This window comes from Vibrio sp. Hep-1b-8, from assembly GCF_006124995.1.
Lineage (GTDB): Bacteria > Pseudomonadota > Gammaproteobacteria > Enterobacterales > Vibrionaceae > Vibrio.
The window spans coordinates 1-40741 of record NZ_QEWN01000016.1; the positions used below are offsets into that span (position 1 = coordinate 1).

34 protein-coding genes and 2 pseudogenes are annotated in these 40741 nt (G+C 45.2%); 20 read left to right on the plus strand and 16 right to left on the minus strand.

The window, feature by feature from the left end:
* Positions 1-710, plus strand: a 710-nt coding sequence (locus DA100_RS04930; RefSeq protein WP_138971164.1) for a GyrI-like domain-containing protein, incomplete at its 5' end; no start/stop codon positions are given.
* Positions 711-1148: 438 nt separating this feature from the next.
* Here the strand turns inward: DA100_RS04930 and DA100_RS04935 are convergent.
* From DA100_RS04935 to trxB, 4 genes are all read right to left on the minus strand, one after another.
* Positions 1149-2183, minus strand: coding sequence for an SUMF1/EgtB/PvdO family nonheme iron enzyme (locus DA100_RS04935; protein WP_138971165.1), 1035 nt, complete (start codon positions 2181-2183; stop codon positions 1149-1151).
* 243 nt (positions 2184-2426) lie between these two features.
* A complete protein-coding gene (cydC, locus tag DA100_RS04940) occupies positions 2427-4148 on the minus strand; it encodes a cysteine/glutathione ABC transporter ATP-binding protein/permease CydC (RefSeq protein WP_138971166.1) in 1722 nt (573 codons plus the stop codon).
* Entirely contained in the window at positions 4141-5928 is a 1788-nt protein-coding gene (gene cydD / locus DA100_RS04945) for a cysteine/glutathione ABC transporter permease/ATP-binding protein CydD (protein WP_138971167.1), read from the minus strand. Before cydD ends, cydC begins: the two co-directional genes overlap by 8 nt.
* Before the next feature lie 112 nt (positions 5929-6040).
* Positions 6041-7003, minus strand: coding sequence for a thioredoxin-disulfide reductase (gene trxB, locus DA100_RS04950; protein ID WP_138971168.1), 963 nt, complete (start codon positions 7001-7003; stop codon positions 6041-6043).
* A 399-nt stretch (positions 7004-7402) separates the two neighbouring features.
* Between trxB and DA100_RS04955 the strand changes: the two genes are divergently transcribed.
* A complete protein-coding gene (locus tag DA100_RS04955; RefSeq protein ID WP_171052145.1) occupies positions 7403-8062 on the plus strand; it encodes a 2OG-Fe dioxygenase family protein in 660 nt (219 codons plus the stop codon).
* Complete coding sequence (locus DA100_RS04960; protein WP_138971169.1) at positions 8046-9281, plus strand: cysteine desulfurase-like protein; 1236 nt, start codon at positions 8046-8048, stop codon at positions 9279-9281. Before DA100_RS04955 ends, DA100_RS04960 begins: the two co-directional genes overlap by 17 nt.
* Before the next feature lie 43 nt (positions 9282-9324).
* Here DA100_RS04960 and DA100_RS04965 read toward each other — a convergent pair whose 3' ends face one another.
* Positions 9325-10149, minus strand: a complete 825-nt coding sequence (locus DA100_RS04965) for a DUF2797 domain-containing protein (protein WP_138971170.1) — start codon at positions 10147-10149, stop codon at positions 9325-9327.
* A 262-nt stretch (positions 10150-10411) separates the two neighbouring features.
* Between DA100_RS04965 and DA100_RS04970 the strand changes: the two genes are divergently transcribed.
* Positions 10412-11713 (plus strand): GGDEF domain-containing protein, encoded by a 1302-nt coding sequence (locus tag DA100_RS04970; protein ID WP_171052141.1) that lies wholly within the window; start codon positions 10412-10414, stop codon positions 11711-11713.
* Here the strand turns inward: DA100_RS04970 and DA100_RS04975 are convergent.
* The 3 genes from DA100_RS04975 to DA100_RS04985 form a co-directional block, all read right to left on the minus strand.
* Positions 11703-12458: an ElyC/SanA/YdcF family protein gene (locus tag DA100_RS04975; RefSeq protein WP_138971171.1), complete on the minus strand. Its 756-nt coding sequence runs from the start codon at positions 12456-12458 to the stop codon at positions 11703-11705. The genes DA100_RS04970 and DA100_RS04975 overlap by 11 nt on opposite strands.
* The gene (locus DA100_RS04980) at positions 12458-12778 is read right to left on the minus strand and encodes a DUF3392 domain-containing protein (RefSeq protein ID WP_138971172.1); all 321 of its coding nucleotides are present in this window, start codon (positions 12776-12778) and stop codon (positions 12458-12460) included. Before DA100_RS04980 ends, DA100_RS04975 begins: the two co-directional genes overlap by 1 nt.
* A 135-nt stretch (positions 12779-12913) precedes the next feature.
* The gene (locus DA100_RS04985; protein ID WP_138971173.1) at positions 12914-14602 is read right to left on the minus strand and encodes an NAD-dependent malic enzyme; all 1689 of its coding nucleotides are present in this window, start codon (positions 14600-14602) and stop codon (positions 12914-12916) included.
* 158 nt (positions 14603-14760) lie between these two features.
* Here DA100_RS04985 and DA100_RS04990 point away from each other — a divergent pair, with 158 nt between their 5' ends.
* The 3 genes from DA100_RS04990 (at position 14761) to DA100_RS05000 (ending at position 18606) form a co-directional block, all read left to right on the plus strand.
* Positions 14761-17106, plus strand: coding sequence for a helicase-related protein (locus DA100_RS04990; RefSeq protein WP_138971195.1), 2346 nt, complete (start codon positions 14761-14763; stop codon positions 17104-17106).
* Between the two features lie 215 nt (positions 17107-17321).
* Positions 17322-17699 carry a transporter gene (locus DA100_RS04995; protein WP_138971174.1) on the plus strand — a complete coding sequence of 126 codons (378 nt, stop codon included), beginning with the start codon at positions 17322-17324 and terminating at the stop codon, positions 17697-17699.
* Between the two features lie 253 nt (positions 17700-17952).
* Positions 17953-18606 (plus strand): outer membrane beta-barrel protein, encoded by a 654-nt coding sequence (locus DA100_RS05000; RefSeq protein WP_138971175.1) that lies wholly within the window; start codon positions 17953-17955, stop codon positions 18604-18606.
* Positions 18607-18667: 61 nt separating this feature from the next.
* Here the strand turns inward: DA100_RS05000 and DA100_RS05005 are convergent, their stop codons facing one another.
* The 4 genes and pseudogenes from DA100_RS05005 to DA100_RS05020 form a co-directional block, all read right to left on the minus strand.
* The gene (locus DA100_RS05005; RefSeq protein ID WP_138971176.1) at positions 18668-19858 is read right to left on the minus strand and encodes an amino acid aminotransferase; all 1191 of its coding nucleotides are present in this window, start codon (positions 19856-19858) and stop codon (positions 18668-18670) included.
* Between the two features lie 217 nt (positions 19859-20075).
* Positions 20076-20570: pseudogene (locus DA100_RS05010) on the minus strand (HD domain-containing phosphohydrolase); the annotation flags it as partial.
* Between the two features lie 126 nt (positions 20571-20696).
* Positions 20697-22097: an asparagine--tRNA ligase gene (gene asnS / locus DA100_RS05015; protein ID WP_138971177.1), complete on the minus strand. Its 1401-nt coding sequence runs from the start codon at positions 22095-22097 to the stop codon at positions 20697-20699.
* A gap of 180 nt (positions 22098-22277) precedes the next feature.
* Positions 22278-23891 (minus strand): methyl-accepting chemotaxis protein, encoded by a 1614-nt coding sequence (locus DA100_RS05020; protein WP_138971178.1) that lies wholly within the window; start codon positions 23889-23891, stop codon positions 22278-22280.
* Between the two features lie 289 nt (positions 23892-24180).
* Here DA100_RS05020 and queD point away from each other — a divergent pair, with 289 nt between their 5' ends.
* Positions 24181-24543, plus strand: coding sequence for a 6-carboxytetrahydropterin synthase QueD (gene queD / locus DA100_RS05025; protein ID WP_171052143.1), 363 nt, complete (start codon positions 24181-24183; stop codon positions 24541-24543).
* 62 nt (positions 24544-24605) lie between these two features.
* Here the strand turns inward: queD and DA100_RS05030 are convergent, their stop codons facing one another.
* The 3 genes from DA100_RS05030 to DA100_RS05040 form a co-directional block, all read right to left on the minus strand.
* A complete protein-coding gene (locus DA100_RS05030) occupies positions 24606-25967 on the minus strand; it encodes an L-serine ammonia-lyase (RefSeq protein ID WP_138971179.1) in 1362 nt (453 codons plus the stop codon).
* A 95-nt stretch (positions 25968-26062) separates the two neighbouring features.
* Positions 26063-27316, minus strand: coding sequence for an aromatic amino acid transport family protein (locus tag DA100_RS05035; protein WP_138971180.1), 1254 nt, complete (start codon positions 27314-27316; stop codon positions 26063-26065).
* A 289-nt stretch (positions 27317-27605) separates the two neighbouring features.
* Complete coding sequence (locus DA100_RS05040) at positions 27606-28214, minus strand: CoA pyrophosphatase (protein WP_138971181.1); 609 nt, start codon at positions 28212-28214, stop codon at positions 27606-27608.
* Positions 28215-28298: 84 nt separating this feature from the next.
* Between DA100_RS05040 and DA100_RS05045 the strand changes: the two genes are divergently transcribed.
* Together DA100_RS05045 and DA100_RS05050 are read left to right on the plus strand one after the other, a co-directional pair.
* The gene (locus DA100_RS05045) at positions 28299-28847 is read left to right on the plus strand and encodes a heme NO-binding domain-containing protein (RefSeq protein WP_138971182.1); all 549 of its coding nucleotides are present in this window, start codon (positions 28299-28301) and stop codon (positions 28845-28847) included.
* Positions 28834-30543 carry an ATP-binding protein gene (locus DA100_RS05050; protein WP_138971183.1) on the plus strand — a complete coding sequence of 570 codons (1710 nt, stop codon included), beginning with the start codon at positions 28834-28836 and terminating at the stop codon, positions 30541-30543. Before DA100_RS05045 ends, DA100_RS05050 begins: the two co-directional genes overlap by 14 nt.
* 12 nt (positions 30544-30555) lie before the next feature.
* On the opposite strand, the gene pabB is transcribed toward DA100_RS05050, so the two are convergent.
* Positions 30556-31923, minus strand: a complete 1368-nt coding sequence (gene pabB / locus DA100_RS05055) for an aminodeoxychorismate synthase component I (RefSeq protein WP_138971184.1) — start codon at positions 31921-31923, stop codon at positions 30556-30558.
* A 168-nt stretch (positions 31924-32091) separates the two neighbouring features.
* Here pabB and DA100_RS05060 point away from each other — a divergent pair, with 168 nt between their 5' ends.
* From DA100_RS05060 to DA100_RS05100, 10 genes and pseudogenes are all read left to right on the plus strand, one after another.
* The gene (locus DA100_RS05060) at positions 32092-33615 is read left to right on the plus strand and encodes a fumarate hydratase (protein ID WP_138971185.1); all 1524 of its coding nucleotides are present in this window, start codon (positions 32092-32094) and stop codon (positions 33613-33615) included.
* 126 nt (positions 33616-33741) lie between these two features.
* A complete protein-coding gene (locus tag DA100_RS05065) occupies positions 33742-33927 on the plus strand; it encodes a hypothetical protein (protein ID WP_138971186.1) in 186 nt (61 codons plus the stop codon).
* A gap of 119 nt (positions 33928-34046) precedes the next feature.
* The gene (locus tag DA100_RS05070; RefSeq protein WP_138971187.1) at positions 34047-35423 is read left to right on the plus strand and encodes a YcjX family protein; all 1377 of its coding nucleotides are present in this window, start codon (positions 34047-34049) and stop codon (positions 35421-35423) included.
* Positions 35420-36469 (plus strand): TIGR01620 family protein, encoded by a 1050-nt coding sequence (locus tag DA100_RS05075; RefSeq protein WP_138971188.1) that lies wholly within the window; start codon positions 35420-35422, stop codon positions 36467-36469. The genes DA100_RS05070 and DA100_RS05075 overlap by 4 nt, the downstream gene beginning before the upstream one ends.
* Positions 36470-36569: 100 nt before the next feature.
* On the plus strand, positions 36570-38114 hold the full coding sequence (gene tyrR / locus DA100_RS05080) for a transcriptional regulator TyrR (protein WP_138971189.1): 1545 nt from the start codon (positions 36570-36572) through the stop codon (positions 38112-38114).
* Positions 38115-38693, plus strand: coding sequence for a ribosomal protein S5-alanine N-acetyltransferase (gene rimJ, locus DA100_RS05085; protein ID WP_138971190.1), 579 nt, complete (start codon positions 38115-38117; stop codon positions 38691-38693). It abuts the gene before it with no gap.
* Positions 38690-39283 (plus strand): HD domain-containing protein, encoded by a 594-nt coding sequence (locus DA100_RS05090; protein WP_138971191.1) that lies wholly within the window; start codon positions 38690-38692, stop codon positions 39281-39283. The genes rimJ and DA100_RS05090 overlap by 4 nt, the downstream gene beginning before the upstream one ends.
* Positions 39284-39302: 19 nt before the next feature.
* Positions 39303-39776: a DUF2947 domain-containing protein gene (locus DA100_RS05095; protein ID WP_138971192.1), complete on the plus strand. Its 474-nt coding sequence runs from the start codon at positions 39303-39305 to the stop codon at positions 39774-39776.
* Between the two features lie 279 nt (positions 39777-40055).
* Positions 40056-40223: a hypothetical protein gene (locus tag DA100_RS20855; protein WP_171052144.1), complete on the plus strand. Its 168-nt coding sequence runs from the start codon at positions 40056-40058 to the stop codon at positions 40221-40223.
* A 170-nt stretch (positions 40224-40393) separates the two neighbouring features.
* Positions 40394-40741: pseudogene (locus tag DA100_RS05100) on the plus strand (GTP cyclohydrolase); the annotation flags it as partial.

Genomic DNA, 40741 nt, shown 5'->3' on the forward strand with positions numbered 1-40741 from the left:
TCAGTGCTATGCAGTATGTGTTACTTGCACGAATGAAACGAGCTTCCTTTAGGTTAGCATTTGAGTCAGAGTTCAGTGTTACTGATATTGCTTTTGAAGCTCAATTCGAAAGCCTAGAAGCTTTTACCCGTGCTTTTTCAAGGATATTTGGGCAAACACCTTCCCAATTTAGAAATCAGCCTGAGTGGCGTTCTTGGCACTCAAAGTATGAATATCATCCACCAATAACAGGAGAAAGTGTAATGGATGTTCAAATCGTAGATTTCGAAAAAAGAGAAGTTGCATTAATTGAACATAAAGGTAGCCCACGACTAGTATACGAGACAGCAGCTAAGTTTATAAATTGGCGAAAATTAACAGGTTTATCTCCAATAAAAACCAGCGAAACATTTGGTATTCCTCATTCAGACCCAAGCGATACGCCAGATGATCAGTTTCAGTTTGATATCTGTGGCTCGCACGAAGGAGAGGTTCCAAGTAATGCCTATGGAATTAAATCTGGAACAATACCAAGTGGGAGGTGCGCCATGGCAGTCCATAAAGGAAGCCATGACAGCATTGGCGATACCGTTTATCACTTATATCAAAAATGGCTGCCAAATAGTGAAGAAGAATTAAGAGACTACCCTTGTTACTTCCGTTACTTAAATTTTGTTCATGAAGTAAATGAATGTGAGTTGTTAACGGAGATCTACCTACCAATTAAATAGTATGTGGCTATTAGCGGTGGTCAGCGTATCAAACCACCGCCGATTTGTTACATGTTGCTTGGTATAGGTGCTTTTTATTGCGGTTTCTCTGTTGCTAACCATGAGGAAAAATAAGGCGACTTCAGTGACATGGTTCTCTTCTGAGTAATTACGTTAACGCGTTTCGGGGCAAAGGTGTGTTTGCCGTGATTGGCGCGGGCTGATTTTATTACATTAGAACATATCGAATTATCATAGTTAAAACGTGTGTCCCGTTAAGAATCGAGTGAATGAAATCAACGAGAGCAACTTTGCTCAAATGCGCCCGTTTACGCCGCGATCTGGCTGGAGTTGGAGGCAGAAGAGGGAGGCAGTTGAACGGCAAATCGCGCGCTTAAATAAAAACAACGGGTACTATATTTAACCACAGCGACCGCCATAAGGCGGTCGTTTTCGAGGCTAATAAGTTTGTTCCGTGCTTTGGACGGAGCAGCGAAACCCTGAACGGTATGACAGATTATCACTTACTATCGGGTCAAATGCGCGAGCGACCGTGACCATACCAACCCCACCTCGAACAACTTTATACTCACCTGATGCGGGGCCTTGTGGATCACGTTCCGGTGACACCTTATAGTAATCTTTGTTATACCAATCATTGACCCACTCCTCGGCATTTTCAGTCATATCGTAAATACCGAGGGGATTGGGCGCAAACATACCAACAGAGTTTAGGCCTGTGGCGATATTAGCGGTTTTATCGGTAAACTCTTCATAGCCACCTAATTCTGGATTATGGAAACCCCGTCCCCTAAACTGAATAAAGCCATTGTTGGTTGCGTAGTAAAGTTTTTGACCACGGCTGCGTGCAGCGTATTCCCATTGGGCTTCGGTAGGCAGATCGACAGGCAGAGCCGTTAACTGCCCCAGCCACTGACAATAGTTTTTTGCATCTTGCCAATTTACATTTCTAGCAGATTGTTTGAGAAAGTTAGGTAAGACGGATTTATAAATCTTAGAGCCGCGTTCTAGGTACTGCCCTTCATAAACACTCTGTTCAAATGGTCGACCTAATGTTTGTAGGTAGACATCATAATCCAGCAACTCCGCTTCATACTTTGACAACGAATAACTGCTTAACGTGACTTCATGTTGAATATCTGCACCACTGCTGACCATTTCTACCGCACTGTAACAGCTTGCTTCCGGCGTCCAGACCGGACGATTAAGATCGTCGTTCATGCAGGGCATACGAAAGTCGCCCATAATAAAACGGCCACCTTCGACAAACACCATATTTTCAATCGACTTTACCGCGACCTCAGCAATATTTTGTTTTAGTTCGCTGTCTGCATCTGGATAGTGTTTGTTGACATTACTAATAATGGTGTTGAGCTGCTGTTGAGAAAGCACGTTGCTGGAAATGTCGATATCGCTATTGCATGCCGCCAATAAAGGAATCGCCCCGAGAAGACCTAGCCATTTATAATTCATTATCAATCCTCATTATTTAGCCGTTTATTTTAAGCGGCTAAGCAGGTGACATGAAGTTATTGACCGGAAAATAATGTGATTTTCCTTCCTTCTCTGTGACCCTTGGGCTACTTTCCGGCTATGAGTATTATGTCAATAATCCATGAACTTATCTCGGCTGGCCTTGCGATGAAAAGTGGCGCCAATTGGCGGTTGATGGAAAATACCGTCAAGCATTGATGTTTGACGGTATAGGGTATGTGACTACAGAGTTTGACTGAGTTGATAATAGCGACCTTGTTGTGCGAGGAGTTCCCTGTGGCTACCATGTTCAACAATTTCACCTTGTTCAATTAGACAAATACTGTCCATCTTGTCTAAATCAACTAAGCGGTGAGTAATAAAGACAACGGTTTTATCAACGAAGTGTTGCTCAAAGAGCTGCATGATCTGCTGTTCGGTTTGCTTATCCAACCCTTCAGTTGGTTCGTCAAGCAGTAAAATGGGGGCGTTATGAAGTAATGCACGAGCAATACCCACTCGACGTTTTTCTCCACCCGATAACTGACGACCGCCATCGCCAAGCCAAGTATCTAACCCGGCATCATTGAGCAGCTTGGCTAATCCGACCTGAGTTAATACCTGTGCCAGTTCATCGTCATTTGCTTGTGGTTTAGCCATGATCAGGTTGTCTCGCAAAGAGCCGTTTAGGATATCGACCCGCTGGCTGACCACACTGATTGCCTTGCGAAGGTCGCTTTCGCTCCACTTTTGAATTGGCATTCCAGCGATTTTAATCTCACCCTGCTTTACATCCCAATAACGGTTTAGTAATTGGAGCAGAGTAGACTTGCCCGATCCCGTCTGACCAACGACAGCAATACGGTGTTTGGCCGGTATGTTAAGGCTAATCTTTTTAAGCACTTCGCTTTCTGTATCTGGGTAGCTGAAAGAGACACTCTGATACTCAATCGAAAATGCTTGATTATGACTATCGCTATGCTCCGGGAATTGGACATCTGGTTCAGAGAGAATAATGTCGTTCAATCTGCGAGCAGAGGTAAGAGTCTGACCTAAATGCTGGAATGCGCCTGCGATAGGCATGAGTAGCTCGACACTCGCCATCGTTGCGAAGGCAACTAAGGCGATCATTGGATCTGGCGTATTTCCGCCGATGCCATCAGCAGCGAGCCAAAGCATCAATATAATTGTCCAGCCATTAGCAAGTAGCAGTAGAGTTTGTGCAAGGCCAGAGAAATGGGCGTTAAAGAACTGGTTCTTTAGCAGCTTTTCTTGAGTGCTCAAGATCGCCTCACGGTAACGTTGCTCTGCACCGAATAGGGTTAGCTCACTGTAACCTTGAAGCCAGTCTAAGGTCGAAATACGAAGCTCAGCTTTATTTTGTGTTAGCTCGCTACCATTTCGTTTGCCTAACTTATAAAAAAGTATCGGCCAAGTAACTAGCAGGGCAAAAAGAATCGCCCCTAATGTCATACCAAGTTCGGCGTCAAACCAACTTACTAGCGCTGTAAGGCCAAATATACCTAGCGTACCGACGATCATTGGACTAACAAGTCTTAGGTAGACATGATCCATGGCGTCGATGTCGGCAACCAAACGGTTAAGTAAGTCAGCGTCACGTAGGTTTGATACGCGGCCCGGAATGAGTGGAGCAAGCTTGGAAAAGAAGAAAATACGTAAGTCGGTTAGGAGCTTAAAGGTCGCGTTGTGACTCACTACGCGTTCCCCCCAGCGTCCTGCGGTTCTGCCCATAGCAAAACCACGAACAAAGGCGCCCGGCAACATGTAGTTGAAGGTCTCGCGTGCAATCGTCAATCCCGCGATTGCGGCGGCGGATAAAAACCAACCAGACAGGGTCAATAAGCCGATAGAAGCAGCAAGAGTCAGGAACGCAAGCAACATCCCGAGCGATAGGCCGAACCAATGCTTCTTATACAGTTTGAGGTAGGGAAGGAGTTCACGCATCAAGATTCCCCTTATTCGCTTGGTTAAGTGCCTGATTGGCACTGAGCATTTCTTGGAAAAGCCCTTGTTGTTGAGCCAACTGAGCAAAGCTACCGCTTTGAACAATTAAACCATCACGCATCACAAGGATTTGTTCTACATTCTGAAGTGGCGTCAGTTGATGTGTCACCATTAGCGCTGTTTTGTTTTCTATTTGGTTTTGTAAACCTTGCATGACTAAGCGTTCACTTCTTGCATCTAAGCTCGCTGTAGGCTCATCGAGTAACCAAAACTGACCGTTTTGAATCATGGCACGTGCAAGCGCTAGGCGCTGAGCCTGACCGACGGACAAACCACCCGAACGATCGGAAACCGCATAATCTAAACCGTGTTGGTTAACAAATTCAGCCGAGAAGGACTCTTCCAGTGCACGCTGAACGCTTTCTTCACTGACGTTGGATTTGCCCAGCGTGATGTTGTCACGAATGGTGCCGTGCAATAAAAGTGGGTTTTGTCCGACCCAACTGATGTTTTGACGCCAGTTAGCGAGATCAATCTCGGTACGTTCAATATTATTGATGGTCAACGAACCGCTGTAAGGCAAGAAGCCTAAGATAGCGTTGATTAGCGACGTTTTACCTGCACCGCTAGGCCCGACTAACGCCGTAGTTTGACACGCCGTGAGTTCAAAGCTGACAGGGCCTAATAGTTTCGTCCCTTCAGGAGAGAAGACTTCAAGATCCGTTGCGCGAATAGTGATAGCGTCATTATCAGCGAGCGTCTGACTACCAGAACGGACAGTCTCTACGTCAATTTCAATAAATTCAACAATGCTCTCTGCAGCGCCCACTGCTTGCTGTTTAGCGTGGTAGAAAGTGCCTAGATCACGAAGAGGCTGATAAAACTCAGGGGCGAGGATCAGAATAAACAGCCCAGCAAACAGAGTGACCCCCGTGCCGTAATCGCCAAAGTTCAACTCACCGATAAAGGCGAAGCCAAAGTAAACGGCTGTCAGTGCGATTGAGATTGAGGTGAAAAACTCAAGCACAGCAGATGACAGGAAGGCAATTCTAAGTACGTCCATGGTTCGGGTACGAAACACTTCTGACGCACCGCGCATCACTTCTGTTTCTGCCTTAGTTCTATCAAACAAACGGATGGTCGTCATTGATTGAAGACGGTCGTAAAAGTGCCCGGATAAACGTTGCAATGCTTTAAAGTTTTTATGGTTTGCGTCAGCCGCTTTCATACCGACCAAAGCCATAAATAATGGCACTAGCGGTGCAGTAATTAGAAAAATGAGTCCAGCAGCCCAGTTAACGGGGAAGACGACGATCAAAATGACGAACGGAATCAAGACTGACAACGACATCTGCGGCAAATAGCGCGCAAAGAAGTCATGCATATCTTCTACTTGTTCTAAGAGTAGCGTTGCCCATGCACCCGCTGGTTTACCTTTGATATAAGCAGGCCCCAGTTCGCGTAATTTGTCTAAGATGAGTTGGCGAATATAGATACGAATTTGTTCACCACAACGGTACCCCGCAATTTCACGTCCCCATGAGCAGAGGGCACGTATGGCTACGATAGCGGCGAGACCAAAAAAGTGAGGCACTAACGTGTACTTATCGACATGCTCGATAATCAACTGATGCAGTATGGTTGCAAGCAGGGCGGCTTGAGCCAATAGAAAAATGCTTGAAAGAACGCCAAGACCGACAGCGACCATAAGCCAGCGTTTGGCGAGCTTACTTTGCTGCTTGAGCCATTGATTCAAGCTGCGTTGTTTCTTTTTATCCATTGTGAAGGCTTAATGAGAATTATTATTAGCGATTAGAACTGCGCATTATACAAAAGAAAGCCCCGCGGTAACACCGCAGGGCTTTAAGGATTTGAGCCAAAAGTGAAAAATATTATTTACTATCTGCCAACGCATCCAAATAGCGTTCTGCATCAAGAGCGGCCATACAACCGGTACCCGCAGAGGTGATGGCTTGACGATAGTTGTGATCCATCACATCTCCAGCGGCAAAAACGCCGGCAATGCTGGTTTGTGTTGCATTGCCTTCCAAACCAGACTGAACAACAATATAGCCGTCTTTCATCTCAAGTTGGCCTTCGAAAATGGCTGTGTTTGGCTGGTGGCCAATCGCAATGAAGGCACCCATCACGTCAATCTGCTCAACAGACTCTGACTGAGTATCTTTGATACGCACACCCGTCACGCCCATATCATCACCCACCACTTCCTCTAGAGTTCGATCAGTGTGTAAAACGATGTTGCCGTTTGCGACTTTATCCATCAGACGATTGATCAGAATCTTCTCTGCTCTGAAAGTATCACGGCGATGAATCAGGTGAACCTCTGAAGCGATATTTGATAGATAGAGCGCTTCTTCAACAGCGGTGTTACCACCACCAACCACTGCGACTTTCTGGTTGCGATAGAAGAACCCATCACAGGTCGCACAAGCGGAAACTCCACGCCCTTTAAATGCTTCTTCTGACTCTAGGCCAAGATATTTAGCCGAAGCACCAGTGGAAATGATCAGAGCGTCACAAGTGTATTCACCGTTGTCGCCAATAAGACGGAAAGGGCGTTGGCTGAGATCAACCTGATTAATGTGGTCAAACAAAATCTCGGTTTCAAAACGCTCTGCGTGTTCTTTCATGCGTTCCATAAGGTTTGGTCCAGTCAGACCCTCAGGATCACCAGGCCAGTTTTCTACCTCAGTGGTCGTGGTTAATTGACCACCTTGCTGCATGCCGGTAATCAAAACTGGTTTTAGGTTTGCACGCGCAGCATAAACGGCTGCAGTGTAGCCAGCAGGACCAGAGCCAAGAATAAGAAGATTGCTATGTTTGACGTCGCTCATTTGTGCTCCATTAGCGGTGACGCTTTCTATGTAGTTTGTCTCGATTGTATGGAATATATGGGGGCTTTGAAAGAGTTAGCAAGCGTGAAAACAGGAATAATTGGTTATAGGTTAGAACGCAATCGTTACATTTTGTGTGGCGAGTGGTTGATATAACCTGTTGAAGTTTAAAAGGTATTCCTAGTGTGATAGTGAAGTCGTCTAATATTTTCAATCCTCGCTTTTTAAATCTGGTTGAATTGTCTGATTTAAATTACCTTAATGGATAAAAGTTCTTTATATACATTTATGTTGGATTGAAATGCTAAAAAAAGTTGATCTTACAATACAAGTGCGCAAATAATGAATGTGAACAAGATGTTAATCATATTATAGGTATGTACATTCATTAAGGAGATGATGATGTTACATCAGCGTGAAACTACCCTTCAACTCACCAAACTTAGCGATACGGCGATTGCTCAGCTTGCACCATCGTTTACTCAGCTTCCGCACACAGAACATGCCGATGGTAAATTCCGCTTAAGACGTTATTCCGTTGTCTCTTTTCGAGATGGCGAAGTAGTCGATTTGGGCAAAAATGAATTTATGCAAACGGACGATATTAACCGTTTCCAAGGCAACGTTGTCAGACAGTTTGAACCTATTGAAGAGAGCACTCTAAACAGTGATGGTATGCGCGAGATGTGTCAGCTCTTTGTTTCTTCAAACAATCTGACTAATGAGCATGAGATTGAAATTCATCAGATCCGTATTGCAGCTATTTACGATGAGACACAAGTCGCTCCTGAAGGTGTTCACCAAGACGGATTTGAGCATATCGCGCTTGTTGGCATGGGGCGTCACAATATCGAAGGTGGCGATATCATGCTTTACAACAGCTTCAATGAAGCGCCATTTTTCCGCAAGGTTTTACAAAGTGGTGAGGTCGCAATGCTCGCTGACGACAAGCTATGGCATAACGCTCAGCCAATCCGCTCTGTAATCGAAGGCCAAGAAGGCTATATGGATGTATTTGTTCTAACCGCGAAGGATGCAGTGAATGAGCTTCACTCCTAATTTAGTAAGAGCGCAGTTTAGCGCTCTTAATCAGACTCATAATGACTTACCAGTGCTATTTCTTGATGGCCCAGGAGGCTCTCAAGTACCTCAATCCGTATTGGATGCGATGACCGCTTATCTTGGATTCTTCAATTCTAACTTGGGTGGACACTATTTCTCTAGCCGCAATACTACCGACTTAATGAAGCAAGCTCGCGAGCATGCTCAGGCTTTGGTCAATGCTGAATCGAGCGATAATATTGTCTTCGGTGCCAATATGACGTCACTCACGTTCCAATTGAGTCGTGCTATAAGCCGCGATTGGAAGGCCGGGGATGAAGTGGTTGTTACCGCATTAGATCATTACTCGAATGTATCAAGCTGGCAGCAAGCAGCAGAAGACAAAGGGGTTGTTGTTCGACAAGCTCGTGTTGAGGAGTCGGACTGTAGCCTAGATATCGATCATCTTATCTCTCTTATTAATGATAAGACGACCTTGGTAGCATTAACTTTCGCGTCAAATACGACGGGTTCAATCGTCGATATGCAGCGTGTCATTGAAGCGGCACATACTGTGGATGCGATGGTCTATATTGATGCGGTACATTATGCACCCCATCATTTGGTTGATGTCCAACAACTTGGTTGTGATTTTCTTGCTTGCTCAGCGTACAAGTTTTTTGGACCGCACGTTGGGATTGCCTATGTCGCGCCTAAATGGCTACATACGTTGAAACCATACAAAGTTGAACCAGCAACGAATGTGGGGCCTGGTCGTTTTGAGACAGGTACGCAAAGTTTTGAAGGTCTAGCCGGAGTGGTTGCAGCGGTGAGATACCTAGCTCAATGGGGTAAGGACGGCGACTCGCTGAGAAATCGCTTGATTGACTCCTACAAGCAGTACAATCAACACGAGTCTGCGATCAACGAACGGGTTCTGGCTAGGTTGTCAGAATTAGATGGCGTCACCTTGCTAGGGCGCAATGAGGCAGATAGCCAAAAGAGAACACCGACTTTCGCCTTGACCTTCGATCAACATACGCCTGAAGAGGTAGCGAAGAAGCTTGGGGAGCGTAACATTTGTGTCTGGAATGGGCATTTCTACGCACTCGGATTAGTCAGGCAGTTAGGTCTCGAGTCGACAGGTGGGGTAGTACGAATTGGCTTTATGCACTACAACACATTAGAAGAAGTGGACATTCTGTTTGATGAACTGAAAGCAATTCTTACCCATTAATCGACCCAAATTAAAAAGACCTCCGATTGGAGGTCTTTTCTGTTTAAGCCGTAACTTCAACTTCGTATGAGGTGAATTTACGAATGTTAATCACGCCAGTATCGAAAATCATATATTGGCCTTTGATCCCTTGTAAAACGCCGCTGACTTCGGGGTTTTTATCAAAGTTATGCGAAGTTATCTTTGTGGGGTGTTTCTCCACTGGATAGCTAATGGTGGTGATATCACGGCTAAGTACTTCAATAGCGTCGTCACCAAACTGTTGTTTTATCTCAGTAATCTTATCCTCGACCAGAGGCAACAGCTCTAAAAAACGTTGCTCCAGAGCCATAGGTTCGCCATCACCCTTTAGCAGAGTTCGCCAGTTGGTTTTATCGGCGATGTGCTTCGCCAACTCTACCTCGATCAGTCCCGAAATATGGCGTGTTTTCACTTTAAAAATAGGTAGACCTTGAGTGGCGCCTTGGTCAATCCAACGAGTTGGAATTTGAGTATGGCGCGTAATGCCGACTTTCAGACTTGATGTGTTTGACAAGTAAACATAGTGGTCGACCATACAGTTCTCTTCACCCCACTGAGGTTCACGACATGTGCCTTGGTCGTAGTGGCAGGTTTCTGGCTTCATTATGCACATATCGCAGCTTGCGAGTTTCTTCATACATACAAAGCAGTGACCTTGTGAGTAGCTCTTCTTGGTCTTCTTACCGCAAGAACAGCAGAAGATGTTTCCTGTGTGCGTCAGGGTCAGCGTTTGGCCGATAAAAGGCGTTAAGTCGACGAGCTCTTCGCCGACAGGCAGTCGATAACTAACGGTATTTTCTAGAGAGGCACGCATTTTACTCAGCGTACCTTTGGCGATTAAAGACATGACAGTGCTCTTCTTTATTCGAGGTTGAATCCTCGTTGTTTTTAGCGTTTGAGTGTAACACTTTTTTAGCCAAATGACTTCGGTTCAAACGTTGGACGGTGTTTAGACATTGGGGCTGTGACGCGCCCACTTTAAGAGGCATATCTAATATTTTGCCGCTAAGTGACATTTAAAATGGGGTAAAATGGAAGCAAGATCTTATTATTAATTGAGTGCTGTGTCATTTAATGGGTCGAGTTAACTGCCCAAACGGATTGTTCTATTGAAAGTTATACATAAAGCTATCTTCACCTTGGTTGCTATAACCTTACTTGTCGTTCAATTATTTTGGATGCATGGTGATGAGCGCGTCGTTAAGATAACCCCCGCACAGTTTACCTTCGCTGCAACCAACGATCAGTTACAGGGTGGGGTATCGACGTCGTCACTCAACATAGAGAATGAGAAAGCCTTGCTAGAGTGTCATTTGGCGAAAGGCGATTTATATCCTTGGCCCTATTGTGGCATATCGATTACCGTTGGTGACTCCATAGCCAGTGGTATGGACTTAGAGGGCTTTCATACCATAAAACTTGATGTTGATTTCGAGCAACTTAATGCTGACAAGTCCCCATCGCTACGGATCTACCTCAGAAACTACAATCCCGCTTATTCGACAGCAGACAATGAGTATTCATTCAAATACAACGGGCTGGAATATACTCCAGGAATCAAGGGTGGCGCGATAGAGATTCCGATTGCCAATTTACAGGTTTTAACTTGGTGGCTGAGTGACAATCAAATTCCAATCGCGCATTCAGCTCCTGAATTCTCAAATGTGGTCAAAGTCGAGTTTGCTACTGGCTCTGGACACTCTCAAGGCGATTACAGGCTACAGGTTAATAGTATTGAGTTTGTCGGTAACTACATTGATGGCGAAGATTTGTTGCTTGGTTTGCTGGTCTTTTGGGTTGCACTGGCATTGGTTTATAGCATGCTTGAAATCAAACGTGGCCGCCAGATCATCCAACAATCCCAGTATCGCCAAGAGCACCTTCGCAAGTTAAACCGCCACCTAAAGGAGCAAAATGTCCACTTTGCTGAGTTAGCTAACCGTGATGCCCTGACTGGAGCCATGAATAGACATTCGATTCGTGACTGGTTAGAAAGCAACTACGTAAAGAATCGCGTCGATGGAAAACGTCTTTCAGCGCTTTATTTGGATATAGACCACTTCAAAGCGGTGAATGATAAGTACGGACACGCAATGGGTGACGATATATTAAGAGAGTTCACCATGGTCGTTCTTAGCGCATTGAGCGCAAGTGAAAGGTTAGTGCGTTGGGGCGGGGAAGAGTTTGTGGTCTTTTGCCCAGGGCTTTGCTCAAAAGAGGCCACTGAACTGGCTGAGAAGATACGCCATAGAGTCGAGTCGCATCTATGGGTGCATGGCGATCCCTTGACCGCCAGTATTGGCGTCGCTTCGCTTGGTGATGAACGACCAAATGAAATGTTAATGCGAGCCGATGAAGCCCTTTTTATGGCGAAACGACAAGGTCGAAATAAGGTCGTTTTTAATCCGTAAGCTGTTGGTTTGTATCCTGCCCATCGATCATTTCGTTCTCATCGAGGTCTGCTTGAGTCGATTTTATAATCGGCTCTTTCGGACCTAAAAATTTAGGCTGAGCGTGAATGATGTAGATGTCCAAAAACGCTTTTGTACGGGCAAAGACTTCACGCACTCGCACCTGTAATCCCGAATGTCGAGACGGTCCAGCGACAGCAAAACATTTCGCATTAATATCGTGAGAGTTGGCGATAAACAAGGCTCGTTCACAGTGGAACTTCTGCGAGATAATCAGAAAATTATCCGTGTCAAAAATCTCTTTAGCGCGCACAACTGAGTCTAGTGTTCGAAAGCCGGCATAATCTAAAAAGATCCGTTCTTCAGGGATGCCAGCTCTGAGCAAATCGCGTTTCATCGTCCATGGTTCATTGTATGAGCGATGCGCATTATCACCACTTAATAAAAAGTGGCTAACTTTTCCTTGTTGATACAACTCAATCGCCGCATTGATGCGGTTGGTGTAATACTCATTGAGCACCTTGCCCAAGTACTTGCTGGTGCCTAAAACCACCGCAACATCAAATTGTTCGATTTGCTGTGGTTGAGTAAAGACTTGGTGTCTCGCCTGATATGACACCCATCGATCAACCACAAACAGCGCCGCAGACACGGCGACAAAAACAGCCGGAAGCCAAGCGATGAGTTTGAGCATGCGACTTAACCAAGTTTTAGCTGGCTTGTCACGATGGAAGAGTTTACGCACTAAATTTGTCGGTTCCTTTGCGCCCATAGACCAATAACTGTGAAGCAAAACAAAACGATGGTAAACATGATGCCAGCATCGAGCCCACGTAATGTCCGAGACAGGTAAGGGGTTGCCTTAACAATGATTAAGCCGTAACCAAATGCGTTAATCAAGACAAAAGCGATCGTTCTCAGCGCGAAGTTGTAGTTTCTTAATAGACGTCTCAACAGTGCATTAATCTCACCACCGGCCATAACCAAAGTACAGGCGATAAGCGCCGTCGAAATTTCGCTGAGGTAGGGGCTAAGGTAATCCCCAAACATATTCAAGTATTCCATTTAAGTACGTTAGATAATGGTGATTTAGCGAGAATAGCACGAAGTAATGTGAGGATGTCCAGCGTGGTTGAGCTGAGAGTTCACTTTTGTGGCAGGAATAAAAAAAACCCAGCGTAGCTGGGCTTTTAAAGTTGTTTAGAATGCAGTGCGTTTGTAGCGACGGTAAACTGGCTGCCAGAAAGAGGCGTCGATTGCTTCTTCTAGTGCTTCGTCTGGGATCTCTAATGCAACACCTTGCTCGATGGCTTTCTTCGCCACGGCAAAAGCAATCTTCTTCGATACCGAGTGAATCGCTTCAAGAGGTGGTAAAAGTGCACCTTGGCCGTTAATCGCGAGTGGTGAACAGGTCGCAAGCGCACGGCTTGATTCCATAAGCATCTCATCAGTGACACGTTTCGCTTGTACCGCTAATACACCTAAACCGATACCAGGGAAGATGTAGCTATTGTTACACTGAGCAATCGGGTAAGTTTTACCTTCGTGAACCACAGGATCAAATGGGCTACCTGTTGCGACTAGCGCTTCACCGTTAGTCCAGCGAATAATGTCGCTAGGAGTGGCTTCCACTCGACTTGTCGGATTCGAAAGTGGGAAGACGATAGGACGAGCACAGTGTTTGTGCATCTCTTTAATCACTTCTTCACTAAATAGGCCAGGCGCACCTGAAACACCGACAAGAACGGTTGGCTTAGCATTACGCATAACATCCAACAAAGAATATCCGTTGCTGTCAGTTTGCCAATCAGCCGTGTTGACGTGCTTTTGAACAAGACGTTGTTGGAAGTCGAGTAGATTTGGCATGCCTTCTTGTAGCAGACCCCAACGGTCGACCATAAATACTTGTGAACGAGCTTGCTCGTCGCTGATCCCTTCAGAGACCATTTGCGCGATGATAGCTTCAGCGATACCACAACCTGCCGAACCCGCACCTAAGAAGGTAATGCGCTGTTCTGAAAGCAGACTTCCCGCCGCTTTACAAGCTGCCAGTAGCGAACCGACAGTAACCGCTGCGGTACCTTGAATATCGTCGTTGAAGCAACAAACGCGATTTTTGTAGCGCTCCAAAAGCGGCATGGCATTTTTTTGTGCGAAGTCTTCAAACTGGATTAGTGCTTCTGGCCAACGGCGTTGAACGGCCTGCATGAACTCTTCAACAAATGCATCATATTCAGCCCCAGTAATACGAGGATGACGCCAGCCCATGTACATTGGGTCGGCAAGTCTTTGTGGGTTGTTAGTGCCCACATCGAGTACGATTGGAAGCGTGTAAGCAGGGCTGATACCACCACACGCGGTATATAGAGCCAGCTTACCAATTGGAATCCCCATACCACCGATACCTTGGTCACCGAGACCAAGAATACGTTCACCATCAGTCACAACGATAACCTTGACATTGTGGTTAGAAGCGTTGTTAAGAATGTCGTCAATGCGATCGCGGTTTGCGTAAGACACAAACAGACCACGTCCACGGCGATAGATATTCGAGAAGTTTTCACACGCAGCACCAACGGTTGGTGTGTAGATGATAGGCATCATCTCTGTAATGTGATTTTGAACCAGTCGGTAGAAAAGCGTTTCGTTCGTGTCTTGAATGTTACGCAGGTAGATGTGCTTATCCATATCGCTTTCAAAGCTGCAATATTGTTGATACGCTCGCTCTACTTGCTCTTGAATCGTTTCAGTATTTTCAGGCAATAAACCTTCAAGGTTAAAAGATCTTCTTTCCTGTGCGCTAAAAGCACTGCCTTTGTTTAGCAACGGCGTACTAAGCAAAGCAGGGCCAGCATAAGGAATGTATAAAGGGCGTTTATCGTTATTCATCACTTGCCTTAAGTAGGGTGGAGTGGTCTCTAGACCTTTGGAACTCGGAACCTAAAAATGATAGGGATTCGTTGTCTTATTGTAAACTGAATATTCCTGCATTCTGGTAAAGTTTGCGTATATAATTTGGCGTTTTAATGTCAAATGTTCAGCGAAGTATGTTCAGCTTACCGATAGATAGCCTTAAATCCGAATTCTTAAAAGAGATATCGGCACATCATCTGATTGTAGAGGCTGAAACTGGCTCAGGAAAATCGACTCGTTTGCCCTTGTGGGCGGCTGAAAATGGACGAGTATTGGTGATTGAACCACGTAGAATTGCTTGTACCTCGTTAGCTCAATTTCTTGCTGAACAAAAGCAACAGCCGATTGGTCAGTCTGTTGGGTATGCGATCAAGTTGGAGACGCGTTGCGACGATGAGACTCAAATCGTATTTGTTACTCCAGGTGTCGCACTGCGTTGGTATAGTGAGAATCAACTGGCTGGCTTTAGCACTATTATTGTCGATGAATTTCATGAGCGGCGTTGGGATACCGACTTACTGGTTGCTCTGCTCCGAGAGGCACAACGTCATCGCTTAGTGATCACGTCAGCGACTATTGAAGGTGAAAAACTGGCGCGTTATGTCGGAGCAAAGCGACTGCAAGCGAAAGGCCGCAACTTTGATGTCGCCATCGGTCATCGTGCTGGCGACTCTCGCCAGTTGCCTGATGCTCGTCAATTGGATGAAAGAGTCAAACAAGAAGTGATGGCACTTCTGGATGTGGATGGGGACATTCTGGTTTTTTTACCTGGGCGTAAAGAGATTACTCAGTGTCAAAGTAAGTTATCCTCCATTGAAGGGGTTGTTGCGCTACCTTTGCACGCTTCGGTTACTGACCAGCAAAGAGATCTCGCACTCAATCCTCAGTCTTACAAAAAGGTCGTACTGGCGACCAATGTGGCCGAAACGTCTCTGACCATTGCAAACATTGCTGCGGTGATAGACTCGGGTCTGGAAAGACGAACCGAACAACGCAATGGTCGTACCGCATTAAGCTTAAAACACATTTCTAAAGCGAGTGCCAAACAGCGTAGTGGTCGAGCGGGTCGCGTTATGGATGGTCTCTGTATCCGCTTATATGGTGAACATGCCGCATTAGCGGAAGTGACGCCACCAGAAATGCATCGAGAATCTTTGACCGAAGCGATGCTGGCCTCCGCAAGTTGTGGTCGAGCATTAACGGCACTGACATTTATTGAACCTCTACCGGAGAAGTCTGTTGCGCAGGCACACTCAACCCTAGAACAAATGGGGGCGATAGACAGCCAAGGTCTGGTGACTGAGCATGGCCAACGTATCTATCCTCTTCCTATTGATGCTTTGTACGCAGATCTTGTTACCCGCATGCCGAGTAGAGCCTTGCAAGAAGCGATGGTTGATTTGACTTCAGTCGTCGCTACCCCTGCAACGTTATACCGTTTATCAAACGATGAAGAACAACTTGAGCAACTTCTTCAACAAGAACCTCAAGGGTGTGATGCTCAGTTGGCGATTGGCTTGCTGAGAGGAAATCGCTACCCCGCCATTAAGGTTGATCAAGATGTAATGAAAGAGGCGGTTATGTTGTCAGAGCAGATGCGAGCAGTATTTGAGTTACCGCAACTTGACGTCGCATCACGTTATTCTCATCAGGATTTGGTCGAAGCGATTGCGCGATTGCACCCCGAGTTGGTGTTTGTGCGTCGAATGAAAAGAACAGAAGCGCTAGGCAATGGATCAATGGAAGTGATTCTTGGACGAGAAAGCCGTTTCCAAGATAAACACCAAGCCGCTTTGGTACTGGATACCCACAGCTTACCGGGAAGAGGGGTAAAACAGACGCTCAATTTAGCGACCTTTACTATGCCGATAGCGTTAAAGACTCTGCAATCGATGGATTTAGGAGATTGGCAGCAAGGAGAAGTCACCGAGCTAAGCGACACACCAATGATTGAGATGCAACTTGTCTATGCAGGGCGAGTAATCGCAACCCGCTATGAGCCTGCAACGGGAGAGTTTGCCATTAAGCCAATGTTGCAAGCAGTGAAAAATGACCAATATTTGCTAGGTTTGGCAAAACAGCGGCACAAAGAGATAGAACACTGGAAATTGTATGTTTCGCTTGGCTTATCGGAGCAAAAGGTTGATATAAGTGAGCTGGACTTCGACCACTGGTTTACTGAGCAACTGACCCTACTAGAGCTGTCCGACATTTCTGAGTTGGAATTATTTTCCGCAGAGGATTTTGTATTTAAAGGCATTCCTTACTGGGAATATCAGGATTTCGCGGATGCCTATCCGTTTGAGTTGTCGTTGGGTGATTTAAACTTAGATGTTGAATATCTTGTCGACAAAAAGTTGGTTTACGTGATTTACCGCGATGGACTACGCAAAGGGTATCCAAAGCGTTGGGAACTGCCGAAATGGAAGGGCTGGAGAATCCAGTACAAAAAGGCGAGCAAGATAGTGGACATCAAATAGTGCTGAAACCACAGGATATTATTTGGTATCCAAAATATTAAGCAACCGGTCTCTTATATCTCTGGATTGTACACATTTTGTTACCGTATTGGTTTTTATATAGCTTTTTCAAACAAATTTAGGGCATAAAAGACTATTGTTTTATATCCTATTGCTATATAAGGAGCGATCTAGGATATTTAGTACACTGTGTTGCCGATATTACGGGGGATGATATGGAACATCTGGGCAAGACAAGTGTTGTATTCGACTATACCTCTTTTCTCGGTGCTTCGTGCAGTAAAAAATGGACCTTTCTCGAAGCGATGAGCACGTTTGCTCCGATATTCAGCCTAGCGTGGAAGGATACGATTAAAGAGACGCTATCGGTAGAAGATCGCTTGTGGGATCAAGCCATGAAGTCGCTGTCTGCTAACCGCAGTGACGAGTCAAATATTATCACTTTGCTCAAACTGGCTAAACTTGAGGGGGTCGAAGAACTCAAGCTCGTTATGCCATATGAGCTCGATAATGAACAAATCGAACGGCTACGCGTTAAGTCTCACGCTGAAATCGTCAGTTTGTCACAAGATGAATTAATGGTTAAGTTTTAAATAAAAAGATCTCGCATGAGATCTTTTTTACTATCTGCTCAATAATGCGCGTGACGGATCATAATTCTTACAATTCACTCAGTAACTTGCCAGTGAACTGTTCTATATTTTACTTACAATATTTGCCAACAACTATTGTAAGGCAATCGCCCAATATCTCCATTTTTGTTCAGTCAGTGCAGACCTTAGACTTAGCGATTCGGTTTCCCTGAACGATTGAATGTGAGTTGTAAATGGACTTAAAGAGGTCGTAATGGAAGTAAAGTACAGTTGGATACTCGCTCCTTTGCTGCTTGCCACATCGGCACATGTATCAGCAAATGACAGCACGAATCAGATTAACTATGACTATGCGTATGCTGATCTTAGTGCCGGATCGTTGAATGAAAATCTAGGCGTCAACAATAACGTCACCGCTTTAGCCGTGGGCGGGAATTATTTATGGACGGAGAACATTCTGTTCACCCTAGACTACACGGCACGTTTTATTCACCCAGAAGATTTCACTACGGAGTTATACACTCTATTGCCTGGTGTCGCTTATCGCTACCCAGTTCTCGACAAGTTAGACTTAGTTGCTAAAGCTAAAATCGGTTACTTGTGGGCAAAGCAATCGCAAGATTCTACCAATGCTAAGTTGTTTAGCGATAGTGATTTGGTGTTAGGTGCTGGCGTTGAGTTGAAGCATGCGCTGACTGATGATTGGGAACTGACCGCTGGGGCTGAGTTCAATTACACCGACTTCCTTGAAGAAGAGATTTACCAACTGCGAGCGGATTACCGTATTTCACCGCGGATTACCTTAGGTGGATTTTATACTCACCGCAGTGGTGATTTCGAAACCGTTAAGATCAGCGGTAGCGCGACGACGAACGAGGGCGGAATCTCTTTGCGTTTCTTGTTCTAACGGTTTAACCATCAATAAAAAAGCCAGCGATACGCTGGCTTTTTAAGTTGTTTGACCGCGATTAAAGAACCGCAGCGATACCTTTACAAAGAGGTAACATGTTTGAACGAGTCATACCTGCAACACTGATGCGGCCAGAACCTACGATGTAGATAGCGAACTCATCTTTTAGGCGTTCAACTTGCTCTTTGCTCAAGCCAGAGAAGGAGAACATGCCGTTTTGACGTTCGATAAAGCTAAAGTCTGCATCAACACCTTGCTCTTTTAGTGTCACTACGAATAGTTCACGCATTTGTTGAATACGGTCACGCATCTCTTTCACTTCTTGTTCCCATTCTGCACGAAGTTCTGGGTTGTCCAGAATGTGAGTAACAACCGCACTGCCGTGTGCTGGTGGGTTTGAGTAGATAGAGCGGATAATCGCTTTAACTTGTGAGAATGCTGTAGTCGCGACTTCTTCAGATGCTGCTACGATTGTGAATGCACCGACACGCTCGTTGTACAGACCAAAGTTTTTAGAGAACGAGCTAGCAACCAGAATCTCTTGGTTGTACTGAGCAAAAATACGTAGGCCTTGAGCGTCTTCCTCAACGCCTTTTGCAAAACCTTGGTATGCGAAGTCGAACAGAGGTAGAAGCTTTTTATCCGCAACCAATTTCGCCAGCTCTTGCCACTCTGCTTCCGTTGGGTCGATACCCGTTGGGTTGTGACAGCAGCCGTGCAGTAGAACAACATCGCCTTCAGCCGCATTTTCTAGGTCGGCTAGCATTGCAGCAAAGTCTTTGTCTTTCGTTTCTGCGTTGTAGTAAGTGTATTGAGCTGTTTCAAGACCAGCAGCAGTGAATACACCGTTGTGGTTTGCCCAAGTAGGGTTACTGATCCAGATTTTAGCGCCGCCTAGTTGGCGTTTGATAAACTCACCTGCAACGCGAAGTGCACCTGTACCACCTGGTGCTTGTGCAGTTTTTGCCAATTTGTTCGCAACAATCGCAGAATCAGCACCGAAAAGCAGTTTTTGAACTGCCAGTGCGTACTCAGCCGTGCCTTCGATAGTTAAGTATGATTTGGTTTTCTCTGTTTCGACAAGCGCTTTTTCCGCTTTCTTAACAGTTGCAAGAACAGGGGTTTCGCCTTGTTCAGTTTTGTAGATACCAACGCCAAGGTTAATCTTTTCAGCACGGGGATCTTTTTTAAATTCTTCAGTAAGGCCAAGAATAGGGTCTGCGGGAGCAGCAACTACTTTTTCAAACATAATCATCGTCCATGTTTATCGAAGGGAGGATATAAGTAACTCGGTTATTTATACCTGTCAAAACGGAGTGAGACAACAACCAATGTAAATAAAATTTCAAAAACAATGCGATTTTGTTGTATTGGCAAATCAAATATATATTTCTATATAAAAAGTCCCTTTAATCAAACGATAAAAGGGACATTAGTCTAGCGAAAATAGAACCACTATCAGGGGATTAGGCGTGCATCAGTTTTTCGAGTTCGTTTTCCTTTGCTTCCATACTGCGATACTTATCTGCTATCGCAACGAATTCGTCTTCAATCGCAAGAAAAGCCTCAACAATCTCGGGATCAAAATGAGAGCCATTTCCTTCAAGGATAATCGATTTTGCTTTTTCATGGCTGAAGGCTTTTTTGTATACACGTTCAGAGATAAGTGCGTCATAAACGTCCGCTAGTGCCATTAATCGACTTGAAATAGGGATTTCTTGCTCTTTAAGTCCATTGGGATAGCCGCTACCGTTCCACTTTTCGTGGTGAGTGAGCGAAATTTCTTTAGCCAGTTTTAGAAACGAATTACTACCGAGTTGCTTTTCTGCCATTGATAACGCTTTAGCGCCAATCTCTGGGTGGTCCTTCATGACCTCGAACTCTTCATCGGTCAACAGCGCTTGATGGTGTTCAAACTGTGCAAAATGCTTAGCCAGCGCTCGAACATATTCCTGAGTTCGTTTGGTGGTGCTTTTCTAATACCAGCTATGATAAGTAAGTGTTCAAATTTCTATACTTGAATTGCAACTGGCATAAAAAACCTCCGCGCTGGCGGAGGTTTTTATAGATTGAGTTAACTTCGATGATTAGAAGTTTGCAGAGCGTGGTGTACGTGGGAATGGGATCACGTCACGAACGTTGCCCATGCCTGTTACGTAAGACACAAGACGCTCAAAACCTAGACCGAAACCAGCGTGTGGCACAGTGCCGTAACGACGCAGGTCACGGTACCAGCTCATGTGCTCAGGGTCGATTCCCATTTCACGCATACGTGCATCAAGAACATCTAGACGCTCTTCACGTTGAGAGCCACCAATGATTTCACCGATACCCGGAGCTAGAACATCCATCGCTGCAACTGTTTTGCCATCGTTGTTAAGACGCATGTAGAACGCTTTAATGTCTTTCGGGTAGTTCTTAACGATTACTGGCGCTTTGAAGTGTTCTTCTGCTAGGTAACGCTCATGCTCAGAAGACATGTCGATACCCCATTCAACAGGGAACTCAAACTCACGACCAGAATCCAGAAGGATTTGAATTGCGTCGGTGTAGTCTACCTGTGCGAAGTCTGAAGATACAAACTGTTCAAGGCGAGTAATCGCTTGTTTGTCGATGCGTTGGGCAAAGAACTCTAGGTCATCACGACGCTCTTCTAGTACCGCTTTGAATACGTACTTCAGCATGTCTTCGGCAAGCTTCGCTACGTCGTCTAGTTCTGCAAATGCCACTTCAGGCTCTACCATCCAGAACTCCGCTAGGTGGCGACTGGTGTTAGAGTTTTCAGCGCGGAACGTTGGGCCGAAAGTGTAAACTTTGCTTAGTGCACAAGCGTAAGCTTCTGCGTTTAGCTGACCTGATACAGTCAGGAAAGTCTCTTTACCGAAAAAGTCTTCGTTGTAGTCAACTTTACCTGCGTCAGTACGAGGTAGGTTTTCCATGTCTAGCGTAGATACGCGGAACATTTCACCTGCACCTTCCGCATCTGAAGCCGTGATCAGTGGTGCTGATACCCAGAAGTAACCTTGTTCGTGGTAGAAACGGTGGATCGCTTGAGAAAGACAGTTACGAACACGTGCAACTGCACCGATGACGTTAGTGCGAGGGCGTAGATGCGCTACTTCACGTAAGTATTCGATAGAGTGACGAGTTTTTGCCATTGGGTAAGTTTCAGCATCTTCAACCCAACCAACAACTTTAACGTCAGTCGCGGCAAGCTCAAAGTCTTGACCACTTGCTGGAGATTCAACAATCTTACCTGTTACTTCGACAGAGCAGCCTGTTGTAAGCTTTAGTACTTCGTCGTTGTAATTATTAAGATTATTAGGGACCACGGCCTGAATCGGGTCGAAACAAGAGCCGTCATAAATGGCAAGGAAAGAGATTCCAGCTTTGGAATCACGACGTGAACGGATCCAGCCACGAACAGTCACTTCACTGTCTACTGCTAGCTGACCTTTCAAAACGTCTGATACAGGCGCGTAAGTCATGTTTGAAATATTCTCCATTGAGGTAAAAATTCAACCCAATGCGTGATACTCAATAGAATAAATAATGAGCAAACATTGGGTTGGATAGAATTCTATAGATTCAATGGAACATATTACCTTTCAAATATTATGCTTCAACCTTTATTGTCACTTAGTCGAACAAAAAATCCCATTATTCGCCTATTTCTTGCCAGAAAGTGTGAATTGATCGAGTAGAGTCTCAAGATGTTCAGAAAGTTGCTCAAGATTCATACTGATATCGTGGGTCTTAGCCGCAGACTCTGATGTTTGATTGGCATGTCGGGTAATGACTTGTACTTTGTTTTGGACTTGGTGGCTCAGTTCTGCCGTATTGCTGGATTGTTGTTGGATGCTATTGGCATGAGCGAGAGCTTGTTTCATCTCTTGAACGACTTCAGACATAGCTTGGGACAATGCTTCAATCTCTGTTGAACGTTCGTGAGCGGTTCCACAGACCGTGTCGACGGAAGCCAGCGAGGCCTCACTGTCTTGCTGGAACTGAGAAATGATTGCTTCGATACTGCTGGTCGCTTCAGCGGTGCGACTTGCTAGATTACGAACTTCCTCAGCAACCACTGCGAAACCACGACCTTGTTCGCCCGCTCGAGCGGCTTCGATAGCGGCATTAAGTGCCAACAAATTGGTTTGTTCCGCGACACCTTTAATGACTTCGAGAATGCTAGATACCTCAGCAGTCTGGTTGTTGAGTTCGACAATGCTATCTTTGACTTGCTCGATATCGGTCACTAGTCCCTTGATCTCATGGCTGGCACTATGTGCTTTCTCTGCACTTTGCTCCGCGATACGCGTGGTGTGCTTGATCAACGATGAGGCGTTTTCGGTCGCTTGTTCAACCTGAACCTGCTGAGACTGCATCTGTTCAATGTTGTATTGCACCTCAGCGGTTTCAGTTTGCTGATTGGTCGCTGCACTGTCTGTCACTTGAGCAACTTGGGTCAGTTCAGATGCGCTACTTGCGACTTTATGCGACGTGGATTGAACCTGAACTAGGCTATCGTTGACGGTGTCCATAAAAGAGTTAATCGCACCAGATAGCTGGCCGATCTCGTCATTTTGCTTACTATCAAGACGCTGAGAGAGATCTTTGGTTTCGCTAAGGCTTTGCATAAAGCCGGAGGTTTTCTGAATCGGTCTAACGATGATTTTACGGATGAGACCCAGAGTGATCAGAAAGCCAACAAAACCGAATGCAGACATGATGGCTAGAGCGATCAGCGCTCGGTCCTTAATGAGGTCGTTAACATGAGAGAGGTTGTATTCGAGACGAATTGCACCTAGGACTTCGCCTTCTGGCGCTATATGACAGGCAACACAGTTCGTGCCGCGATAGTTTTCGCTTGCTTTCATTGGTAAGGCAACAACGATGCCTTTGCCCCAATCGGCAGAGAAAGGTTCTATAACCAACTCACCGTTAAGTGCACGCTGGTCGATATCATCGACAGGTTTCTGGTTCTCTTGACCAGCGCCGTATAACTTACTGACGACTTCACCGCGCAAAACCCTAACTTGTTCAATACCGTCTTGCGCTAATGCTTTTTGTCGTAAAGTCTCTTTTTGCGCCATTGTGCCCGTTAACATCATCATGTTCAGGCTGTCGAAATAGTTACTTGCTTTGTCGTGTAGTTGTTCACTTAGCACCGAGTTTATTAACTCTCGCTGCTGTAAATATTGGTAGGTGGTAGATGCAACAAGTACTAAGCCGAAGACCGTAACCAGTGTGATGAGCAATTTATTTGTTATGGATATGCGCATTATCAGAAATAGTATTAATAATTGGAATAGACTTCAAAAAGTCTCGCTTATCTATCGACGGAAGGGAAGACGGTAAATTTTATACTGTGACCTTACTCTCTGTGAGGCTTTTGTAAATGTGATGTAAGGGGACTGTAAACAAGCAATTGACGTGCGACATTATTTCGACGTTCTAGAGGGTTTTTTCTGCGGGCAAGCGATTTCCTTATTGCAATCTGACCTGCAAAGCTTGTCACTACTATACTTATTCCTTAGTATTGCGCCTCTTTCGAAAAGCCTGAGAATCAAAATGAAAACTGAATTATACAAAGAGTTTATGTTTGAAGCGGCACACCACCTTCCACACGTTCCTGAAGGGCATAAGTGTGGGCGCTTGCACGGCCACTCTTTCTTAGTTCGCCTCTATGTTGAAGGTGAAGTTGACCCACATACAGGCTGGGTTGTCGACTTCGCTGAAATCAAAGCTGCGTTTAAGCCTATTTATGATCGACTAGACCACTACTATCTAAATGATATTGAGGGGTTAGAGAACCCGACCAGTGAGGTGCTGGCAAAGTGGATCTGGAACGAGCTTAAGCCGAGTCTGCCGCTTCTCAGCAAAGTAGAAATAAAAGAAACCTGCACCGCGGGATGTATTTACAAGGGTGAATAATCTCCTGATGTAGAGTAAAAAAGCGAAGCATACTTCGCTTTTTTTGGGTTCATCAGTAAAGTTTAGCAAATAACTTTAATTGCTAAGCCACCTTGAGATGTTTCACGGTACTTAGCATTCATGTCTTTACCTGTCTCTAGCATTGTTTCGATAACTTTATCTAGAGAAACTGTTGGAGCTGACGAGCGACGTAGCGCCATACGCGTAGAGTTAATTGCTTTAACCGCTGCGATGCCGTTACGTTCAATACATGGTACTTGAACCTGACCCGCTACTGGGTCACATGTTAGACCTAGGTTGTGTTCCATCGCGATTTCAGCTGCCATACAAACTTGCTCTGGGCTACCACCCATCAGTTCGGCTAGACCAGCTGCTGCCATTGAACATGCAACACCGACTTCGCCTTGACAACCTACTTCAGCACCTGAGATTGAAGCGTTACGCTTATAAAGACCGCCGATTGCGCCAGAAGCCGCGAAGTAACGGATGTAGTCTTTTTCAGTCACAGTCTGAATGAACTTATCGTAGTAAGCCAGTACCGCAGGAATGATGCCACAAGCACCGTTAGTTGGCGCTGTTACAACACGGCCACCTGCTGCGTTTTCTTCGTTAACGGCAAACGCAAACATGTTTACCCAGTCAACAACAGACATTGGGTCGTTAGTGGTTTTTTCAGAAGTCAGCAACTGTTGACGTAGTGCCGCTGCACGACGTGGCACACGCAGTGGACCAGGTAGGATACCTTCTGTATTCATACCGCGATCCATACAGTCACGCATTGTCTTCCAAATATTGGCGAAGTAAGTACGTGACTCTTCATCTGAGTGCAGAACCGCTTGGTTTTTCATCACTAGTGTACTGATAGATAAACCGTGTTCTTTACACTGATTCACAAGCTCTTCGGCGGTTGTGAATTCGTAAGGTGTTTTAATCGGGTTTTCTTCTTCTTTGCCGAAGTTTTCTTCATCAACAATGAAGCCACCACCGATAGAGTAGTAAGTCTTTGAGTACACTTTTTCGTCACCGATCCAAGCGTGGATCTGCATGCCGTTTTCATGTAGCTCTAGGTTGGTCGTATGGAAGTTCATACCACCTTCTTTCGGGAACGATACTGTATGACAGTGCATGCCAACAGGAAGGCGCTCAGTTTCTTCTACGCGTGCAATAAAGCCCGGAATAGAATCAATATCCACTTTCTCAGGGGTGTTGCCAGCAAGACCCATGATGATAGCGATATCTGTGTGGTGACCTTTCCCTGTCAGTGATAGTGATCCATAAACGTCAACGGTGATTTTAGTGATGTCGCGCAATTTTCCCATTGAGCGTAAGTCATCAATAAACTCTTTACCCGCTTTCATTGGTCCCACGGTATGTGAGCTTGAAGGACCAACACCGATTTTATAGATGTCAAAAACACTAATCATATCGATTACCTCAAAAGTAAGCCTCCCAGGGGGATAGGGAGGCTTTTTATTATCGTTATATTCTTGGATTAATCAGACTAAAGTCAGTCTAGTGATTAAAGAGCGCCGTAGATTACAGAACTAATTGCCGCAAGACCACAGATTGTTGTGAAAATCTGTACTGGAGCAGAAGTTTTGTACTTAGCCATTGCAGGAACTTTCTGCATCGCGAATACAGGCATTAGGAACAAGATAGCTGCAATCATTGGAGCGCCCATTGTCTCAATCATGCCTAGGATGCTCGGGTTAACGATAGCAACGATCCAAGTAGTGATAACGATGAACAGCAGAGAACCTTTTTCGATCTTGCTTACAGGCGATTTAGCGCGAGACTTGATTAGACCAACTAGACCTTCATGCGCACCTAGGAAGTGACCGAAGTAGCTAGAAGTAATCGCTGCAAATGCAACTAGAGGACCCATGTAAGAAATCAGTGGAGATTCATGCACGTTCGCTAGGTAAGAAAGAACAGAGATGTTTTGCTCTTTAGCCAGCGCTAGCTGCTCTGGAGATAGAGAAAGTACTACAGAGAACACGAAGAACATTACGAAGCCCATAAGCATCATCGCAGCACCACCAGTGATAGAGTCAGTTTTCTTAACTGCATCTTCACCGTACTGTAGGCGTTGTTCTTTAGAGAACTGAGAAATGATAGGACTGTGGTTGAAAGAGAACACGATGATAGGAATTGCTAGCCATACAACTGTTGGCATTGCGCTCCAGTCTGGTGCTACTTCAATCATCGACGTGTTCCAATCAGGGATAAGGTAAAAAGAAAGAGCAAGAAGGATTGCAACAAGTGGGTAAACCATTGCTGAAGTCGCTTTTAGCATCAATTCTTTACCAAATACCACACCCGCAGTCATTGCTGCGATAAGTGCGCCTGATAGTAACCAACGAGGAATGGATTCCATACCCATTTGGTTTACTAGGAATGAATCGACCGTGTTTGTAATACCAACACCGTAAATTAGAACGATTGGGTAGATAGCGAAGAAGTAAGCAAAAGTAATAAGGTTTGCGCCAGTCTTACCAAAATGTTCTTCAACAGTGTCTGTAATGTCAGCTTCAGGGTTTTTCGCTGATAGTACAAAACGTGCTAGAGATTTATGAGCGAACCAAGTCATTGGTGCCGCGATTAGAGCAAGGATAACTAATGGCCAAAAACCACCAGCACCCGCTTTAATAGGAAGGAAAAGCACGCCAGCACCTACCGCAGTACCGAAAAGCGACAGACACCAAGTGAAGTCTTTGTAAGTAAACTTACTAGACGATTGTGCGGTTGAAGCCGCAGAAGTTGTAGTATTCATTTTGTGATACTCATTTTTGGGAACAGGAAATAAGTCGGGGGCAATTTTGCATAAAAATCTTGCAGGAAAACTAGATCTAAATCATGAATTGATGCGAGCTATGTAATGATATGTCAAAAACAGGTTTTTGCTCACGAAAATGATGTGCTACTAGTGATTTATGCTAATGTGTGACATTAGAAAATCTAATGTTGTTATTATTTTGTTTTATCTTTGTCGCAAGAAAACGGTTGCCTTATTGATAGTTAATTTAACTAATGTGAACAGAATATGTTGTTGTATGAGTAAATTAGTATTGATGCATTATATGATTCTGCATGGCGTGAATGATTTGCGCGGTCATTCCCCATATAAAGTGGTGTTGATATGACAAACCAAAGACACGATGTGAAAAATTGTTAACCTTAAATTTCTGACTATGGAGGTGATTTTTATCCAGAATGATCGAAGCAGGGACTTCAAACAGCTCGTCGACCTCATTCGCATCGATCTGGATTTCGTAGTCAGGTGAGATAAACGCTAAAAAAGGCGTGACCGTAAACTTACTAATGGTCACCAGTTCCGGCATTTGACCAAAGATCTCTATTTTATTCCTATCTATACCGACCTCTTCAAAGGTTTCTCTTAATGCTGTCTCTGCTAAGTTCGAATCGGAAGCCTCGTATTGACCGCCAGGAAAACTGATTTGACCAGGGTGGTGTTTGAGGTGTCGTGCTCGGCGAGTAAAAATGATGTTTAATCCGTGCTCGCGTTCAACGAACCCAATCAGAACGGATGCTTTACGAAGATGACTCTGTTTTAGGTGCGCGACTCGTTTTAATGCCTCTTGGTTATAATCGACAGTCTGCAACAACTGAAAGCGTTGAATAATGTGGTTTTTATTTAGTTCTGACAACACGTTAGCTCCTTCATATATTTGAAAAAGGCGTAAATATGACTCATGCTTTCTACTATACTCAAACAAGCAAGGATAGCGCCAAATATGAAAGGGATTATCTTCACTGAGTTTATGGATCTTGTGGAGCAAAAGTTTGGTTTAGATGAGTTGGATAGCTTACTTTTAGCAGCGGAAGATAGCGGTGTGTACACCACAGTCGGTAGCTATGATCATCGCAAACTTGTTCGACTCATTGTACATCTCAGCAAACGCACAGGAATATCACCAGAAGAACTGCAGCGTTTATTCGGACAATCCGTTTTTAGGAACCTGTATAACAGTCTACCTTCTAATTGTAGCCTAGAAGATTGTAAATCGTCTTTTCAATTCATTAAGTTAGTCGAGGACTACATTCATACTGAGGTTAAAAAACTCTACCCAGAGGCTAACCCGCCAAGATTTGACTTTATTAGCGAATCCAACACGGAATTGGTTTTTGACTATGTGAGTGTTCGTTGCATGTCTCATGTCTGCTTTGGTCTTATTGAAGGATGTGCTCAGTTTTACAATGATGAATTGGCAATCTCTATGGGTAAGGTTACAAGTGATGGCAGCCAAGTTAGATTTAAGGTGGAGCTGATTGGACAAGCATAATCAAAGTGGCTCGCCGTTGGAGCGTAAACTGCAGCGTGCGATAGAAGCGCGCAAACAAGCCGAACAGTTGCTCGAAAGTAAGAGTTTGGAGCTATACCAAGCCAACCAACAATTAGAGTTAGTGTTGACGCAGCTTAAACATCAGACGCGCAGTGACCTCGATAAATTAGAGTTTGAGCAACAGATCAATGAAGCGCTAATTCACTACGGGCGAGCCTTCCTTAGACGTACCTTAGATGATGGTATGATTGCCAGCCTATTAGAGCGATTATCCTCAACGAAAGCCATTGAACGTGCTGCACTTTTTATTGAATCCAATTTAATTTCGACCATCGAGGGAACTGAGTTTGGTCCGGTGTCTGCGCGTGAGATTAGTGAGGTAAAACCCTACTCAGTTTGGCAAGGCGATGTGTTGTGTTTGCCGATCGAAATTGATCATAAAACTGCTGGTGAGCTATCTGTGCGTGTCAGCGGCACTGAGATTGACCGGGATTTTATCACTAGCCAGATTATGCTCATTGGTGAACTACTGTGTAGTGCGATTAGTCGCCAGATTATTGTAACCCGTCATCAAGAAGCACGTGCGCGGGCAGAGGAGTCTGAGCGTTCAACCAAAGAGTTCGTCGCGATGATAAATCATGAGCTACGAACCCCTCTAAATGGCTTACTTGGCAGTGCTGAACTGCTTGCCAGCACTCCTCTCGATGAAGAGCAGCAAACCCTGCTTTCTAATCTCAGTCACTCAGGCGATCTGCTGCGCTACATTATCAACGATATTCTCGATTTCAGTAAAATGAATGCCGGAATGATGGAGCTCATCCCTTCACAGTTTACGTGGCAAGATCTGCACGACATGATTAACGGGATTTTCCAGCCAAAAGCTCAGGAGAAGGGTGTCGGATTTAAAATTGAACGAGCAACGGAGATGCCTGCGGCGTTTATCGGTGACTTCGAACGAATAGGACAGATTTTGGTGAACCTTGTCGGCAATGCGATTAAGTTTACCGCGCAGGGAGAGGTCAAGCTAGTTGCCAAATGGCAAGCGGGTAGCTTGTGTGTCGCCATTATTGACAGCGGCGTTGGTATCAGTAAGGAATTACACAACAAGCTGTTTACCCCTTTTGTTCAGGTCGATAGGTCGGCAAAACGAAATTTTGAAGGGACAGGCCTTGGACTGGCGATTTGCAAAAACCTTGTTGATCTGATGGCGGGTGAGATCTCTCTGACTAGCGAACTGGGGCAGGGAAGTTGTTTTGAAGTCAAGCTCCCGCTTAAAGTGACACAAGCCGAGCCTCATAAAGAGGTGATAAAGGAGGCGGGACTAAGTAATAAATCTATCGACAATTTAGCGATATTGGTTGTCGACGATATTCGTATGAACCAAGTCATCATCAATCAGATGTTGAAAAAACTGTCTATTACCCCAGATATTGCCACGAATGGCATTGAAGCGATCAAAGCGGTCGCTATCGGTCACTACGATATCGTCTTCATGGATTGCCGAATGCCTGAGATGGATGGCTTTGAAGCAACGACCTATCTTCGTCAGCAGAAGTGTACTTTGCCTATTATTGCGCTGACGGCAGGGACGACGTTAGAAGAGCGCGAAAAATGCATCCAGTGTGGGATGGATGACATCTTAACCAAACCCTATACCGCCAAAGACTTGAAACTGATGCTCGAAAAGTGGACATGAGATCTGTCCACATCACTCAGTCAGGACTGGAAGTATCCGGCTCAGTTTGTCGAGCGTTTCTTGATATTCGCTATCACACTGACTGTCAGCGACTAGGCCGCCACCGGCCCAGACATGCAATTGCCCTTGTTCAGCGACCAGTGTTCGTATTGTGATGCTGGTATCCATTTGTCCATGACGACTGATGTAACCAATGCTGCCACAGTAGGCGTTACGACGATGAGGTTCCAGTTCTTCGATGATTTCCATCGCCCGGACTTTAGGTGCGCCGGTGATAGAGCCTCCCGGAAAGGACGCGCGCAGTAAATCAGCGGCGCTATATTGGTCATCAAGTTGAGCGCGAATAGTACTCACTAAGTGGTGAACGGCGGGAAAACTTTCAATGTCGAACAATTTAGGGACATGTACAGTGCCAGGTTTGGCAACTCGCCCGACATCATTGCGCAGCAAGTCAACAATCATGAGATTCTCAGCTTGATCTTTTTCAGCATTGGCTAAGTCTTTTGCAGCTTGCTGATCAATGATAGGGTCATCGCTACGTGGGCGAGTCCCTTTGATCGGTTTGGTCTCGATAAGACGCGCTTTGACTTGGAGGAAACGCTCAGGAGAAACACTTATTATTGCGCCTTGTTCGGTACGAATAAATGCTGAGAAAGGCCCTTGATTGACCTGCTCAAGCTTTTGATAAGCCTGCCACTCACTCCCTTGATAAGGTGCTGTAAATCGCTGTGCCAAATTGATCTGATAGCAATCTCCTGAACGAAGGTACTCCTGAACTTGTTCAAATTTGCCACGGTAGTCCGCTTTGGTCATGTTAGAGCACCAAGGACCAACAAGTGCGAACGGGTTACTTTTTTCTGGTGCGTGTTGGTTCAACCATTGCCAGTGCTTGTCAACGTTTTGTCCGACAATACTTGCGTTCTGAAGTTGATGATCGACGATCAGCGCCCAGTCATATAATCCAACCGCCATATCGAGTGTTTTCAGGTCATGCTCCGCCAACACGGGCATGCGCTCGACGCGACGACCCAAGTCATACGCAAAATAACCCAGAGCCCCACCAATAAAAGGAAGCTCACCATCGTACTCAATACCGGGCAACACGCGTGCCTGAACGTGTTTGACTAGCTCAAACGGGTTGGTGTCGGAGATTTCGATCTTATCTGCCATTTTTATGGTACTTCTCTCGCCCGTAGTGATGATTGTAGCGATGGGCTGTGCGACCAATATGTCAAAACGGCTATCAACATGAGTGGTTGAAGGTGAGCGAAGCAACATTGCCCAAGGCAAAGATTCGATGTGATTAAACAGCGAAACCGCTAGGTCATTTTTATAAGGGATCGGTTTGATTTCTAAGCGATTTGGCTTGATGTTATTCATTTGTTTAATTTGTGACAAAGAGATCGTTGATTACGTGGCGTGTTGAGAAAAGCAAGAGTATCATAATGGCATCAAAGGTCGCTACACCAGTGTTTCGTAAATATAAAATCAATAAGCAAACGCTTGTGTTCGGCTAGAAAAGGAAGCACAAAAATAACGAGGCATGCAATGACCGTAATTCGTCAACAGGATGTGATCAGCAGTGTAGCTGATGCGCTCCAGTACATTTCTTATTACCACCCATTAGACTTTGTCCAAGCCCTAGAAAAAGCCTATCAACGTGAAGAGAGCCAAGCGGCGAAAGACGCAATTGCTCAGATTCTGATTAACTCTCGTATGTCTGCGGAAGGGCATCGCCCAATCTGCCAAGATACTGGTATCGTCACTTGTTTCGTAAATATCGGTATGGCTGTGCAGTGGGACTCTACGGATCTAACGGTACAACAGATGGTCGATGAAGGTGTTCGTCAGGCTTACACTAACCCTGATAACCCACTTCGTGCATCGGTTCTCATGGATCCTGCGGGTAAACGTATTAACACCAAAGACAATACACCTGCGGTTGTTCATATCAACATGGTTCCGGGCGATAAAGTTGAGATTCAAATCGCGGCAAAAGGCGGCGGTAGTGAAAACAAAACCAAGATGGTTATGCTGAACCCATCAGATGACATTGCTGAATGGGTTGAAAAAACGTTGCCAACCATGGGGGCAGGCTGGTGTCCACCGGGCATGCTTGGTATCGGTATCGGTGGTACCGCTGAAAAAGCGGCGGTGCTGGCAAAAGAATCACTGATGGAGCACATCGATATCCAAGAGCTTATCGACCGTGGACCACAAAATGCAGAAGAAGAGCTCCGTCTTGATATCTTCAACCGCGTGAACAAGTTGGGTATTGGTGCGCAAGGTCTTGGCGGCTTAACCACAGTTGTTGATGTGAAAATCAAAACAGCACCCACTCATGCAGCATCCAAACCGGTATGTTTGATCCCTAACTGTGCGGCGACTCGTCACGTGCATTTCACTCTAGATGGTTCTGGTCCTGCTGATCTGACGCCACCGAAATTGGAAGAGTGGCCAGATATTACTTGGGAAGCGGGAGCGAACACGCGTCGTGTTAATCTCGACGAAGTGACACAGGCTGATGTTGAACAGTGGAAAACGGGTGAAACGGTACTGCTTTCAGGCAAGATACTCACTGGTCGTGATGCTGCGCATAAACGTATTCAAACGATGCTTGCAAACGGAGAAGGTCTACCAGAAGGTGTCGACTTCAAAGGCAAGTTTATCTACTACGTAGGCCCAGTTGACGCGGTCGGTGACGAAGCCGTAGGTCCAGCAGGTCCGACAACGTCGACACGTATGGATAAGTTCACAGACATGATGCTGGAAGAAACGGGCATCATGGGTATGATTGGTAAAGCTGAGCGTGGTCCAGCAACGGTTGAGTCAATCAAGAAACACAAAGCGGTTTACTTGATGGCGGTTGGTGGTGCGGCTTACTTGGTTGCTAAAGCGATTAAGAAAGCGCGTGTTGTCGCGTTTGAAGACTTAGGTATGGAAGCGATCTACGAGTTTGAAGTGGAAGATATGCCTGTCACCGTCGCGGTTGACTCTAACGGTGCAAACGCTCACCAAATCGGCCCTGATACGTGGAAGGTGAAGATTCAGGAAATGGAATCTCAATCTTAATCACGTTTGTTAAGTTTGTGAGAAATCACAGATTTAATTGGCAGATATTTGACAAAGGTGGAGCAAAAGCTGCACCTTTTGTCTATATACTCTAATTTATTCTTATTCTAAACGTCAGGAGAGCACATGCCTCGCTTTATTCAAATTCTTCAGATAATCATTGCTGTGGTTATCGGCGCATTCGTCGGATATGACCTCATTCTTCATGGCATCAGTATCTTTGATGAAAAATATGTGACTATCACTTGTGCTTTGTTTGTGTTGCTTGAAATCGCACTGTTTGTTGTTTACAAGTTGATTGAAGACGATTAGTGCTCAACCGTAGTTTTACAACTTTAAGCCTCTGATTTTTATCAGAGGCTTTTTTGTTCATCTAGGATTAAGGTTACAATCAGTAAGCTAGTGGTCAGTGTGTATAAAAGAGATAGTGAATGAAGCATATTACTCAAGAAGTGAATGATTTAATCAGCAGAAGCGTCGATTCCCATGTTCGTATTGCCGTAACGGGTTTATCTCGAGCAGGTAAAACGGCGTTTATCAGTTCGTTAGTCAACCAGCTTCTTCATACTTCCACTCACGATAACTTACCTCTGTTAAGTGCTGCGCGTGACAAGCGTTTGGTTGGCGCAAAACGTGAACCGCAAACCAATATGCTCGTTCCTCGTTTTGGTTATGATGAGGCGATGGAACATGTCCTTGCATTACCACCGCAATGGCCTGAGCCAACGCGCGACGTCAGTGAGATACGTTTGGCGCTCAAGTATAAGCCAACCAAGAAAACCAAGAAGTTGTTTGGCAATACAGCAAAGTTACATATCGACATTATCGATTATCCGGGCGAATGGCTGCTGGATTTACCCCTGTTGGATATGAATTTTCATCAATGGTCTCAAAAGCAATTTGAGGCGTTAAAGGGGGGACGTAAAGAGCTGGCCGAGGTTTGGTTAGCGCAATTAGATAAGCTGGATCTTTCAGCGCCACTGAACGAAAAAGAACTCGCTCTCATCTCTCAGAGCTATACGGAGTTTCTTTTCTCATGCAAAGAACAAGGATTTCACTGGGTACAACCGGGGCGATTTGTGTTACCCGGCGAACTGGAAGGGGCGCCTGTGTTGCAGTTTTTCCCTTGTTCTTTTGATGACAATGCCAAGGTAGCGAAAGGCTCAAACTTGGCCATGTTGAAGGCTCGCTATCAGGAGTATCAGCAAAAAGTGGTTAAGGCGTTTTATAAGCACCACTTTTCAACGTTCGATCGTCAAATTGTGCTGGTGGACTGTTTGCAACCACTTAACGCGGGTTATGAGTCCTTTCACGATATGCGCCAAGCGTTAGAGCAAATCATGCATAGCTTCCGTTATGGTCGTAGCAGCATGCTCAAGCGTCTGTTTGCTCCGCGTATCGATAAAGTATTGTTTGCCGCAACCAAAGCAGATCATGTGACACCCGAACAGCATCCACACCTTGTTTCTCTATTACAACAAATGGTGCATCCTGCATGGCAAACCGCTTCTTATGAAAACATAGAGATGAACTGCATGACGATGGCGTCAATACAGGCAACGGAGACGGGGTATATCAGTCAGGGTGAACAGTCTTGCCCTGCCATTCGTGGAACGACGCTTGATGGAGAGGCCATGACGGTGTTTCCTGGTGAGGTACCGAGAAAGCTTCCTGCAGCGGATTATTGGCAGAAGCAAGGGTTTGAGTTTACATCATTCAGACCGAGAGAGTGGGGTGGAGATGACCCGTTACCGCATATCCGAATGGACAAGGCACTAGAGTATTTGATTGGGGATAAGCTGAGATGAGTACGTCAGATAAAACGCAACTAAAACAGAAACACGTCTTCGACCAGACGTTTGGCGATGAGTCGTCCCCCATTCAACAAGAACTGACCTCACAGAAGCACTTTGAGCCGCAAGAAAAATTTGTGCCCGTTGAAATTGAAGTCGAACATCAAGATGACCGGACAGAGCAAAATCTAGAGCAAATTATTCGACCCCAAAAGGGTTCAAAGTGGTTTTCGATAGGCTTGTTAACTGCATTTTCAGGCTTGGTCGGGTGGCAAGCGATAGATAGCGTTGTCACTGCTATTCAAAGCGCAGATTGGCTCTCATTGGGGTGGTCAGGGTTTATCGCGACCATCGCTATGTTTGGAATTGGTTCTATTGGACGCGAACTCTATAAGCTGCGTAAGCTACGCAATCACTTTAGTGTACAAGAGCAAAGTGAGGCGTTGCTTGCTGCCAATAGTGTTGGCCAAGGGAAAGCATTTTGTCAGTCAGTGGCGAAACAGTCAGGTATTGGTACTGAGTCACCAAGTTATGACCGTTGGATCAATAGCATCAATGGTTCACATAGTGATAGTGAAGTGCTTGAAATGTATGACGCCATGGTGGTGGCGGAGCAAGATAAAATAGCCACTAAGATAGTCTCACAGCATGCAACGGAATCGGCGGCTTTGGTGGCGATTAGTCCACTTGCCATTGCTGATATGTTACTTGTCGCGTGGCGAAACTTCAAAATGATCGACAACCTCGCAGACGTTTATGGAGTAGAGCTGGGTTACTGGTCTAGACTCAAATTGTTCAAAGCGACTCTGGTCAACATGGCCGCTGCTGGAGCGAGTGAACTGGCGGTTGATGCAGGTATGGATCTGATGTCGATGGATCTCGCTGGAAGAGTCTCTGCCAGAGCGGGTCAAGGATTGGGTGTTGGCATTCTGACCGCAAGGTTGGGGCTCAAAGCGATGGCTTTACTTAGACCTTTACCGTGGAACAAAGAGCGCCAAGTTAGGTTAGGGGCGATCCGCAAGCAAATCGTTGAAAAAGTCGCCGCTATTACAATCAAATAGTGCGAATGTGAAGCAAGTAATATCAGTTTGCTTGACGAGGATCTAGGCTTAGTAGAAACTACTGTCAACTTTTCGTGACACCTTAGTTAGGAACTCATACGTGCGTCTAGAAGTTTTTTGTGAAGACAGACTTGGTTTGACTCGTGAATTGCTCGATATTCTTGCTTCGAAAAACATTGATCTTCGCGGTATCGAAATCGATGTGAGCGGTATTATCTACCTCAACTGTCCGGATATCGACTTTGATACCTTTAGTGAGCTTATGGCTGAAATTCGCCGTATCTCAGGTGTTAATGACGTGCGAAAAATCCAATTCATGCCAATTGAACGCCACAATAATGAGCTAATTTCTCTGCTTAACAACCTGCCAGAACCGGTATTGGCTATCGATTTAAAAGGCAATGTGGATATGGCAAACCACGCCGCGTTGACCCTATTTAGTCGTGAAGAAGCGGAAATCATTGGTCATCAGATCACCTCGTTGTTGCCTAACTTCAATTTCGCTAAGTGGGTTGAAGGTAAGATAACTCGATTGAGAGAAAATATTGTCATCGGTGGTTTGGATTACATGATGGAAATCATGCCTGTCTATATCAGTGATGAGTCAAATGAGTCTGTGCTGGCGAGTACGGTGATGATCATCCGTTCCGTACAGGAAAAAGCGATATTTGATGACTCTTTACCACAACACAATAATCTTGGGTTTGAGCATTTTGTCGGGGTGTCAAATAGACATAAGGCGCTGATTAGCCAAGCTAAGAAGCTGTCAATGCTAGACCAACCGCTACTCATTCAAGGTGAAACGGGAACCGGTAAAGAGATGCTAGCTCGTGCATGTCATAACCGTTCAAATCGCGCTTCTAAGCCGTTCTTGGTTTTGAGCTGTGCTTCGATGCCTGACGATGTTGCTGAAACTGAATTATTTGGTCACGCACCGGGTTCATTCAACCATGAGCAAGGCCATAAAGGTATATTTGAGCAAGCGAATGGCGGCACGGTTTTCCTTGATGAAATTGGGGAGATGAGCCCGCATCTGCAAATCAAATTACTGCGATTGCTACAAGATGGCACGTTTAGACGTGTCGGAGAAGAGCATGAAGTTCATGTCGATGTTAGGGTGATTGCTTCAACCAGACATCAACTGGCTGATTTAGCCGAGTCAGGCGTATTCCGTGAAGATCTTTTTTATCGTCTCAACGTGCTTACACTACTTATTCCACCGTTAAGGGAACGCTCAAACGATATTGCACCGCTGCTTGAATTGTTTGTTGCTAAGTACGTAAAACAACTAGGCATATCGAAGCCAATCATCGCAGAGGATCTGGCTGACCAGTTAGTGATGTATCAATGGCCAGGTAACATGCGCCAGCTTGAAAACATGGTGCTTCGCGCTTTGACCGAGCTTGAAACGGACGACTTGACGGCGGATCTTTTCCATCTTCCTCAGCTCGAAACTCCGACATCAAATGGGCCGATATTGAGTTTGGATGGTTCACTTGATGAGATCATGAAAGAGTACGAATCTCAGGTGCTAGAACGCTTATATCACTCATTCCCGTCTAGTCGTAAACTCGCCAAGAGACTCAATGTTTCTCACACCTCGGTGGCAAACAAGTTACGTGAATATGGAATAAGAAAAAATTAAATGGAAAGAGTGAGTACCCCTACCCAAGTCTTTGAGTGGGATGAGGACATCGTCGTTCGTAGTGCAGAGCCTATGGATGGAAAACTGATCTCAGATTACTTTATTGCAAACAGAGAGCATTTAAAACCGTGGGAACCCAAGCGAGACGAAGCCTTTTTTGATGAATCCGGATGGACTCAGCGACTCATCAAACTCGCTGAGCTACATCGAATGGGGCTGGGCTACTATTTGCTGATCCTTGATCGTTCGACAAATGAAATGTTAGGCACAATCTCGTTTAGCAATATCGCTCGGTTCCCATTCCATGCGTGTAATGTCGGTTACTCCCTAGCGCACTGTGCACAGGGAAGAGGCGCGATGACACGAGGATTAAAATTAGCGGTCAATTACATGTTCAACATTCAGAACATGCATCGCATTATGGCGAGTTATATGCCGCGCAATGTTCGCAGTGAAGCGGTATTGGAAAGGGTAGGATTTCAAAAAGAAGGCTTTGCGAAAGACTACTTGCTCATTGATGGGCAATGGGAAGATCATTGTTTAACGTCATTAGTTAATCCGAATTGGACACAAGTATGAGCGCTTCAAGATTAGAACAACAGTTGGCTCTGCTCATGGAGCTTGACCAGCTTAAATCCGTGCTGAGACGCACCCGAGTCAAAAGCGCGGAAGGAAGGCTAGAAAATAGTGCTGAACACAGTTGGCATGTCGCTTTGATGGCGATCTTAATGGAAGAACATGCCAATCAACCGGTAGATATTTCTCGCGTGGTGAAAATGTTGCTTCTTCACGATGTGGTAGAAATTGATGCAGGTGATACCTTTGTCTATGATGTTGCCGCGTCGGCACAGCAAGAGCAGAAAGAGCTTGAAGCAGCCCAACGTTTGTTCGGTATGCTGCCAAGTGACCAAGGTCAGTCTTTGCTAGAACTGTGGCTAGAATTTGAATCTGCAACGTCAGCAGATGCTAAATTTGCCAAAGCATTGGACAGGATTATTCCAATGCTTTTGAACTACCATAACCAGGGGCAAAGCTGGCAAGAGCATGGTGTTACACGACAACAAGCGCTAACAGTGAATCAAAAAATAGAGTACGGCTCTGAGGCTCTATGGGAAAAAGCGCAGCAAATTATTAATGATGCGACTCTCAATGGCTGGCTAAAAGCATAACGCTTTAAGAGGAATATTAATGTCTTACCAAACTTTGGACCAATACCAAAGAAAATGGATTTTTACTCACCAATCTATGCCAGTACCCGAGGCTGACTTAGAATCAATCAAACCGATGTCGCAAGCCCGAGCGTCTCAGTTATGGAAAGAAAACATCAGTGCTCAAAGTCCTGACTCAGAGCGTTTTAGCTCTAGTGACTGGCCGATGAAAGAATCTAACTGGAAAGAGACGGTGGACTGGATGTCTGCTTGGGAGTCCGATGATGAAGCGTTGCCTGCGGCAGTTGACGCTTTTATTGACTGGCAAGACGACGTTACGGTGTACTTTTGCTATGAGAAGTACAATATCATTGAGACCAAATGGTCGGTGTTTAAGAAGCATTGGAAGAATTTTCTTTTTTACGATGATGGCCCAATTTTAATTGGCCGCCGCCGTGGCGAAGCGCTTTGGTTTGATACCCAAGGCAATGTCAAAATGGGATTTCGAAAATAAAAAGAGCAGCCAATGGCTGCTCTTTTTATGTGCTATATGTGTCACTGTCTCAAAGTCGGGTCTACACATCGTCCCGATGGGGAGCTGTTTTAAAAGATCATTGCTGGATCCAATAAGTGCCGGAAAAGTAAAGAGTTTGATCAATGAAATGATGTGATTTTCATCCCAAAAATGAACCTATATTTTGCGTGGATTTGGTATTTTGGTATCATTTTTTAGACAAATTAATTCAATGTGTAGTTTCTACAAACCATAGAGTCTTAGGGAAAAGCAGTGGCCATGAACATATCTAAATTACGCGAAGATTTTTATGCTCATATAAGTGCAATTCAAGCTTACGCGCTTCCGCAATCCAAGCCGACCTTGTCGCTGCTGACAGATGAAGAGGTGCGAGAGTTAGAAGCATGTTGGATTGAACTTTCTGTGTGGAAGAACCAACAAGATTAAACACCTCTGCCCCTGTAGTCATATCATTGAATATTGATAACCTCGCGATTTCTGATCGTCGAGGTTTTTTATTGCCATAAATATCAAGTGTTATATTATAACAATTGTGATCTAATCGTTGAATTCTAGAGTAAGAGTCCCCATAGTTATCATCAAGTGGAGCATTATCAATGAATGCAGCGACAGAATTAAAATATCAAGAAACCCAAGTGAGTAAAAATATGGCGGAAGTAAGAGCCAGAGTTGAATTCAAAGTCGGTGCTAACAGCAGTATCGATGCAGAACTTCTTTCTTTCCATGGATTGAAAACCGAAAAAGAGCATGTTGCGGTCATTTTTAAACATGCCGATCAAACTCAGCAAACCCCGCTGGTTCGCATGCATTCTGAATGTCTTACAGGCGATGTATTCCATTCATCCCGCTGCGATTGCGGCGAGCAACTTGATGAGACGATTAATCGCATGGCGGAATCTGGCGGTATTATCCTTTACTTAAGACAAGAAGGTCGCGGTATTGGT

Coding starts and splice junctions, on each gene's coding strand:
- rimJ (WP_138971190.1), top strand. CDS start 38,115: ATGGAAAGAGTGAGTACCCCTACCCAAGTCTTTGAGTGGGATGAGGAC.
- DA100_RS05070 (WP_138971187.1), top strand. CDS start 34,047: ATGAAGCATATTACTCAAGAAGTGAATGATTTAATCAGCAGAAGCGTC.
- DA100_RS05045 (WP_138971182.1), top strand. CDS start 28,299: ATGAAAGGGATTATCTTCACTGAGTTTATGGATCTTGTGGAGCAAAAG.
- trxB (WP_138971168.1), bottom strand. CDS start 7,003: ATGAGCGACGTCAAACATAGCAATCTTCTTATTCTTGGCTCTGGTCCT.
- cydD (WP_138971167.1), bottom strand. CDS start 5,928: ATGGATAAAAAGAAACAACGCAGCTTGAATCAATGGCTCAAGCAGCAA.
- DA100_RS05075 (WP_138971188.1), top strand. CDS start 35,420: ATGAGTACGTCAGATAAAACGCAACTAAAACAGAAACACGTCTTCGAC.
- DA100_RS05035 (WP_138971180.1), bottom strand. CDS start 27,316: ATGAATACTACAACTTCTGCGGCTTCAACCGCACAATCGTCTAGTAAG.
- DA100_RS04960 (WP_138971169.1), top strand. CDS start 8,046: ATGAGCTTCACTCCTAATTTAGTAAGAGCGCAGTTTAGCGCTCTTAAT.
- DA100_RS05060 (WP_138971185.1), top strand. CDS start 32,092: ATGACCGTAATTCGTCAACAGGATGTGATCAGCAGTGTAGCTGATGCG.
- DA100_RS04980 (WP_138971172.1), bottom strand. CDS start 12,778: ATGGAATACTTGAATATGTTTGGGGATTACCTTAGCCCCTACCTCAGC.
- DA100_RS05065 (WP_138971186.1), top strand. CDS start 33,742: ATGCCTCGCTTTATTCAAATTCTTCAGATAATCATTGCTGTGGTTATC.
- DA100_RS04995 (WP_138971174.1), top strand. CDS start 17,322: ATGGAACATCTGGGCAAGACAAGTGTTGTATTCGACTATACCTCTTTT.
- DA100_RS04955 (WP_171052145.1), top strand. CDS start 7,403: ATGATGTTACATCAGCGTGAAACTACCCTTCAACTCACCAAACTTAGC.
- DA100_RS04990 (WP_138971195.1), top strand. CDS start 14,761: ATGTTCAGCTTACCGATAGATAGCCTTAAATCCGAATTCTTAAAAGAG.
- DA100_RS05020 (WP_138971178.1), bottom strand. CDS start 23,891: ATGCGCATATCCATAACAAATAAATTGCTCATCACACTGGTTACGGTC.
- DA100_RS05005 (WP_138971176.1), bottom strand. CDS start 19,858: ATGTTTGAAAAAGTAGTTGCTGCTCCCGCAGACCCTATTCTTGGCCTT.
- cydC (WP_138971166.1), bottom strand. CDS start 4,148: ATGCGTGAACTCCTTCCCTACCTCAAACTGTATAAGAAGCATTGGTTC.
- DA100_RS04935 (WP_138971165.1), bottom strand. CDS start 2,183: ATGAATTATAAATGGCTAGGTCTTCTCGGGGCGATTCCTTTATTGGCG.
- DA100_RS05000 (WP_138971175.1), top strand. CDS start 17,953: ATGGAAGTAAAGTACAGTTGGATACTCGCTCCTTTGCTGCTTGCCACA.
- DA100_RS05030 (WP_138971179.1), bottom strand. CDS start 25,967: ATGATTAGTGTTTTTGACATCTATAAAATCGGTGTTGGTCCTTCAAGC.
- DA100_RS04985 (WP_138971173.1), bottom strand. CDS start 14,602: ATGAATAACGATAAACGCCCTTTATACATTCCTTATGCTGGCCCTGCT.
- DA100_RS05095 (WP_138971192.1), top strand. CDS start 39,303: ATGTCTTACCAAACTTTGGACCAATACCAAAGAAAATGGATTTTTACT.
- asnS (WP_138971177.1), bottom strand. CDS start 22,097: ATGACTTACGCGCCTGTATCAGACGTTTTGAAAGGTCAGCTAGCAGTA.
- queD (WP_171052143.1), top strand. CDS start 24,181: ATGAAAACTGAATTATACAAAGAGTTTATGTTTGAAGCGGCACACCAC.
- DA100_RS05090 (WP_138971191.1), top strand. CDS start 38,690: ATGAGCGCTTCAAGATTAGAACAACAGTTGGCTCTGCTCATGGAGCTT.
- DA100_RS04965 (WP_138971170.1), bottom strand. CDS start 10,149: ATGTCTTTAATCGCCAAAGGTACGCTGAGTAAAATGCGTGCCTCTCTA.
- pabB (WP_138971184.1), bottom strand. CDS start 31,923: ATGAATAACATCAAGCCAAATCGCTTAGAAATCAAACCGATCCCTTAT.
- DA100_RS20855 (WP_171052144.1), top strand. CDS start 40,056: ATGAACATATCTAAATTACGCGAAGATTTTTATGCTCATATAAGTGCA.